At 37.7% G+C, this 57671-nt stretch carries 53 protein-coding genes (2 of these 53 running past the window's edge); 45 read left to right on the top strand and 8 right to left on the bottom strand.

Going from position 1 to position 57671, the window contains the following annotated elements:
* The 4 genes from IGJ24_RS09645 to IGJ24_RS09630 form a co-directional block, all read left to right on the top strand.
* Nucleotides 1–901, top strand: partial view of a DUF871 domain-containing protein gene (locus IGJ24_RS09645; RefSeq protein ID WP_002380596.1) — the 3' portion only. The gene continues 209 nt to the left of window position 1, outside the view; 901 of the gene's 1110 nt are visible here — the last part of the coding sequence; its start codon lies beyond the left edge, outside the window; the stop codon is at nucleotides 899–901.
* Nucleotides 876–1766: an N-acetylmuramic acid 6-phosphate etherase gene (murQ, locus tag IGJ24_RS09640; RefSeq protein ID WP_002356712.1), complete on the top strand. Its 891-nt coding sequence runs from the start codon at nucleotides 876–878 to the stop codon at nucleotides 1764–1766. The genes IGJ24_RS09645 and murQ overlap by 26 nt, the downstream gene beginning before the upstream one ends.
* Nucleotides 1767–1788: 22 nt before the next feature.
* On the top strand, nucleotides 1789–3243 hold the full coding sequence (locus tag IGJ24_RS09635) for a PTS transporter subunit EIIC (RefSeq protein ID WP_002356713.1): 1455 nt from the start codon (nucleotides 1789–1791) through the stop codon (nucleotides 3241–3243).
* An 87-nt stretch (nucleotides 3244–3330) separates the two neighbouring features.
* Complete coding sequence (locus IGJ24_RS09630; RefSeq protein WP_002382748.1) at nucleotides 3331–4179, top strand: MurR/RpiR family transcriptional regulator; 849 nt, start codon at nucleotides 3331–3333, stop codon at nucleotides 4177–4179.
* Nucleotides 4180–4234: 55 nt separating this feature from the next.
* Here the strand turns inward: IGJ24_RS09630 and IGJ24_RS09625 are convergent, their stop codons facing one another.
* Together IGJ24_RS09625 and IGJ24_RS09620 are read right to left on the bottom strand one after the other, a co-directional pair.
* Nucleotides 4235–4939 (bottom strand): histidine phosphatase family protein, encoded by a 705-nt coding sequence (locus IGJ24_RS09625; protein ID WP_129193702.1) that lies wholly within the window; start codon nucleotides 4937–4939, stop codon nucleotides 4235–4237.
* 40 nt (nucleotides 4940–4979) lie between these two features.
* On the bottom strand, nucleotides 4980–5606 hold the full coding sequence (locus tag IGJ24_RS09620) for an MBL fold metallo-hydrolase (RefSeq protein WP_002356716.1): 627 nt from the start codon (nucleotides 5604–5606) through the stop codon (nucleotides 4980–4982).
* 219 nt (nucleotides 5607–5825) lie between these two features.
* On the opposite strand from IGJ24_RS09620, the gene guaD reads away from it, so the two are divergent.
* The 5 genes from guaD (at nucleotide 5826) to IGJ24_RS09595 (ending at nucleotide 11183) form a co-directional block, all read left to right on the top strand.
* Nucleotides 5826–7211 carry a guanine deaminase gene (gene guaD, locus IGJ24_RS09615; protein ID WP_129193701.1) on the top strand — a complete coding sequence of 462 codons (1386 nt, stop codon included), beginning with the start codon at nucleotides 5826–5828 and terminating at the stop codon, nucleotides 7209–7211.
* 3 nt (nucleotides 7212–7214) lie between these two features.
* The gene (locus tag IGJ24_RS09610; protein WP_002359736.1) at nucleotides 7215–8546 is read left to right on the top strand and encodes a nucleobase:cation symporter-2 family protein; all 1332 of its coding nucleotides are present in this window, start codon (nucleotides 7215–7217) and stop codon (nucleotides 8544–8546) included.
* A gap of 141 nt (nucleotides 8547–8687) precedes the next feature.
* A complete protein-coding gene (gene guaC, locus IGJ24_RS09605; protein WP_002362677.1) occupies nucleotides 8688–9665 on the top strand; it encodes a GMP reductase in 978 nt (325 codons plus the stop codon).
* Between the two features lie 160 nt (nucleotides 9666–9825).
* Nucleotides 9826–10158 carry a PadR family transcriptional regulator gene (locus IGJ24_RS09600; protein WP_002356722.1) on the top strand — a complete coding sequence of 111 codons (333 nt, stop codon included), beginning with the start codon at nucleotides 9826–9828 and terminating at the stop codon, nucleotides 10156–10158.
* Nucleotides 10155–11183: a permease prefix domain 1-containing protein gene (locus IGJ24_RS09595; RefSeq protein ID WP_129193700.1), complete on the top strand. Its 1029-nt coding sequence runs from the start codon at nucleotides 10155–10157 to the stop codon at nucleotides 11181–11183. The genes IGJ24_RS09600 and IGJ24_RS09595 overlap by 4 nt, the downstream gene beginning before the upstream one ends.
* Before the next feature lie 582 nt (nucleotides 11184–11765).
* On the opposite strand, the gene IGJ24_RS09590 is transcribed toward IGJ24_RS09595, so the two are convergent.
* Entirely contained in the window at nucleotides 11766–13412 is a 1647-nt protein-coding gene (locus IGJ24_RS09590) for an ABC transporter transmembrane domain-containing protein (protein ID WP_129193699.1), read from the bottom strand.
* 123 nt (nucleotides 13413–13535) lie between these two features.
* Between IGJ24_RS09590 and IGJ24_RS09585 the strand changes: the two genes are divergently transcribed.
* The 9 genes from IGJ24_RS09585 (at nucleotide 13536) to thrB (ending at nucleotide 22623) form a co-directional block, all read left to right on the top strand.
* On the top strand, nucleotides 13536–13913 hold the full coding sequence (locus IGJ24_RS09585) for a hypothetical protein (protein WP_129193698.1): 378 nt from the start codon (nucleotides 13536–13538) through the stop codon (nucleotides 13911–13913).
* 14 nt (nucleotides 13914–13927) lie between these two features.
* Nucleotides 13928–14560: a hypothetical protein gene (locus IGJ24_RS09580; RefSeq protein ID WP_129193697.1), complete on the top strand. Its 633-nt coding sequence runs from the start codon at nucleotides 13928–13930 to the stop codon at nucleotides 14558–14560.
* 190 nt (nucleotides 14561–14750) lie between these two features.
* The gene (locus IGJ24_RS09575) at nucleotides 14751–16202 is read left to right on the top strand and encodes a PLP-dependent aminotransferase family protein (protein WP_289865747.1); all 1452 of its coding nucleotides are present in this window, start codon (nucleotides 14751–14753) and stop codon (nucleotides 16200–16202) included.
* Between the two features lie 120 nt (nucleotides 16203–16322).
* Complete coding sequence (locus IGJ24_RS09570; protein ID WP_129193695.1) at nucleotides 16323–18047, top strand: phospho-sugar mutase; 1725 nt, start codon at nucleotides 16323–16325, stop codon at nucleotides 18045–18047.
* A gap of 106 nt (nucleotides 18048–18153) precedes the next feature.
* Complete coding sequence (gene proC, locus IGJ24_RS09565) at nucleotides 18154–18936, top strand: pyrroline-5-carboxylate reductase (RefSeq protein WP_289865749.1); 783 nt, start codon at nucleotides 18154–18156, stop codon at nucleotides 18934–18936.
* Between the two features lie 116 nt (nucleotides 18937–19052).
* Nucleotides 19053–19361 (top strand): ArsR/SmtB family transcription factor, encoded by a 309-nt coding sequence (locus IGJ24_RS09560; protein ID WP_002382758.1) that lies wholly within the window; start codon nucleotides 19053–19055, stop codon nucleotides 19359–19361.
* A 51-nt stretch (nucleotides 19362–19412) separates the two neighbouring features.
* Nucleotides 19413–20705 (top strand): homoserine dehydrogenase, encoded by a 1293-nt coding sequence (locus tag IGJ24_RS09555; protein WP_129193693.1) that lies wholly within the window; start codon nucleotides 19413–19415, stop codon nucleotides 20703–20705.
* 2 nt (nucleotides 20706–20707) lie between these two features.
* Nucleotides 20708–21763: a threonine synthase gene (gene thrC, locus IGJ24_RS09550; protein ID WP_002356733.1), complete on the top strand. Its 1056-nt coding sequence runs from the start codon at nucleotides 20708–20710 to the stop codon at nucleotides 21761–21763.
* The gene (thrB, locus tag IGJ24_RS09545) at nucleotides 21760–22623 is read left to right on the top strand and encodes a homoserine kinase (protein ID WP_289865750.1); all 864 of its coding nucleotides are present in this window, start codon (nucleotides 21760–21762) and stop codon (nucleotides 22621–22623) included. Before thrC ends, thrB begins: the two co-directional genes overlap by 4 nt.
* Nucleotides 22624–22664: 41 nt before the next feature.
* On the opposite strand, the gene IGJ24_RS09540 is transcribed toward thrB, so the two are convergent.
* The gene (locus tag IGJ24_RS09540; protein ID WP_002389973.1) at nucleotides 22665–23522 is read right to left on the bottom strand and encodes a pyruvate, water dikinase regulatory protein; all 858 of its coding nucleotides are present in this window, start codon (nucleotides 23520–23522) and stop codon (nucleotides 22665–22667) included.
* A gap of 98 nt (nucleotides 23523–23620) precedes the next feature.
* Here IGJ24_RS09540 and IGJ24_RS09535 point away from each other — a divergent pair, with 98 nt between their 5' ends.
* The 12 genes from IGJ24_RS09535 to IGJ24_RS09480 all read left to right on the top strand — a co-directional run bounded on the left by IGJ24_RS09535 (nucleotide 23621) and on the right by IGJ24_RS09480 (nucleotide 34786).
* On the top strand, nucleotides 23621–24061 hold the full coding sequence (locus tag IGJ24_RS09535; RefSeq protein WP_002387080.1) for a Fur family transcriptional regulator: 441 nt from the start codon (nucleotides 23621–23623) through the stop codon (nucleotides 24059–24061).
* A gap of 165 nt (nucleotides 24062–24226) precedes the next feature.
* Nucleotides 24227–24403, top strand: coding sequence for a 30S ribosomal protein S21 (gene rpsU, locus IGJ24_RS09530; RefSeq protein ID WP_002356740.1), 177 nt, complete (start codon nucleotides 24227–24229; stop codon nucleotides 24401–24403).
* A gap of 25 nt (nucleotides 24404–24428) precedes the next feature.
* A complete protein-coding gene (locus tag IGJ24_RS09525) occupies nucleotides 24429–24878 on the top strand; it encodes a GatB/YqeY domain-containing protein (protein ID WP_002356741.1) in 450 nt (149 codons plus the stop codon).
* A 242-nt stretch (nucleotides 24879–25120) separates the two neighbouring features.
* A complete protein-coding gene (locus tag IGJ24_RS09520; protein ID WP_369810298.1) occupies nucleotides 25121–26035 on the top strand; it encodes a PhoH family protein in 915 nt (304 codons plus the stop codon).
* Nucleotides 26036–26063: 28 nt separating this feature from the next.
* On the top strand, nucleotides 26064–28262 hold the full coding sequence (locus tag IGJ24_RS09515; protein WP_002356744.1) for an HD family phosphohydrolase: 2199 nt from the start codon (nucleotides 26064–26066) through the stop codon (nucleotides 28260–28262).
* Nucleotides 28262–28741: an rRNA maturation RNase YbeY gene (gene ybeY / locus IGJ24_RS09510; RefSeq protein ID WP_002356745.1), complete on the top strand. Its 480-nt coding sequence runs from the start codon at nucleotides 28262–28264 to the stop codon at nucleotides 28739–28741. Before IGJ24_RS09515 ends, ybeY begins: the two co-directional genes overlap by 1 nt.
* On the top strand, nucleotides 28725–29126 hold the full coding sequence (locus IGJ24_RS09505; protein ID WP_002382764.1) for a diacylglycerol kinase family protein: 402 nt from the start codon (nucleotides 28725–28727) through the stop codon (nucleotides 29124–29126). Before ybeY ends, IGJ24_RS09505 begins: the two co-directional genes overlap by 17 nt.
* Before the next feature lie 13 nt (nucleotides 29127–29139).
* Nucleotides 29140–30042: a GTPase Era gene (era, locus tag IGJ24_RS09500; protein WP_002359745.1), complete on the top strand. Its 903-nt coding sequence runs from the start codon at nucleotides 29140–29142 to the stop codon at nucleotides 30040–30042.
* A gap of 82 nt (nucleotides 30043–30124) precedes the next feature.
* Nucleotides 30125–30919 carry a DNA repair protein RecO gene (recO, locus tag IGJ24_RS09495; RefSeq protein WP_002374343.1) on the top strand — a complete coding sequence of 265 codons (795 nt, stop codon included), beginning with the start codon at nucleotides 30125–30127 and terminating at the stop codon, nucleotides 30917–30919.
* A gap of 641 nt (nucleotides 30920–31560) precedes the next feature.
* On the top strand, nucleotides 31561–32469 hold the full coding sequence (gene glyQ / locus IGJ24_RS09490; RefSeq protein WP_002379669.1) for a glycine--tRNA ligase subunit alpha: 909 nt from the start codon (nucleotides 31561–31563) through the stop codon (nucleotides 32467–32469).
* A 1-nt stretch (nucleotide 32470) separates the two neighbouring features.
* Nucleotides 32471–34555, top strand: a complete 2085-nt coding sequence (glyS, locus tag IGJ24_RS09485; protein ID WP_002370425.1) for a glycine--tRNA ligase subunit beta — start codon at nucleotides 32471–32473, stop codon at nucleotides 34553–34555.
* 39 nt (nucleotides 34556–34594) lie between these two features.
* The gene (locus IGJ24_RS09480) at nucleotides 34595–34786 is read left to right on the top strand and encodes a DNA-directed RNA polymerase subunit alpha C-terminal domain-containing protein (protein WP_002356753.1); all 192 of its coding nucleotides are present in this window, start codon (nucleotides 34595–34597) and stop codon (nucleotides 34784–34786) included.
* 33 nt (nucleotides 34787–34819) lie between these two features.
* On the opposite strand, the gene yidC is transcribed toward IGJ24_RS09480, so the two are convergent.
* Together yidC and IGJ24_RS09470 are read right to left on the bottom strand one after the other, a co-directional pair.
* On the bottom strand, nucleotides 34820–35752 hold the full coding sequence (yidC, locus tag IGJ24_RS09475; RefSeq protein WP_002384232.1) for a membrane protein insertase YidC: 933 nt from the start codon (nucleotides 35750–35752) through the stop codon (nucleotides 34820–34822).
* Between the two features lie 166 nt (nucleotides 35753–35918).
* Nucleotides 35919–36194, bottom strand: coding sequence for an acylphosphatase (locus tag IGJ24_RS09470; RefSeq protein WP_002356756.1), 276 nt, complete (start codon nucleotides 36192–36194; stop codon nucleotides 35919–35921).
* Between the two features lie 106 nt (nucleotides 36195–36300).
* Here IGJ24_RS09470 and IGJ24_RS09465 point away from each other — a divergent pair, with 106 nt between their 5' ends.
* The 11 genes from IGJ24_RS09465 (at nucleotide 36301) to sufB (ending at nucleotide 46574) form a co-directional block, all read left to right on the top strand.
* A complete protein-coding gene (locus IGJ24_RS09465; protein ID WP_129193691.1) occupies nucleotides 36301–37077 on the top strand; it encodes a TrmH family RNA methyltransferase in 777 nt (258 codons plus the stop codon).
* Between the two features lie 19 nt (nucleotides 37078–37096).
* The gene (locus IGJ24_RS09460) at nucleotides 37097–37534 is read left to right on the top strand and encodes a GNAT family N-acetyltransferase (RefSeq protein ID WP_050570608.1); all 438 of its coding nucleotides are present in this window, start codon (nucleotides 37097–37099) and stop codon (nucleotides 37532–37534) included.
* Nucleotides 37535–37717: 183 nt separating this feature from the next.
* The gene (gene rpsB, locus IGJ24_RS09455) at nucleotides 37718–38503 is read left to right on the top strand and encodes a 30S ribosomal protein S2 (RefSeq protein WP_002356759.1); all 786 of its coding nucleotides are present in this window, start codon (nucleotides 37718–37720) and stop codon (nucleotides 38501–38503) included.
* Nucleotides 38504–38608: 105 nt separating this feature from the next.
* The gene (gene tsf, locus IGJ24_RS09450) at nucleotides 38609–39490 is read left to right on the top strand and encodes a translation elongation factor Ts (protein WP_002356760.1); all 882 of its coding nucleotides are present in this window, start codon (nucleotides 38609–38611) and stop codon (nucleotides 39488–39490) included.
* A 260-nt stretch (nucleotides 39491–39750) separates the two neighbouring features.
* Nucleotides 39751–40473, top strand: a complete 723-nt coding sequence (pyrH, locus tag IGJ24_RS09445; RefSeq protein WP_002356761.1) for a UMP kinase — start codon at nucleotides 39751–39753, stop codon at nucleotides 40471–40473.
* Nucleotides 40474–40476: 3 nt separating this feature from the next.
* Nucleotides 40477–41034, top strand: a complete 558-nt coding sequence (frr, locus tag IGJ24_RS09440; protein ID WP_002376737.1) for a ribosome recycling factor — start codon at nucleotides 40477–40479, stop codon at nucleotides 41032–41034.
* A gap of 369 nt (nucleotides 41035–41403) precedes the next feature.
* Nucleotides 41404–42174 (top strand): Fe-S cluster assembly ATPase SufC, encoded by a 771-nt coding sequence (sufC, locus tag IGJ24_RS09435; protein ID WP_002356763.1) that lies wholly within the window; start codon nucleotides 41404–41406, stop codon nucleotides 42172–42174.
* Nucleotides 42175–42188: 14 nt separating this feature from the next.
* Nucleotides 42189–43475: a Fe-S cluster assembly protein SufD gene (gene sufD / locus IGJ24_RS09430; RefSeq protein ID WP_289865751.1), complete on the top strand. Its 1287-nt coding sequence runs from the start codon at nucleotides 42189–42191 to the stop codon at nucleotides 43473–43475.
* Nucleotides 43472–44707, top strand: coding sequence for a cysteine desulfurase (locus IGJ24_RS09425; protein ID WP_289865752.1), 1236 nt, complete (start codon nucleotides 43472–43474; stop codon nucleotides 44705–44707). The genes sufD and IGJ24_RS09425 overlap by 4 nt, the downstream gene beginning before the upstream one ends.
* Nucleotides 44694–45161 (top strand): Fe-S cluster assembly sulfur transfer protein SufU, encoded by a 468-nt coding sequence (gene sufU, locus IGJ24_RS09420; protein ID WP_002356768.1) that lies wholly within the window; start codon nucleotides 44694–44696, stop codon nucleotides 45159–45161. The genes IGJ24_RS09425 and sufU overlap by 14 nt, the downstream gene beginning before the upstream one ends.
* 18 nt (nucleotides 45162–45179) lie before the next feature.
* Entirely contained in the window at nucleotides 45180–46574 is a 1395-nt protein-coding gene (gene sufB, locus IGJ24_RS09415) for a Fe-S cluster assembly protein SufB (protein ID WP_002356769.1), read from the top strand.
* 162 nt (nucleotides 46575–46736) lie between these two features.
* Here sufB and IGJ24_RS09410 read toward each other — a convergent pair whose 3' ends face one another.
* A complete protein-coding gene (locus tag IGJ24_RS09410) occupies nucleotides 46737–47339 on the bottom strand; it encodes a YczE/YyaS/YitT family protein (RefSeq protein WP_104859677.1) in 603 nt (200 codons plus the stop codon).
* A 38-nt stretch (nucleotides 47340–47377) separates the two neighbouring features.
* A complete protein-coding gene (locus tag IGJ24_RS09405) occupies nucleotides 47378–48157 on the bottom strand; it encodes an SDR family oxidoreductase (RefSeq protein ID WP_002359767.1) in 780 nt (259 codons plus the stop codon).
* A gap of 415 nt (nucleotides 48158–48572) precedes the next feature.
* On the opposite strand from IGJ24_RS09405, the gene rseP reads away from it, so the two are divergent.
* The 4 genes from rseP to IGJ24_RS09385 form a co-directional block, all read left to right on the top strand.
* A complete protein-coding gene (gene rseP / locus IGJ24_RS09400) occupies nucleotides 48573–49841 on the top strand; it encodes an RIP metalloprotease RseP (protein ID WP_002362168.1) in 1269 nt (422 codons plus the stop codon).
* A gap of 71 nt (nucleotides 49842–49912) precedes the next feature.
* Entirely contained in the window at nucleotides 49913–51631 is a 1719-nt protein-coding gene (locus IGJ24_RS09395) for a proline--tRNA ligase (RefSeq protein WP_002359769.1), read from the top strand.
* A 250-nt stretch (nucleotides 51632–51881) separates the two neighbouring features.
* Complete coding sequence (locus IGJ24_RS09390; protein ID WP_002381593.1) at nucleotides 51882–56237, top strand: PolC-type DNA polymerase III; 4356 nt, start codon at nucleotides 51882–51884, stop codon at nucleotides 56235–56237.
* Nucleotides 56238–56448: 211 nt separating this feature from the next.
* On the top strand, nucleotides 56449–57671 hold the 5' portion of the coding sequence (locus IGJ24_RS09385) for an amino acid permease (protein WP_002356790.1). It continues 235 nt past the right edge of the window; only the first 1223 of its 1458 coding nucleotides appear in the window; it begins with the start codon at nucleotides 56449–56451; its stop codon lies beyond the right edge, outside the window.

The following is a 57671-nucleotide window of genomic DNA, read 5'->3' as shown; positions in this document are numbered from 1 at the left end:
AGCGTTAAAAAGAGCGGGTTTTTCTTTCGATGAATTAGAGCCTTTAATCGAGTTGGGCGTAACTGGCCTTCGGATGGACTACGGCATTACGATAGAACAAATGGCTCATGCTTCACATAAGATTGATATAGGATTGAATGCTAGTACCATTACACTGGAAGAAGTGGCTGAGTTAAAGGCTCATCAAGCGGACTTTTCTCGCTTAGAAGCTTGGCATAATTATTATCCAAGACCTGAAACCGGCATTGGAACAACATTTTTTAATGAAAAGAACCGCTGGCTTAAAGAATTAGGCTTACAAGTTTTTACTTTTGTGCCAGGAGATGGGCAAACAAGAGGCCCAATTTTTGCTGGTTTACCAACATTAGAAAAACATCGTGGGCAAAATCCTTTCGCCGCTGCCGTTGGTTTGATGGCTGATCCTTATGTCGATGCTGTTTATATTGGTGATCCTACAATTAGTGAGCGAACCATGGCTCAATTTGGTTATTATCACCAAACCAATCAATTTCTGTTAGAAGTAGCACCTAGCAAGAGCCGCTATTTGAAGCGAATACTTGGGAGTCATACCAATCGTTTAGATGCTGCAAGAGATGTTTTGCGAAGTGAATTATCAAGAACGAGTGAAATGTTCAGAAAAGATGAAATTGCAACGATTGAGTCAGAGCAGACTGAAGCACGTCCAGTGGGAACCGTAACGATTGATAATGAAAAATATGGTCGCTATATGGGAGAAATTCAAGTCACACTTGTGGACTTGCCGAAAGATGAAAAAGTCAATACGATTACACGAATTATTGAAAAAGATCAAACGATATTGCCGTTAATCAAGGCAGGCAATCAATTTACGCTAGTCACGGAAGGAACGATAGAGAATGAATTTAGAAAACTTAACAACTGAACGTAGAAATGAAAATACAATGGGCTTAGATGAGATGAGTGTCAAAGAAGCGTTACAAAAAATGAATCAAGAAGACCAAAAAGTTGCAATGGCAGTGGGTCAAGAATTAGCAGCCATTGAACCAGTGGTAGAAGCCATCATCAAAAGCTTCAATCAAGGCGGCCGCTTGATCTACATGGGCGCTGGTACGAGTGGTCGGTTAGGTGTCTTAGATGCAGCCGAATGCGTACCAACTTTTGGCGTCGAGCCAGAGATGGTTCAAGGCCTCATCGCTGGTGGTCAAAAAGCAATGACTGTCGCAGTAGAAGGTGCTGAAGATTCAAAAGAACTAGGTCGTCAAGATTTAGTTGATCTAAAATTATCAGCAAATGACATTGTTGTTGGGATTGCAGCCAGTGGTCGGACGCCTTATGTAATTGGCGGTTTAGAATATGCTACAACGGTGGGAGCAGCTACCGCAACTGTGGCATGTAATAAAAATGCCGAAATTAGTAAATATGCGCAAATGCCGATTGAAGTAGATGCAGGACCTGAATTTTTAACAGGTTCGACTCGCTTGAAATCTGGGACAGCTCAAAAATTAATTTTAAATATGTTATCAACTATTTCCATGATTGGTATTGGGAAAGTCTACAATAACTTAATGGTTGATGTAAAACCAACCAATGAAAAATTAGTGGAGCGTTCCAAACGGATTATTATGGAAGCAACGGGTTGTAGTTATGAAGTTGCCGAACTAAAATTTGTAGAAGCAGAAGAAAATGTGAAGTTAGCAATTGTAATGATTTTAACTGATAGTACTAAAGAAGAAGCAACACAAAAATTAATTGACGGGAATCAATTTATCAAGAATACATTAAATTAAGGAATTAGGAGGGTGTTTTAACATGGCAGAAGAAAGAATTAAACGCATTGCTGATGGGATTTATAAAGAAGTTGGTGGTCAAGAAAACGTGGACAAAGTCATTCATTGTATGACTCGTGTTCGTATGGATATCCGCGATTATGACAAAGTAGATATTGAAGGATTGAAAAAAATTGATGGCGTTATGGGCGTCGTAGAAGATGATACGTTGCAAGTAGTTGTTGGTCCAGGGACTGTTAACAAGGTTGCACAAGAAATGGTAGATCAAGCAGGTGTCAAATTGGGAGAACCATTTAATCATGACACCGCAACTGATGCTTCAGCAGGAAAATCTGGAAAAGATTTAGTAGAAGAAAAAGCCGCTCAAATGAAAGCACAACAAAAAGCGAAACAAAATAACACTTCACCATTTAAAAAAGTGTTAAAAGCCATTTCTAGTATCTTTGTTCCGATGATTCCTGCCTTTGTTGGGGCTGGTATTATTGGCGGGATTGCAGCTGTTATGTCTAACTTAGTTGTTGCTGGTGATATTTCAGCTTCATGGCAACAATATATTGATGTCTTAAATATCATTAAAAATGGGATTTTTGCTTATTTAGCTCTTTACACTGGGATTAACAGTGCCAGCGTTTTTGGTGCAACGCCAGCGTTGGGTGGTGTTATTGGGGCAGTCACAATGTTAACAGGAATGAATCCAGATGCACCAATCAGTAATATTTTCACTGGGGGAACATTATCTGCAGGACAAGGCGGAATTATCGGTGTTATTTTTGCCGTATGGTTATTATCATTGTTAGAAAAACAATTGCATAAAATTGTCCCAGAATCAATTGATATTATCGTAACGCCAACCATTTCACTTTTAGTGATTGGCTTAGCAACTATTTTCTTAATCATGCCTGTAGCCGGAGCTATTTCTAATGGCTTAGTTGGTATTATCAATGTTGTCTTAGAAAAAGGTGGCATGGTTGCTGGCTTTACTCTTGGTTTAACCTTCTTGCCAATGGTAATGTTTGGTTTACATCAAATTTTGACGCCAATCCACATTGAAATGATTAATCAAACAGGGATGACTTTGTTATTACCAATTCTGGCCATGGCTGGTGCGGGACAAGTCGGTGCAGCTTTAGCATTATGGATTCGTTGTAAATCAGATAAAAAATTAGTTGAAATGATTAAAGGTGCCTTGCCAGTTGGGATTTTAGGTATTGGTGAACCATTAATCTACGGAGTTACTTTACCATTAGGACGTCCATTCATTACTGCTTGTATCGGCGGTGGTATTGGTGGTGCGGTGATTGGGGCCTTCGGTAATGTTGGTGCGATTGCTATTGGACCAAGTGGGGTGGCTTTAATTCCATTAATTGCCAACAACCAATGGCTTGCATATGTATTAGGTTTATTGGCTGCTTACGCAGGTGGTTTTGTAGCAACGTTATTCTTTGGGATTCCTAAAGATATGCAAACAACTAAATAATAAATAGAAAAAAGGAGAACTTGGCTTCTCCCTTTTTCTTTGTTAAAATTTAATTGCGTAGGAAATGGTGTATCAGGAGGGGTGTTTATGCAACAAAATATTGTCTTATCTATCCAAGATCGTCTACAACAATTACCAAAATCAGAACGAAAAATCGCAGAATATATTTTAAAAAATACAGAAACAGTTATTTCAATGAATGCGCAAGAGCTAGCGAAACAAGCAGGATCAAGTCCAGCGGCAATTATTCGCTTTTGTCATTCTATGGATGTGAATGGCTTCACAGAGTTGAAACTTTTATTATCTGCAAATCTTGGCCAAATGAAGCAGCAAATGTATACTGAAGTTACTAAAGGGGAATCAACAGCTGATATTAAACAAAAGTTACAGGCGCGCTTTGTTCATGTGGTTGAGCGAAGCGGTCAGACATTAGAGGATGTCGCAGTGAATGAAGCCGTTGATTTGTTGGAAAAAACAGAAGTAATTTTTGTCTATGGGTTGGGCGCCTCTTCGTTGGTTGCTCAAGATATTTATCAAAAGTTTACGCGCTTAGGCCGAACGGTATTTACAACATTGGACCATCATTTATTTGCTTCTATGTTAGGCTCAACAGAAAAGCCTAGTGTTTTTATTGTTATTTCTAATTCTGGAACGAATAAAGAAGCAAGTACTTTAGCTGATTTAGCGAAGCAGCAAGGGATTCCTATTATTAGTATCACACAAGATGAAAAATCAGTGATTGGTGAAAAAAGTGATATCGTCCTTCAAACCTCTAGTGGGGAAGACGTGCCATTGAGAAGTGCGGCTACTGTTTCCTTGGTGGCACAATTGTATGTAGTCGATGTTTTATTTTTTGCTTATGCAGCAAAAAACTATAAGGAAACCTTAGAAAAAATTCAAATCTCAAGAAAAAATGTAGAACGTTTAAAAGAATAAATAAAAAGAGAAGGTTATCTGTCAAAATGACAGATAACCTTCTCTTTTTTTACTATCAACGGCGCTTTTCAGCGATCTTTTTTCCCTTTTCAATATAAGAAATATCATTAATTCCTTGAATGGTAAATGTTCCTTTTTCGTAAGTTAAGGTCGTCACGCTACCATTCTCCAGTGCCATCTGCATAGGCAAACTTGCATCAATTAAGGAAAGTAAAAAGGAAATTGTTAGTCCATGGGAAACCACCATGACTTTGCCGCCACCATTTTTTTCTCGATGATGAGCGATATCTTCGAAACCAGACCAAACACGATCACGAATAACTTCATAAGGCTCCGCCCAGTCAGCCGTATCGGCTTCAATAATAGCATTTGCTAGCTCACGATAGGTAATCTTCGTGGTCATCATGTCCTCATAACTTTTAAAAGCTAAAATGCGTGGCACCACACCCCAAAGTTCACCATCATAGCCACCATCTAAAGAACCAAAACACCACTCACGAATCCGTTTATCGGTTAGGTAAGGAATCTTTTGGTGGTTTTGATGTTCTTGTAAAATAATCTGAGCGGTTTGCATGGCACGACCACTATCACTACTATAAGCTTCCCTAAAGTCTATGTCTCTAAGACCTAAGCCTAAATGATAAATGCCTTCTTCTCCTTGTTTGGTTAAGGGGGTATCTGACCAGCCTTGGGTTCGGCCAATCGTATTAAACATCGTTTTTCCGTGACGAATAATATAAAGTGTCGTTGCTTCAGTCATTGCTACTCCTCCTAAGTTTCTTTAAATAGTGAATAAATCTCTAATTAAAAAATGGGTTTGTGGCTTTTTCATGTTGAATGGTCGTGGCATCACCATGGCCTGGATAAACAGGAAATTCTTCTGGTAAAGTGAATAGATAGGTCGTAATGCTGTGTAATAATTGTTGCATATCACCAGTGTGTAAATCAGTACGACCAATACTACCTTTAAACAATGCATCCCCAACAACAACAAAATCATCAAAGACAAAGCTGACGCTACCAATTGAATGACCAGGTGTTGGGACTACGGAAAATTTCATGCCGCCAATTTCATAATCGGTTAGTTTAAATTCATGTTCGGCGGGTTGAACAATAATATTTGCTATATCGTCATGTCTGCCTAATCCTGAAAGATTCAAAATAGGATTGGAAAGCCACGCTTGTTCTAATGGACTAACATAAACAGGGATTTGATAATGATGGCGCAATTCTTCTACCGCACCAATATGATCATAGTGAGTATGTGTTAATAAAATAGCGGCTGGTTTCTTCCCTAAACGGGTAATTTCTTGAATTAGTTTTGCTCCTTCTGCACCTGGATCAATAATTAATAATGCTTCTTCATTATAAACAAGATAACAGTTTTCTTGAATAACACCTGTTCTAATTTGTTCGATCTGTATCATCTCAGGACCTCCTAAAGTTCTAACGATTCTCTTCAAGTATACCGAAGAATCTTAAGAATAGAAAGTTTTCTTGTTTATCCAAAGAAAAAATAAATCATTCTTAGAATGTTCGGTTTTTGCTTGTTTTAACACGTGTTTTTTTTAAAAAACTCACATTTTTATAGTTATTAAACGAAAGTTTATGTATAATCTTCATGTGATAGTAAGGAGGAGTATTAAATGTTTCATTTTGTAATAAAAGGAACAGGTTTTTCTAGTAAAAATTTGCAAGAGATTAAAGTTTATGAAGAAACACTTTTTTGTATAGATGAGGCCGGAGTAATTCAGGAAATAATTGAACCAGATGCTGAAGCGTATGAAACTGTGCTAGCAGAACAAAAAGAGGCGCAACGTTTTCAAGAATTGCCCCAAGATTCTTATCTTTTACCCGGCTTTGTTGATTTACATGTCCATGCACCTCAGTGGGCACAATCAGGGACCGCCTTGGATATTCCATTGTATGAATGGCTGAATACGTACACGTTTCCTTTGGAGTCCAAATTTGCAGATTTAACATTTGCCCAACAAGTCTATGATGAATTGGTAACCCAATTGTTAGCTAATGGGACAACAACAGCCCTTTATTTTGCAACCATTCATTATGAAGCCAGCCGTCGTTTGGCAGAGATTTGTGCGGAAAAAGGGCAGCGTGGCTTAATTGGCAAAGTTGTAATGGATGATCTTAATGAGAATCCTGAATACTATCGTGATCAAACAACGCAACAAGCATTAGAAGAAACGGAACGGTTTATTCAAGAAATTCAAGCATTAGCGCAGCAAACAAAACAAGGCGTGTATCCCGTTGTAACTCCGCGTTTCATTCCTAGTTGTACAGAAGAAGCACTTAAAGGATTAGGAGAATTAGCAGCGAAATATCAAGTCCATGTTCAAAGTCATTGTAGTGAGAGTGATTGGGAACATCAATTTGTTCAAGAACGTTTTGGAAAAAATGATGCCCAAGCATTGAATGATTTTGGTTTATTGACAGAAAAAGCAGTGATGGCACATGCAGGCTTTTTAGAAGAAGCAGATATGAATTTATTCCATGAAACAGGGACGGCTGTGGCGCACTGCCCAATCTCTAATGCTTATTTTGGTAATGCAGTAACACCGATTGCAAAATTAGTACATCAACATCAAGTAGAAGTTGGTTTAGGTAGTGATCTTTCAGGTGGTTTTTCACCAAGTCTTTTTGACAATTTAAAGCAAGCGGTTATTTCTTCTAGAATGTTAGAAGATGGTGTCGATGCTACAAAAAAAACAGAAATACGAGGTGTTAAAACAGCACGGATTACCGTAAATGAAGCGTTTTATTTAGCTACTGCTGGTGGTGGTCAAGCGCTAAGTTTACCAATTGGAAAATTAGAAAACGGGTATGCTTGGGATGTTCAAATTATTAATACAAGCTTGTCACAAGCACGAATCCCTAAAAATCCAGGGGAATCATTGCTTGATATTTTCCAAAAAATCTTATATTTAGCACGACCAGAAAATATTCGAGAAGTCTGGGTACAAGGTGAAAAAGTACATGATAAAAATTTAATGTCAGCAACTAAAGGAGTATAAAAAATGAGTGAAAAGAAACAAAATAATCTTCATTTAACAGTGGGGCCAGAAGATTCAGTATCTTTTGGGCAGGCCACTATGTTAGGGATTCAGCATGTCTTAGCAATGGACGTGTACGTCGTACCTGTAATCATTGCTTCAATTATTGGGATTAGCACAGCACAAACGTCTTCTTTAATACAAGCAACATTCATAGCAGCAGGACTTGCCACGATTATTCAATCTCATTTTTGTATGAGATTACCAGTTGCGCAAGGCCCTTCATTTATTCCAATCGGGGCAATTGCAGGAATTTATTTTGCCAATAACCAACAAGGAAATGGCTGGGGCGCAGTTTTAGGTGCTAGTTTAGTGGGGGCAATTGTTGTTATTATATTAGGATTTACTGGTATCTTTAATCGTTTAATCACTAAATTTGTTCCACCAATTGTGGGAGGAACAATTATTTTTGTGGTGGGGCTTTCGTTAATGCCAGTCGCTTTATCGGATAATATTTACCATGCAAAAGGGGAATTAGGACAAAATATTTTATTAGCATTTATAGCAGCGGGTACGTTGATCTTCTTTGCGCTCTTAGGTTCTGCTTTGAAAAAAGGGCGGATTTTCCGCGTTTCTTCTGTCATTTTGGCATTATTATTTGGGAGCATCGCAGCACAATTATTAGGGGTACTTGATTTATCAGCCGTTAGTGAAGCGGCTTGGTTTAGTTTGCCTCAGTTACCATTAGTTAACTTTTCTTTCCAATTTGATTGGTCAGCTATTGCCACGATGTTAGTTATTTATCTGGTTTTAATGGCGGAAACAACAGGCACTTGGTTTGCTGTGAGTCATGTTGTCGCTGAACCTTTGACCGAAGAAAAAATTAATCGCGGCGTAATTGGTGAAGGCTTAGGTTGCTTAGTTTCTTCATTCATTGGCGGCACGCCAGTAACTAGTTACTCTACAAATGCTGGGATTATTTCAATCACTGGAGTTGCTAGTCGCAAGGTTTTTGTGGCTGCAGGTGCGTGGTTTGTCTTATTTGGCTTATCTGGAAAACTTTCCACCTTGATTTCGGCCATTCCGGCACCAGTTATCGGCGGTGTTTTTGTGGTTGTTTGTGGCATCATTTCTGTAAGTGGAATGAAAGTCATGAGTGATGTAACAATTCATGAAAAAGAGATGTATGTAATTGCCGTTCCGATTATTATGACGTTAGCGTTGACATTGTTACCAAAAGAGTTTTTGGAAACTCTACCACAATTTTTACAATATTTATTTAGTTCACCCGTGGCAACTGCCTCAATTGTTGCTATTTTATTGCAGGCCATTTTACCAAACGTTCAAGAAGGGTAAAAAGATTAATTTTCGTTAAAACGCCTTTGACAAGTGGCGGTAAATAGTGTAAATTAACAATGGTGTTTGTAAACACGAACGTTAAATGACCGAATGTTCGGTTTTTACGTTATTTTTGTAAATAACTAGGAGGCAGTAAGTATGAAAGTTTTTGATTATGAAGATGTCCAATTAATTCCCAATAAATGTATCGTGAATAGTCGTTCTGAATGTGATACTACAGTAACTTTAGGAAAACATTCGTTTAAAATGCCTGTCGTTCCAGCGAACATGCAAACAATTATTGATGAAACGATTGCGGAAACCCTTGCTGAAAATGGTTATTTTTATATCATGCATCGGTTTGATGAAGAGGCGCGAGTGCCATTTATTAAAAAAATGCAACAAAAAGGCTTGATCACGTCAATTAGTGTGGGTGTGAAAGAAGGGGAATACGCTTTTGTTGAAACGTTAGCCCGAGAAGGTTTAGTTCCTGACTACGTGACAATTGATATCGCACATGGTCACTCAAATGCGGTGATTAATATGATTCAACACTTAAAAAAATTTTTACCAGAAACATTCGTTATTGCGGGCAATGTTGGAACACCAGAAGCCGTTCGCGAATTAGAAAACGCTGGGGCCGATGCCACCAAAGTGGGGATTGGACCAGGAAAAGTTTGTATTACTAAGATTAAGACTGGCTTTGGGACAGGTGGCTGGCAGTTAGCGGCTTTACGTTGGTGTGCCAAAGCTGCTCGGAAACCAATTATTGCAGATGGTGGGATTCGGACCCATGGAGACATTGCAAAATCTGTGCGTTTTGGGGCAACTATGGTCATGATTGGTTCATTATTTGCTGGACATGAAGAATCACCAGGTGAAACAAAAGTGGAAGATGGTGTTGTTTACAAAGAATACTTTGGTAGCGCCTCTGAATTCCAAAAAGGCGAAAAGAAAAACGTTGAAGGGAAAAAAATCTGGTTACGCCATAAAGGGAAGTTGGCAGATACTTTAGTCGAAATGCAACAAGATTTACAATCTTCCATTTCATACGCGGGAGGTCGTGATTTAGAAGCGATTCGTAAAGTTGATTATGTGATTGTAAAAAATTCTATTTTTAATGGTGATACCATTTAACAGTCAACTATAGACTGAAAAGAAGACAGCACGTAGTGCAGAAATTAAATTGATTTCTGCATTACGTGTTTTTTTACTTTACCTATCGTAGTAATCGTGTTAAGATAATTACAACGACAGACGTAGTACGATAGTTGAAGTACTTGAGGGAGGAATTTATGTGATTGGTAGTGATGCAATTCGAGGATACAACGATACCTTTATTCTCTCAATCTTACAATCCGGCGCTTCATATGGTTATGCGATTTCTAAACGCATTCGTGAAATTTCTAAAGAACAATATTCGATTAAAGAAACGACACTTTATTCTGCTTTTACACGTTTAGAGAAAAATGGCTACATTGAATCATTTCCAGGAGAAGTAACGCATGGCAAAAAGCGGACCTATTATCAAATAACCCATGCAGGAGAGCGTTATTTAGAGGAAAAGTTACTAGAATGGGAAGTAACAAAAGACGTCGTCGAAGCATTTGTAAAGGAGATGGGAAAATGAAAATTATAGAAGAATTTATTGATAGCTTATTTTCAGGCGTTGTTGAAACAACTGAAACAAAACAATTAAAGGCGGACTTATTAGCAAATGCTGAGGATCGTTATGAAGATTTGCTCAGCCAAGGAAAATCGGAAAATGAAGCAATTGGTACAATTATTTCTGAATTTGGTACTATTGATGAATTAATGGAAGAATTGAATTTAGAAAATAAACAAGTGGATGAAACAAACGATTCAATGAACGGTTTGCCAGAAATTTCAGTGGAGGAAGGACTTGACTATTTAGCTGTCCAACGTAAAGGTGCTATTCAAATTGGCCTTGGTGTTGTTGCAATCATGGTGGGTGTTGGCTTGCTGGTTGGTATGCGTGGTGTTCTTTCTAACGGTCTTGGTTTAGTTTGTCTTTTCATAGGTGTGGCAATCGGCGTTCCATTATTTATTGTTGCTGGTAATCGGTTTGTTGCAATGGACAAACAGCTGGGGCAACGATTGATTCCGATTAAGTTAAAAAAAGAAGTTGCACAAAGAGAACAAAGTTTTCAACGATCATTTATTTTTTGTATGGCAGCGGGCGTCGTTTTTTGTATTTTGGGTTTAATCCCAGTTGTTGTCTTTAGTAGTGGCCTTCATCTGATGATGCGCCGTTCCATGCATCAAATGATGGGGGGACAATATTATAATGGAACGATGGGAATTAGTTGGCTCTTCTTTTTAGTATCGATTGGCGTCTTCTTGTTTATATTTGGTGGAGTAATTAAAGGAAGTTTTAATAAATTGTTGAATGAAACTTATTTTTATTCAGAACATGTTGGTCATCCTGATTTTGCCCCTCAACAAACAAAAACAGAGGAAGGACCTGTGGGAAATCCTGTCGGTGCAATTATTGCATCCGTTTATTGGCCCTTAGTTGTGGCACTCTATCTATTTATTAGTTTTGTTTTAGGGGATTGGCGGTTTAGTTGGTTAATCTTTATGTTCGCAGGAATCTTTTATAACACCATCCAAGCATTTTTACACAAACATTGAGACAAACCTGTTAATAGTAAAACAGAAAATTGAGGGTGTCTAAAAATTTGAACTTTCTTCTTACAAAGGAGAAATATCAAAGTATGTTTTGAAGATGAAAAGGCTAGCAAAGATGCGGACAAAATTTTTCGAAAATCATCAGTATACAACGAAGCGGTATAAAAAAATTTATAAAGTACTTTCCGATATAGACATTTTCTAGGTCGATTATTAATTTTAAAAGCAGCTGATTTAATAAAAGCAGCTGAAATAAGTGTAATATCAATAGGTTTAGGAAGAGCGTGGGGTAAAAATCACTTTGGATTTTTGCCCCACGCTCAAAAGCTGATTTTAGTTTATCTAAAATATTATTCCAATCACTAGTAGGCAGCCTCTTTTTATATATTCAGAAAATTAAAAGTTTTTCTCCTAACTTTTTTTATTTTCTTTACATTGTGCTCTATCTTGTAGAACTTCCAGTGGGGCTACCGTCTTGCCATCAAGTCAAGGCTTATCACTACTACCATCGTTTTATCCTTTCGAGTTTTCGCGTATTCAGTTTCTTAATTTTACAAATCAATTTTACTTTGAAAGTTATTAACCTCATTCAAATGTCACTATCTTATCAGAATATTCATCAAATTCATCTTTATGAGTGATAACTATTGTTGTTAAATCATTTCGTTTTAAATATGAAGTTACTCTCAATGCTATATTTGTAGATAAGTCCTTATTCAATGAACTCGTAGGTTCATCTAAAATGAGAAATTCTGGTTTTCTTAATAACACTCTTGCTAAACTTATGCGTTGTTTTTGACCACCACTAATATTTCCTCCATTATTTTCAATTAAATAATTCCATCCTTTTTCGTTAATTAAAGTATCTAATCCAACGAGCCTTACAATCTCTAACAATTCTTTTTCAGAATACTCTTTAAATAATGTTAAATTTTGTTTTATCGTACCTTCAAATAAAAATACGTTTTGATCCATCTTATTTGCTTTTTGATAATATAATTTTTCATAGAAATTTTCTATTTCTTCCCCATTCCATAAAACATCTCCTATTAAATATTCACGGGAAATTTGATTCATAAGTAAGTTTCCTATAGTAGATTTCCCACTGCCACTAGGCCCTTTGATTACTACTAGTTCTCCTTTACTAATCAACATATCCAGATTCTTAATAACAGGATTGCTTGTATCGGAATACTTATATTCTTTAATAGCCAACTTCATACTATTAAACTTAGGAATATCTCTTTCCTGACTCTTAAAATTACTAGTAGATTTTTCTTGATAGATATCTTTTATTCTTTCTTGCGTTTTAATTGCTAAATTTTTACTACTAATTTGATCTGCAATTACTCGTATAGGTTCGTCCAACATTCTACTGACAGAATATATAGCAATTATCGATCCAACAGAAATAAGGTTTAAACTTGCTAAATAACTAGCTAATAATAATGCTAGAAGTGGTAAGACCATTGCGACAAAAGCAGAAGTTCCCACATATAGAGAAAAGTATAACGCTATTTTTTTACTTACTGGCAATCTTTTTTGAAATAAGTCCACTTCAATTTCTTTTGAAAAATATTTTTCCATTGAAAATTGTTTGACATCATAAATGCCAGAAACTGATTGTGTCATTTTTTGAAAAATGCGGCCTTTTAATTCTTGATCATACTTAGTAAGTGTGCTCATTGTTTGACTTATTTTATGTATCAAAAAAAAGCAAACAAACAATAGTACACTTAATATTATTGCGATTTCATAACTATAATAAATAAGAACTGTTACACTGCTTATTAATATAAAAATTTGTGTGACTAACATTACTTTTCCTTGGGACATCCAATCAGATATTAAGATACTATCTGACGTTATTTTAGAAATTATTTCTCCTAAAGAGTTTTTTTCAAAATATAATACACTCTTTTCTAAAATACTTTTAAATAAAAAATTATTTAATGCATAATTTCCCGTAAAAAACAGCAAACGAAGAAGATATTGAGATAGATATATACATGCGCTATATGAAATAACTAAAAAAATTAAAATAATTATTTCTTTATTATTCATTGTATCTTCTTTTTTTACGATATAATCCACGAGTTTTTGTATAGAAAAAATTATATATAAGTTTAATACAGTCCGTACCATTATAGAAATAATTGCTTTTAATTGTATTGTTTTCACGCTTTTATACTCATTTACTATTTCTATATCTATTTTTCTGCTCTTCCCCATATATATCGCTCCTTCGTCATTCTTTGTTATTAAATTATAAAACAGTTGCTAATCAATTACAAATAAATTATAATAAAATTGTAACAAATTTAATTATATTAAAATGTTTAGGAGTAAATTTTTATGGTCGAATTATTAGTGAAAAAAGAAGCCGCACTAAAAGAATTAGGAAAGTTTTTTGCACTTGCTGGTGAGAATGTCCCTGACCTTATGATGCCTAACAGTTTTATTGACGAAGAATGGCATGCTATGTTAAATGATCCTGAAACATATGAAAAGTTTTGTTTACAACATGCTGGAACTCTATTAAAACATGAACCTAGTGGTGGCGTTGATGAATTTACATGGGTTAAAAACTATGAACAAAAGTATGGGAAGTTAAACATTATTTGGTTTATTGACTCATCTGGTACTTTCAATGAAAAAGCTTATGAAGAATACATCAAAAATGGGATTGTCAAAATGTCCTGGGATTGCAAACCAGCAAATTTACACACATAAGGAGGTTCAACCTTATGAAAAATAACTTAAAAAAATTATTTGAACAATATGTAGAAAAAACATATGACTATTGCCCGTACCTTGAATCTGCTAATAGAAAAAAACTCGTTAAAACTGATGTTTTTCTTTTAAAAACAACTGATCCCGAAAAAATATCTGAAGAGTTATTCTATTACTTTTTAGAAAAAATTGAGCTCTTCAGATTTAATCGTTCTCGATTGACTAAAGACTCTATTCCTTTTTATACACTAAATATTATTTTCGATGTAGAGCTCGAAAAAAGTATAAATTTAGATTGGGAAACTATCATTAGTTGGCCACACTATATGGTTAAATATTTATACTCAAGTGAACAAATAATGTTCGGAAAATTCTGGAAAAATGAAATAACCAAAAGTAAATTTAAAGAAGGCAATATTCCTATCCCTAGTATAAACTTTTTATCCATTCGCACAGCTATAAAAAAAAGAGATCCCTTATTATTATCTAAAACGAAAGATTTAGCCATACAAATAGAGAATAGTGTTATTACAAACAATAGTGTCATTGACATCAATGGTACTCGTATTGATATTGTCACTTCAGATGAGTTAAAAGAAATGGATTATTACAATTATCTCAAAAAGACTATCTTACAAACGAATTAAACATATAGATAGTTATGTTCGCAAAAATCATCAACTTAAAAAGAAGCAATTAGTAAGCCGACCCCCAAAAGACCTAGAAATCTAACTTTTGGGGGTCAACTTAGTTTCAGTGCCTTTTTCTTGTATTTTCGATTGACAAAAGCATTGAACTGGATTACTTTTAACTCATCCAATTGTTGAGGTGATGGCTATGTGGCAACTTAAAAAAGAACAAAATGTTCCCATTTATCGCAGTATTATGGAAATGATTGTTCAAAAGATTCAAACAGGCGAATTATTACCAGGCGAAAAAATCCCTTCGGAACGTAAACTGGCAGAATACTTGTCTGTCAATCGTTCAACCGTTGTTCATGCATTAGATGAACTGGTGGACTTAGGCTGGATTGTGCGAAAAAGAGGGAGCGGAACGATTGTCAACGAAGGAAAATGGGGGGTAATGATGACGCCACGAACGGATTGGCATCGTTATTTAGAACAAAATGTGTTCAAACAAGTTCATCCCTTGGTGGCAGAGATTGAGTTACGTGCTAAACAAAATTTGCCGACTGACTTAGATATGTATACAGGCGAGTTGCCGTTAGACTTAATTCCCAGTTTCGATTTTCCAGCATTAAATTGGAAACAATTTTTAAAAGAGGAAGCACAAGATGAATTAGGTTATTTGCCGTTAAGAAAAGAAATCCAAGCCATTACAGCAACGGAATATCAGCTTCATTTACCAAGTGAAAGTTTATTGCTTACTTCAGGTGCGCAACAAGCACTTTTTTTAGTTTTGCAAGTTTTATTGAGACAAGGAGATAGTGTTGCTGTAGAAGATCCATCTTTCTTCTATGCCTTACCAATTTTCCAAGCTGCTGGTGTGCGCTTATTTGGTGTACCCATGACAGATGAAGGGATTGATCTTGAAGCGCTAGAACAAACAATCCGACAACATCGCATCAAAATGGTTATGGTTAATCCTTCCTTTCAAAATCCGACTGGGACAGTGATGCCTTTAAGAAAAAGAGAACAGCTTGTGAAAGTCTGTCAAACGTATCAAGTTCCTATTTTAGAAGATGATGTTTTTGGGCAGTTAAGTTTTATCCCGAAAACAGAAATTCCTCCTTTAAAAAAATTAGATCCAGATAATGTCTTGTATATCGGTTCGTTGTCAAAAATTTTAGGTTCGACCACGAAAATTGGTTGGTTAAGTGCGCCCGCCTCCGTGACGAAACAAATTGCAGAAGCCAGAAAAATGATGGATGTTTCGTTGAGTATTTTTCCGCAGATGCTCGCTAAAATGGCGATTGAAGATCCTTCTTTTTCTGAAAAAATTACGTTATTAAATAAACAAGTGGAACAACGAGCAACAGCTGTATATCAAGTATTTAAATCGTTGTCAGAATGGGAAGTTTCGCCAGTAAAAGGCGGCTTTTATTTATGGGCACATTGGCGTCAAGGGGCACTTAAGCCAGAAGATTGGCAAGTGTTTTTACGAGAAGGTGTTTTGGTAGCACCAAGTGTAGCTTTTAGTGAAAAACGTGGAAGTATTCGCTTGAACTGTTCCCGAATTTCACCAGAAGAAATGCCTCTTTTTTGTGAGCGAATGGTACGGATTACACGACAGCTTTCTGAAAATAGACAAACAAAAATAGAACACTAAGTAAGATTTTTCTTATAAAAATCATTTGCTGAGAGAAAACGCTACAACTTCCCTTTTCTAAACGAATATCCAATGCTATACTTAAAAAGTAAAAACAAAAAAACAAATGAGGTGTTTTCCATGTCTTGGGAACAAGTTTACCAACAATGGTTAAATGAAGAAAATATTCCAGAAAATTTAAAAAATGAATTAAAGAACTTAAATACAGACCCTGAAAAATGTGAAGATGCATTTTACGCACCATTAGAATTTGGGACTGCCGGGATGCGCGGGATTTTAGGCGCCGGTATTAATCGGATGAATATCTTTACGGTTCGTCAAGCAACAGAAGGACTTGCACGTTTTATGGATACGCAAGATCCTGAAACAAAACGTCGCGGTGTAGCTATTGCCTATGATTCACGTCATATGTCTCCAGAATTTGCAATGGAAGCAGCTAAAACATTAGCTAAACATGATATTCCTTCTTTTGTGTTTGAAAGCTTACGACCAACACCAGAATTATCTTTTGCGGTCCGTTACTTTAAAGCTTTTGCGGGAATCATGATTACGGCTTCTCACAATCCAGCTGCCTATAATGGTTACAAAGTCTACGGTGAAGACGGTGGTCAAATGCCGCCAGCTGATGCAGATGCATTAACTAAATATGTTCGTAGTATCGAAAATCCTTTGAAAATTGATGTCTTATCAGATGAAGAAGTTGCCCACAGCGGTTTAATTAACATTGTTGGTGAAGAAGTCGATAATGCGTATTTGAAAGAAATTAAAACAGTTACGATTAATCAAGAATTAATTAACGAAATGGGTAAAGAATTAAAATTAGTTTACACTCCCTTACATGGAACTGGGAAAATGTTAGGAGAAAAGGCATTAAAACAAGCCGGTTTTGAAAAATTTGTTTTAGTACCTGAGCAAGCCGTTGCTGATCCTGACTTTACTACAGTTAAGTCACCAAACCCTGAAGAACATTCAGCTTTCGAATATGCAATTCGTTTAGGGGAAAAAGAAGGCGCTGATTTATTGATTGCAACAGATCCAGATGCTGATCGTTTAGGTGCCGCTGTGCGGATGCCAAACGGAGACTACCAAGTATTAACAGGAAATCAATTAGGTTCAATTATGATTCATTATATTTTAGAAGCCCATCAACAAGCAGGCACGTTGCCTCAAAATGCTGCGGTTCTAAAATCAATCGTTTCTAGTGAACTTGCTACAGCGATTGCTGAGAAATATAATACGAAGATGTTTAATGTTTTAACAGGTTTCAAATTTATTGCTGAAAAAATTCAACAATACGAAGAAGACCACAGTCAAACGTTTATGTTTGGTTTTGAAGAAAGTTATGGTTACTTAGTGAAACCTTTTGTTCGTGATAAAGATGCAATTCAAGCGTTAGTTTTATTAGCAGAAGTAGCGGCTTTCTATAAAAAACAAGGAAAAACATTATACGATGGCTTACAAGATATCTTTGAAGAATTTGGTTACTTTGAAGAAAAAACTATTTCCGTAACAATGAGCGGAATTGAAGGCAGCGGTAAAATCAAAGCTTTAATGGCAAAATGTCGTGAACAAGCGCCAACTGAGTTTGCCGGGATTCAAGTTGCTCAAACGGAAGATTTTAAAGAATTAACACGCACTTTTGCAGATGGTCAAACAGAACAATTACAAACGCCTCCTTCTGATGTGCTGAAATATCATTTAGAAGATGGCAGTTGGATTGCTATCCGACCATCAGGAACAGAACCAAAAATTAAATTCTATCTAGCGACAAAAGCAACAAGTAGTTCAGAAGCTTCTGAAAAAATTGCTGCGTTTGAAGCAGTCGTTAATGAATTAACAAAATAAAATAAACGAAACAGGCTGTACGGAAAAAAGTACGAATGTTAGTGTTTGTGTCAAAAGCTAATTGACTTTTGACACAAACACTTTATTTAACTAAGGAGGGAATGCTATGAAAATTGGCTTTATCGGTGCTGGCAGTATGGGCGGTGCCATGATTAAAGGGTTACTGAAAGCTGAGGCAGTCAAGAAGGAACATTTATATGTGAAAGGCGGCTCAAGTGGAACCGCAGAAGCACTTCAAAAAGAGTGGGGCTTTCAACTTGTCACAGATTATGCACTTTTCCAAGAATGTAAGGTTATTTTTATTGCGACAGGAGCAAAGGTCGTGTTACCTGTCCTTCAGGAATTAGCCCCTCATTTTTCCAACGAAAGTCTATTGATTTCTGTTGCAACAGGTCATACCATACAAGAAGCACAAATGGCCCTTGGCAATAAAGAAGCCAAAGTTGTTCATGCCATTCCTAATACACCAGTTAGCGTGAATCAGGGTGTGATTGGCATAGCCTTGGCACCAACAATTGAAGGCCAAACGAAGGACCTGGTAATGGAACTTCTTGCTACTTTAGGGTTAGTCAAAGAAATTCGTGAAGCGCAACTGGAAACTTTTGGTACTGTGGCTGGTTGCAGTCCAGCTTTTGTTGATATCTTTATGGAAGCATTGGGAGATGCAGCAGTCTTAGAAGGGTTACCAAGGGACTTATCTTATGAAATTGTCGCTCAAATGATAAAAGGAACGGCGACCTTAGCCTTAGACACGAAAACACACCCAGGAGCATTGAAAGATGAAGTGACTTCTCCAGGAGGAAGTACGATTCGCGGTGTCGTAGCTCTAGAAAAAAATGGCTTCCGTTATGCCGTGATGGATGCAGTTCAGCAAGCCAACCACGAATAGATGAAGAAAGTTGGAAAATCGACAAGTTTGTCATTTTTCCAACTTTCTTTGTGCCATATTTTTCGTAGGAAAGAACAATCGCAGTTCTTATTTTAAAAAACTCTGTGTTATAATGAGTGCAAAGTGAGGCGACTATAATGAAACAAATGGAAGAAATCAAACAAGTAAGTCAATTATATAAAGTATTAAGTGATCCAACACGTTTAAGAATTTTGCTACTTTTAAAAGAAGGCGAACATAACGTAACGGCGATTAGTGAACAATTGGAAATGGAACAGTCCGCCGTTTCTCATCAACTAAAATTATTAAGAGATAGCCGGGTTGTCAAGGCACGTCGCGAAGGAAAAACAATTTTTTATACATTGGATGATCATCATGTAATAGATATTTTAAATCAGACCTTTGAGCATATTGAACATCGATAAAAAGTAGGGAAAAATAGCGTAACTAGAATAGCGCTGTTGATGGAGGTAAAAATGAAGGATACCTTAAAGATCGGGTTACTAGGATTAGGGACTGTAGGCACTGGCGTTTTAACTCTCTTGAAAGAACATCAAGAGAAAATTTCACAAGTGACAGGAATGAATGTAGTCATTGAAAAAGCATTTGTCCGAAATCTTGAAACGAAACAAGCGCAAGCGGAAGAATACGGTTTTTCTTTAACAACTTCAATTGATGATATTTTAGAAGATAAAGAGATTCAAATCGTTGTGGAATTAATGGGAACCATTGAACCAGCCAAAACGTATATCATGAAAGCTTTAGAAAAGGGTAAACATATTGTGACTGCTAATAAAGATTTACTGGCGCAACATGGGAGTGAATTAGTAGCGTTAGCCCAAAAACATCATTGTGATTTATATTATGAAGCAAGTGTTGCTGGCGGGATTCCAATTTTAAGAACAATTGCTAATAGCTTAGCGGCAGACAATATTCAACAAGTTTTAGGGATTGTGAATGGTACGACGAATTATATGCTTACGCAAATGGTTTCTGCTGATAAAAGTTATGAAGAAGCTTTAGCAGAAGCGCAAGCGTTGGGATTTGCTGAAGCGGATCCGACAAACGATGTCGATGGAATCGATGCAGCCTATAAAATGGTTATTTTAAGTCAATTTGCTTTTGGGATGAATGTTTCATTACCACAAGTTGATATTCGTGGAATTCGCGGATTGTCTTTAGATGATGTCGCCATGGCTAAACAACTGGGGTATGAAATCAAATTGATTGGCTCTGCTGAACAAAATGAGAATAGTATCTCGGTGGAAGTGGCGCCTATGCTAGTCAATCAAAAGCATCCTATTGCATCTGTTCGGAATGAGTACAATGCAGTATTTATAAAAAGTGCAGGCGTGGGGGAATCAATGTATTACGGTCCAGGAGCTGGCGCTAAACCGACAGCAACCAGTGTTGTCAGTGATTTAATTACGATTGCTAAAAACATTCGCTTGGCAACGACTGGCCATATGTTCAATTCGTATCAACATAAAACCCAATTGACGAGTTCCGAAAATGTATTTGGGCAGTACTATTTTTCATTAGATGTTCCAGATACACCAGGACAATTTTTGCAGTTGACGCAATTAATGACTAAAGCAGAAGTCAGCTTTGATCAATTAGTTCAACAGAAATCAGATGGACAGCGAGCAAGAATTGTTGCCATTACACACCAGATATCAAAAGCACAAATGCAACAAGTTGTGACAGCTATTCAAAATACGGAAGCCTTTCAGTTATTAAATGTAATGAAGGTTATAGGAGATGAGTAAACATGTATGAAGGTTTGTTAAAACAGTATCAAGCGTATTTGCCCGTAACAGAAAAAACACCAATGATTTCTTTAGCCGAAGGAAATACGCCACTGATTCCTTTACCTAATTTATCCAAAGAATTAGGTATTCAATTATATGGAAAATACGAAGGCTTAAATCCCACCGGCTCATTCAAAGATCGCGGGATGGTGATGGCTGTAGCAAAAGCGGTAGAAGAAGGTGCCAAAGCGATTGTTTGTGCTTCTACAGGAAATACTAGTGCCGCCGCTGCTGCGTATGCCACAAGAGCAGGCATTAAAGCGTATGTAGTGATTCCAGAAGGTAAAATCGCACTGGGAAAATTGGCGCAAGCTATTATGTATGGGGCGGACATTATTTCGATTCCAGGTAACTTTGATGAAGCATTAAAAGCGGTGCGAGAGATTGCGAAAACTGAGGCAGTTGCGCTAGTTAATTCAGTGAATCCTTATCGCTTAGAAGGGCAAAAGACAGCAGCTTTTGAAGTTTGTGAACAATTAGGTCAAGCGCCCGATGTCTTAGCGATTCCAGTTGGAAATGCCGGCAATATTTCCGCTTACTGGAAAGGCTTTAAAGAATGGCATGAAAAACAAGGAACAACTTTACCAAGAATGCATGGTTTTGAAGCAGAAGGTGCCGCAGCGATCGTGAAAGGCCAAGTGATTGAGCAACCTGAAACCGTGGCAACAGCGATCCGGATTGGGAATCCTGCTAGTTGGCAATTAGCAGAACAGGCACGCGATGAATCGGGTGGTTTCATTGATGCCGTGACAGATCAAGAAATTTTAACGGCTTACCGAAAAATTGCTGCTCAAGACGGGGTTTTCATTGAACCTGGTTCGGCTGCCTCATTAGCTGGAGTTATTCAACATGTTAAAAGCGGTAAAATCAAAGCAGGTGAAACCGTCGTGGCAGTCTTTACTGGTAACGGACTGAAAGATCCTGATACAGCAATGGAGACAGAAGTAGCTATTTCAAAAATGAGTGACGTGGAAGAAATGCGTCTGCACTTACGAAAAGGAGTCGCAACACTATGAAAATAAGAGTACCTGCCACTAGTGCCAACTTAGGACCTGGCTTTGATTCATGTGGCATTGCATTATCCGCTTATTTAACAATCAACGTTTTAGGTGAAAGTGAATTTTGGGAAATTCAACATACTTTGGGAGAAGAGATTCCTACTAATGAAGAGAATTTATTAATTCAAACGGCATTGAAAATTGCACCAGAATTAACACCAAAAGTTATTCGGATGGTTTCTGACATTCCCCTTGCAAGAGGACTAGGCAGTAGCTCAAGTGTGATTGTAGCAGGCATTGAATTAGCTAACCGACTAGCACATTTAAATTTGTCCCCTAAAGAAAAAGTTCGTTTGGCCACAGAGATGGAAGGACATCCGGATAATGTTGCCCCAGCTATTTTAGGAGATTTCGTGGTGGCTAGCCATGTAGAAAACCAAGTCTACCATGTCAAACATCACTTTCCAATGTGTGATGTCATTGCATTTATTCCAGAGGAACCATTATTTACCGAAAAAAGTCGCGCTGTTTTGCCCGAAAAATTGACTTATAAAGAAGCGGTCGCGGCCAGCTCAATTGCCAATGTTATGATTGCCGCAATTTTAAACGGAGATTTACCTTTAGCAGGCAAAATGATGGAACAAGATAAATGGCATGAAACGTATCGTCGTTCATTGGTTCCTCACTTAAAAGAAATTCGTCGTTTAACTCAGCAAAAAGGTGCTTATGGCTCTTTCTTAAGCGGTGCTGGTCCTACTGTGCTAATCTTGTCGCCAGAAGAACGAACCAACGAAATTGTTCAAAGTTTGGAGAAATTATCTATCAAAGCGAGCATCCAAATTTTCAATATTGATCAAGAAGGCGTTCAAGTCTTTTAAAAAAACGAGAAAAAATCACTAGTGATTTTTTCTCGTTTTTTTTAATCCTCGGCTGTTTCCGTGGAATAATAACTATGATCTTCTAAGTTCAAAGCATTAAGAATCATTGAGGCAGTTTCTTCAATTGAAAGAGAAGCGACATCAATAACGATACAACCTAATTTTTGATAAAGATCATTAGCAAAAGCCAGTTCTCGCCGAATTTTTTCAATATCTGAATAAGAAGTATTTTCAGGCAATCCATATGCGCGCATTCGTTCTTTACGAATCCCGTTTAAAACATTGGGATCATTGGTTAAGCCAACAATTTTTTTAGGGTCCATTTCGAATAATTGTTTCGGTAAATGTGCTTCAGGAATTAGTGGCAAATTAGCAACTTTTAAGTTCTTGTTGGCTAAAAAGAGACTTAGCGGTGTTTTAGAAGTTCGGGAAACGCCAAGAAGTAACACATCCGCTTCTAAAAAGCCTCGTGGGTCCTTGCCATCGTCATATTTGACAGCAAATTCCATTGCTTCAATTCGTTTAAAATAATTTTCATTCAGATGATGTAAGGCACCTGGTTCCCGCATGGGCGCGACACCTGTTAATCGTTCGATTTCCGCAACTGGTGGTGTCAAAATGTCAAAATGGAACAATTGATGCTCATTGAAAAATTGATTAGCAATCGCCACGAGGTGATCATTAATAATAGTATGAAGCACCATGGCTTCTGCTTTTTTGGCATCTTCTAACGCTTGCACCAGTTTATCTTCGTCTTTAACGAATGTTCGTCTAATCAAAGTAAAATCAACAGTGGGGTACTGGGCCATTGAAGCAGCCGCCAATTTTGAAGCGGTCTCGCCAGCAGAATCTGAGATGACAAAAATCGTCACACATTTTTTTTCTTCAGAAATAGTCATAGAGGGTAAGTCCTTTCTTGCATTTTTAATAATTTTATTATACCATAAGTCCAGAATCTATTTCGTAATGATTCTGATTTAGGTTGGTGAGGGAGGAAATGGCGATGGCACCAGTAAAAACCAATATTGAACAAGCCTTAGAAACCATGAAAGCCAGTGGATTAAAATATACTAAAAAACGAGAATTACTGATGAGCTATTTGATTAAGCGAAATCGGTATGTTTCTGCACGTGAAGTGTATGAATTTATGAATGAAACCTTTAAAGGAGTCAGTTATGATACGGTTTATCGTAACTTGCATGACTTTGAGCGCTTAGAATTGCTAGAAAAAACAGAATTAAATGGCGAACAAAAGTTTCGCTTCCGTTGTTGCCAAGAGGTGGAACATCATCATCACTTTATTTGTACGGTTTGTGGCAAAACGGAAGAAATTCACATGTGTCCTATGAATTTTTTTGAAGAACAGTTAAAAGGTTGTTCAATTGAAGGACATCGCTTTGAAATACTTGGTCGTTGTGCCGATTGTTGCGAAAAATAGCGAATAAGACGAAAAATCAAACAAAAATTTCGTATTTTATCAGTAGAGTGGTTGACGGTTATTTATGCTTTAGCTATAATATAACAAGGACAGTATTTTAATTTGTGGGTTTTTCCCACAAATAAGAAAAACGGTTACTTTTTAAGCTCGGAGGGAGGGAATAACATGTCAAAAACAGTCGTTCGTAAAAACGAATCTCTTGATGATGCTCTTCGTCGCTTCAAACGTTCCGTTTCAAAAGCGGGTACTTTACAAGAATCACGTAAACGTGAATTCTACGAAAAACCAAGTGTAAAGCGTAAGAAAAAATCTGAAGCAGCTAGAAAACGTAAAAAATTCTAGTTTTGAATGAATTGGAGTTGGTGGTATGTCATTGCTAACCACATTGAATGACGACATTAAAACAGCGATGAAAGCTAAAGACAAAGAAACTTTAGCCGTACTTCGTATGTTAAAGACTGCCATTCAAAATGATCAGATTAAAGCGGGCCGTGAATTGAACGGAGAAGAAGAACTCACTGTATTGTCTCGTGAGATGAAACAGAGAAAAGATTCTTTATCAGAGTTTGAAAAGGCGGGACGCGACGATCTTGTTGAAAAAGTAAAAGTTGAAATAGCAATTGTTGAAAAATATATGCCTCAACAACTAACGGAGGAAGAAATTCGTCAACTAGTTCAAGAGGTAATGACGCAAACTGGCGCCACTTCACCAAAAGATTTTGGTAAAGTGATGGGCGCTATGATGCCGAAAGTCAAAGGCAAAGCCGATGGCAACCAAGTTAACGCAATTGTGAAAGAATTATTACAAGAAAACTAAGAGCGTTATCGAAACTAGGACAGGATACTGTCCTAGTTTTTTTATGCAAAGAGAAAACCGGCAGCTTTTTACGGTTTTCTCTTTTTTGACTTTCAAAGTCAAATCAGGTACGACTTCTTTTTAAACAGATAAGAATGTGGTATCATTGTAAAGGACTATATAATAAAGGAGATGGACGTTTTTTGACAGATAATCAGTCAAAATCTTTGGAATTAATACTTACTGATTCTGATGATGCACACATGCTTTTAGGAACACATGATAAACATATCAAATTTTTAGAAGAGAATACCCACGTAACGATTAATAGTCGTGGTGAAGTTATTCAGTTAATTGGCGAATCATCAGAGGTAGAGTTAGTCGCTTCCGTGTTAAGAGCGCTACAAACATTAATTCAACGAGGCATCAAAGTGCATACGCCAGATGTCGTTTCTGCTTTAAAAATGGCCAAAGCTGGAAATTTAGAGGCGTTTATTGCCATGTATGAAGAAGAAATTATGAAGGACCATCATGGTCGGGCCATCCGAATTAAGAATGTTGGTCAAAAAAAATATATCGATGCAGTTAAAACTCATGACGTCATTTTCGGGGTGGGACCTGCGGGGACAGGAAAAACCTTTTTAGCCGTGGTGATGGCGGTAGCAGCTTTAAAAAAAGGCGAAGTACAAAAAATTATTTTAACTCGTCCAGCGGTGGAAGCTGGCGAAAGCTTGGGCTTTTTACCAGGTGACTTAAAAGAAAAAGTCGATCCTTATTTACGTCCAGTTTACGATGCCTTGTATCAAATTTTTGGTATGGATCATACAAATCGTTTAATGGAACGCGGCGTTATTGAAATTGCCCCGCTTGCTTATATGCGTGGTCGTACATTGGATGATGCTTTTGTCATTTTAGATGAAGCACAAAATACCACGGTTGCCCAAATGAAAATGTTTTTAACTCGTTTAGGGTTTAGTTCAAAAATGATTGTTAATGGAGATACTAGTCAGATTGACTTGCCACGTGGTGTAACAAGTGGTTTAGTTAACGCCGAGCGTACGTTAAAAGACATTGAAAAAATTGCCTTTGTAAATTTTGAAGCCAGTGACGTTGTGCGTCATCCGGTTGTAGCACAAATTATTCAAGCCTATGAAAAAGAACAACAAAAGCATTCCTAAGCAGTTAGGGAAGGAGTGAAAGTACCTTTTGAAAAAAGTACTTACAAAGTTAGGGGATCGTTTAGGTAAAGCCTATTTACCTATTTTATTAGCCGTTTTTTCTCTTCTTTTATTTATGATTATGTTTGGCAGTGTCCATCAGAAAAGAGTAGAAATTAAAGAAGGTCAACTGGCCGAGAAAACCATTCGTGCAAATAAAAATATCGAGAATACCTACGAAACAGAACAAAGAAAAAAATTGGCAGCAGAAGCTGTCACACCCGAATATATTTATCAAGAAGATACGGCATCTGTCCAACATAATCGTATTGATAAATTATTTAAATTGATTGATTCTGCGAATGAAAAAGTAGACAAAGAGTACAGCAATAAGCAAGCGAAGGCCAAAAAGGAAGAAACGATTCCTGCGCCGACCGTGGAAGAACGAGTAGCTAGCTTAAAATCATTGTTTGAATCTTTACCGCAAGATGAAGTTACGTTTTATCAAAGTTTTCCTAATGTTTTTTATCAAACAATCTTTACATTAACCTCTGAGCAATTGGATAAGGTTCGTTCAGAAAGTTTGATGTTGGTGGACGACGCAATGCAAAATCACGTTCGAGAATCTGATTTAGATAAAATTCGCCAAGAAGCTAACGGTAAAATTCAATACTTAGATATTACGAGTACCATGCAACAAGTCATTCGTTACATTGTTAACCAAGGGATTGTGGTAAACGATATTGCCAATGAAAAACGAACAGAAGAGCTACGCCAAAAAGCGATGAATGCTGTCCAACCCGCAATGATTTATCAAGGCGAAATTATTGTTCGTGAAGGTACTCAAATTGATGCAAAAGCGGTCGAAAAACTTGAGCTACTAGGAATGACTAGTCAAAATACCTCTATTTTTCCAATGGTGGCATTAGCATTAGCTATTTTACTTCAAGTTGAAGTGTTGATTTTCTTTACAAAACAAGTGACTGAGCCTTCACGACAACGCTCGTTTATTATCTTTTACACGGGTGCTATGCTAATCAGTGTTATTTTAATGAAATTCTTCCAGATTTTCCAAACAGAGCAGTTGATGTATATTCCCTTGTTCTATCCAGCAGCCTTTGCGCCGCTGATTCTAAATCATTTTGTGAATCGTCGTTCAGGGATAATCGCTGCCATTTTCCAAGTCGTTTTTGCATTATTTATCTTTTATAATTCTATTGGTACAAACTCGTTGACGGTTATTCTGATTATGTACTTATTCTCAGGATTTCTAGCAACAGTTGTTAAACGGAAACGGATGAGTGAGCAAGTTTTCCCAGCTTTAATGTGGGTAGTGGTCTTTCCTGTTTTCATGGCGGTTGTCTTAATGATTTATCAAGGGATGAGTTTAACAGATGGTAAAACGTGGACAGCTTTAATTTGTGCAAGTGCAGGAACGGTACTTTCATTTTTAGCAACAATGGGCTTGCATCCATATATCGAATTATTAGTGACCGATGATAGTATGATTGTCTTAAATGAATTAAGTAATCCGAACCATCCGTTGTTAAAACAACTGTTAGAAGAAGCGCCAGGTACCTATCATCATAGCATGATGGTGGCTAGTTTGAGTGCTAACGCTGTTGCTGAGATTGGCGGGCGGTCGCTATTAACACGAGTTGCTTGTTATTACCATGACATTGGCAAAATTAAACACGCCAATTTCTTTGTGGAAAACTTACCTGCTGGTGCAGAAAATCCACATAACTTTTTATTACCAGAAGATAGTAAACAAATTATTTTTGGCCACGTAATTGATGGCGCCAAAATTTTAGAAGAGTACAATATGCCGCAAATGGTGATTGACATTTGTCGTCAACATCATGGCACAACATTGATGAAATTTTTCTATGTGAAAGCAAAAGAACGCAATCCTGAAATTAAAGAATCCGACTTCCGTTATCCTGGACCACGTCCACAAACACGAGAAGCAGGGATTGTGAGTATTGCTGATACTTGTGAGGCTGCTGTGCGGGCGATGGATCATCCGACCAACGAAAAAATTCAAGCCTTTGTGCATAATGTGATTCAAGACAGAATTTCAGATGGCCAATTAGATGAATGCGGGTTAACGATGAAAGAGATTCGCATCATTGAAAAATCATTAATTAATGGATTATGCAGTACCTTCCATTCACGGATTAAGTATCCAAAAATGAAAGCTGAAGCAGAAGAAATGAAAGATGAACAAGAAAAGAGAGATGACTAATGGATATTACTTTCATTGATGAAACCGAGAAAGTACCAACAGAAGAAATCAAAGAAATCGAAAACTTGCTGCAATTTGCAGCGGGTTTTCTAGAAATTGCCGAAGATACGGAGATGTCGGTGACTTTTACAGATAACGCAGGTATCCAAGTGATTAATCGTGACTATCGGGGCAAAGATATGCCTACAGATGTCATCAGTTTTGCTTTAGAGGATGAAGGGGAAGACGAATTGCCAATTATTTTTGATGATGAAGAGTTGGCAGAGCTACCACGGAATCTAGGTGATTTAATTATTTCAACAGAGCGAGCAGCAGAACAAGCAGTTGAATATGGGCACACATTGGAACGAGAAATGGGCTTTTTGGCAGTACATGGCTTTTTACATTTGAATGGGTACGATCATATGGAACCTGAAGATGAAAAAGAAATGTTTGGTTTACAGAAAGAGATTTTAGATGCGTATGGCCTTAAAAGATGAGCAAACAGGAAAAAATAAACATTTTATTAATTCATTAGAATTTGCCTGGCAAGGAATCAAAACAGTTTTTCGAGAAGAACGTAATATGCGTAAACATGTGGCGTTTGGCGTCACGGCCATTGTGTTTGGTTTCTTGTTTTCCTTAACACTTGCTGAATGGCTGTGGTTGTTATTGGCCGTTTTTCTTGTCTGGTTGGCAGAAATTATCAACACAATTTTTGAAAATGTCGTAGATATGTTTACGGATTTTCACTTTCATCCAATCGGAAAAAAAGTCAAAGACATGGCCGCAGGAGCTGTTTTATTAACAGCCGGTTTCGCAGTGCTAGTAGGACTAATTCTATTTGTACCAAAAATTTTACAAATCATTCAAATGTGGAAATAAGAGGAGAAATACAATGACAACTGAACATAAATCTGGTTTCGTAGCCATTGTCGGCAGACCAAATGTTGGAAAATCAACATTGTTAAATCGAATTGTCGGCCAAAAAATTGCAATTATGAGTGACAAAGCACAAACAACTCGTAATAAGATTCAAGGAATTTATACAATTCCTGAAGCACAAATTGTTTTTATCGATACTCCAGGGATTCACAAACCTAAACACCGCTTAGGCGATTTCATGGTGGAAAGTGCCTACAATGCGATGCGTGAAGTAGATGCTACTTTATTTATGGTAAGTGCTGATCAAAAACGCGGGAAAGGTGACGACTTTATTATTGAACGATTGAAAAATAATAATAGTCCAGTCTACTTGATTATTAATAAAATTGACAAAGTCCATCCAGATGATTTATTGAGTATTATTGAAGACTATTCGAAACAAATGGACTTTAAAGAAATTATTCCCATTTCTGCCACTGAAGGAAACAATTTTGAGCATTTAATGGATGTTCTCGTTGAGCAAATGCCAGAAGGACCACAGTATTTCCCTGATGACCAAATTACGGATCATCCAGAATATTTTATCGTTTCTGAATTAATTCGTGAAAAGGTGTTACTTTTAACAAGAGATGAGATTCCTCATTCTGTCGCTGTCGTTGTGGACTCAATGAAACGAGATGAAAACGATAAAGTCCATGTTCAAGCAACCATTATTGTGGAACGGGACAGTCAAAAAGGCATCATCATTGGCAAAGGCGGAAAAATGCTGAAACAAATTGGTACCAAGGCGCGTCAAGATATCGAATATTTATTAGATGACAAAGTGTATTTGGAGCTTTGGGTAAAAGTCCAAAAAGACTGGCGTGACAAAAAAATCTATTTACAAGATTTTGGTTATCGCAAAGAAGAATATTAAGAAAGTAGTGTTTGGGAAGCGAGTGTATAAACGAACTTTCCAAACACTACACTAATTTACATAAGAAATGGAAGTGAATTGAATGGCATTAGGGGAGACCAAAGGCATTATTTTATTTACGAAGGATTTTAAAGAGAAGGATAAACTCGTCAAAATTTTTACAGAATCCTATGGAAAATTGATGTTTTTTGTGAAAGGTGCGCATCGAAAAAATAATCCTCTTTTGCCAGCGATTCTGCCATTTACAGAAGCCGTCTACATCGGAAACTTTAGAGAAGAAGGCTTATCTTTTCTCAATAGCAGCAAAGAAGTTCAACCTTTTCGAAACATTCAACAAGACATATTTATTAACGCATACGGAACATATATTTTAAACTTAGTCGATGCAGCAATTGAAGATCAGCACTATGACCCTAATTTATTTCAATTTACCCACATGGCATTATCCGCTTTAAATGAGCAAAAAGATCCGGAAATCATTACAAATATTTTTGAAATTCAATTGTTGGAACGGTTTGGTGTACGACCAGAATGGCATCATTGTGTGGCTTGTGGCGAAACACAAGGGAAATTTGATTATTCCTCAAAATATAGCGGTGTGCTTTGTGAAAAACATTGGCATTTAGATGAACAGCGCTACCATGCAGATCCTAGAGCAATTCATTTTATTCGCTTATTTTCGCAAGTCTCCTATGAAAAAGTCCAAAACATTCAAGTAAAAGAAGAAACTAAGAAAAGTATTCGAGAAACGATTGATATGTTATACGATGAATATGTCGGGTTGCACTTAAAAAGCAAAAAATTTATTGATCAAATGAAAACGTGGGAAAATACGTTAAAAATTCCACCACGAAAGAAGGAAGAAAAAGAAACATAAACAAGCAGACGTTTTTCTAAAAAAAAATTTGACAACTTCCCTCAGACACCGTATTATGATAGAGAAGTTAAATACGTACGAAGAAAAAGAGAAGTAAAAAGAACCCTCTGTTAAGCGAATCTGGGAGAGTGGGAGCCAGAAACACGGAACTTTTGAAAGGCACTTTGGAGTACGACAAACGAAGCTGCCGATGAACACATCGGAAGTAGGGTGGAACCGCGATAATTATTCGTCCCTATGTCTATTAATAGGCATGGGGACTTTTTGCATGTTCCTCACTGCGACTGACACAAAGTGTCAGAGCAGATGTGGAACAGCACAAGGTGACTGAAAGGAACGTTGTAACCTCTGTGTTAAAACAAACTGCTTAGCCAAAAACATGGAGCAGATGATGAACAGCACAAGGTGACCAAAGGGAACGTTGTAACCGAATAAAAAAAGCAAACAGTTAACACCAAAAGAAAAAATAGTAACGTTTATTCAAAAAAGCTCAATTGGCGCAAAGGCGACAGAGTAGATGATGAACAGCATAAAAATTATCCCATTCTACAAAATTGGTTCTCTGCAGCCCTTTTTAAATTTACATTCCCGAAGCAAAGCCAATCCCTATGTCTATAAAAAATATTCCAAGGAGGAAAACAATGAAAAACAAGTTAACCGTACAAGAAATGATTTTAACCTTGCAAAAATTTTGGTCATCTAATGGCTGTATGTTAATGCAAGCCTATGATACAGAAAAGGGAGCCGGCACCATGAGTCCTTACACGTTTTTACGTGCCATTGGACCTGAACCATGGAATGCTGCCTACGTAGAACCTTCTCGTCGTCCAGCTGATGGACGCTATGGCGAAAATCCGAACCGTCTATACCAACATCATCAATTCCAAGTTGTAATGAAGCCTTCTCCTGAAAATATCCAAGAACTTTATCTAGAAAGTTTGAAATTATTAGGAATTGATCCATTAGAACATGACATTCGTTTTGTAGAAGATAACTGGGAAAATCCTTCAATGGGCTGTGCTGGTTTAGGTTGGGAAGTTTGGTTAGATGGCATGGAAATTACCCAATTTACGTATTTCCAACAAGTTGGCGGCTTACAATGTCATCCTGTCACTTCTGAAATTACTTACGGGTTAGAACGCTTAGCATCATATATCCAAGAAGTCGAAAGTGTCTATGATTTAGAATGGACACAAGGCGTTAAATATGGTGAAATTTTTGTGCAACCTGAATATGAACATTCAAAATATTCCTTTGAAATTAGTAATCAAGAAATGCTTTTAGAAAACTTTGACAAATTTGAAAAAGAAGCTAAACGCTGTATTGAAGAAAGCTTAGTTCATCCAGCCTATGATTATATTTTAAAATGTAGCCATACATTCAATTTATTAGATGCTCGCGGCGCTGTCTCTGTAACAGAACGTGCAGGATATTTAGCCCGCATTCGGAATATGGCTCGTTCCGTAGCGAAAATTTTTGTGGCTGAACGTGAAAAATTAGGGTTCCCATTATTAAATAAAGATCAAAGTGTATCCAAGGAGGCAGAATAACATGGCAAAAGATTTATTATTAGAAATTGGCTTAGAAGAAATGCCCGCACATGTTGTCACACCAAGCCGTATCCAACTTGAAGAAAAAGTAATCAAATTTTTAGATGAACATCATTTAGACTATGAAACAGTGCAATCCTTTGCCACACCTCGTCGTTTAGCCGTGAAAGTAACTGCGATTCCTGAAAAACAAGCGGATGTTGAAGAAGAAGTAAAAGGTCCAGCGAAAAAAATTGCTTTAGATGCTGAAGGAAATTGGTCAAAAGCTGCACAAGGTTTTGTACGCGGCCAAGGAGTTACAACTGAGGACATTGTTTTCAAAGAATTAAATGGTGTCGAATATGTCTATGTGACGAAGTTTACCAAAGGCCAAAGTGCCAAAGAGGTATTAACAAAATTAAATGACGTGATTACAAGTCTAACTTTCCCGGTAACAATGCACTGGGCAAACTATGATTTCGAATATATTCGTCCAATTCATTGGATTGTGGCACTACTTGATGATGAAGTAATTCCTTTCAAAGTGTTAGACGTGACGACAGGGCAAACTTCTCGTGGCCACCGTTTCTTGGGAGACGATGTGACGTTCCAACATGCTAATGAATATGAAGCAAAATTAAAAGAACAATTTGTAGTGGTTCAACCGAATGAACGGAAACAAATGATTGTTGATCAAGCGAACGCACTCGCTGCAGAAAAAAATTGGCAGTTAGCTTTAGATGAAGAGTTATTGGAAGAAGTTACGAATTTAGTGGAATATCCAACTGCATTTGTAGGCAGTTTTGATGAAAAATATTTATCTGTTCCAGATGAAGTATTAGTGACTTCTATGAAAGAACACCAACGTTACTTTGAAGTTCGTAACGACCAAGGCTTATTAATGCCGCATTTTATCGCTGTTCGCAATGGGGATAATGTTCACCTTGAAAACGTGATTAAAGGAAATGAAAAAGTGTTAATTGCTCGTTTAGAAGATGCAGAATTCTTTTACAATGAAGATAAAAAATTAACGATTGAAGCATGTGTTGAAAAACTAAAAAATGTGACTTTCCATGAAAAGATTGGTTCAATTTATGAAAAAATGCAACGGGTTGCTTTAATTGCACAAATTATTGGTCGAAAAGTTGGCTTATCTGAGGAGGAATTGGAAGATTTAAAACGTGCCTCTGAAATTTATAAATTTGACTTAGTAACAAATATGGTTGGTGAATTCCCAGAATTACAAGGAATTATGGGAGAAAAATATGCCTTATTACAAGGCGAAAAACCAGCCGTAGCAACGGCGATTCGAGAACATTATCTACCAACTTCCAGTGAAGGTGAATTGCCAGAAACAGCAATCGGGGCTGTTTTAGCCTTAGCCGATAAGCTTGACAGCGTCTTTTCATTCTTCTCAGTTGGTATGATTCCAACAGGTTCTAACGATCCTTATGCACTTCGTCGTCAAACCTATGGCGTTATCCGAATTATTGAAGATAAAGGCTGGACCTTCCCATTAGTCCAATTACAAACAGAAGTTGATGAAGCAGTGAATCAAGATGTTGAGAAATATGGCGTTTTACTAAACGAAGGACAAGCAGAAGTCGTTGAATTTGTGAAAGCTCGCTTACGTCAATTATTAATGACGAAAAATGTTCGCCATGACATTATCGATGCAGTGGTGTCTGCTGAGCAAGCCGATTTATCGAAATTATTTGCTTCAGCGAATATTTTAAAAAGCCGTTTTGAAGATCAAGATTTTAAACCATCAATGGAAGCCTTAACGCGTGTTATTAATTTAGCGAAAAAAGGTCAAGAACTTTTAGGTGATACTGAAGAAGGGATTGATCCAAGTCTGTTTGAAAATAAGGCAGAAAAAGAACTGTATCAAGCGGTTAACGATTTATCTGAAGCTTTTGCGACACGCACGATTGCAGAAAACTATGAAGCACTAGTAAACCTTCGTCCGTTAATTGATGCGTACTTCAATGAAACGATGGTTATGGTTGAGGATGAAAAAGTCAAACAAAACCGATTAAAACAATTAATGCAAATTGCTAAAATGGCGTTATCAATTGCTAGCTTAGACTTATTAATTGTAAAATAAAAAGCGCTGTTTTTCGACCGCTAAGGAGGAACCGACAGCATGCTAGAAACAACGTTTGAACAAATTTTAACACAATTATCAAAGCCAGCTGTTCGTGCGCTAACGAATGAAAAAATCGACAGTGTGGATGAACTCTACGCACGAGGCCGAAAAGCGTTACTTTCGTTGCATGGCTTTGGTCCAAAGTCTATTCGAACTATTGAAGAGATGACTGGGAAAGAATTGAAGTAAAAAAAGGATCGCCGTTTAGAGGCGATCCTTTTTTTATTTACGTTTTTGTTTTCCAGCATTGCGACCTTTATTGCCGTTTGCTTTTGGTTGGTTCGTTTTTTGCGTTGCTTTGTTTGTTTCTTTTGGTGTCACATCCTTAATAGGAGTAACCACTTGTTTTGGTGGGTTATTTTTCAATTCTTCTTGTACTTGTTTTTTAATTCTTGGACGTAAGAGGATATTTGTGATGGCAGATTGAATACATGTGAAAATACCACCAACTACCCAGTAAAGCGCTACGCCTGCAGGTGAGCTAAAGGACATGAAAACAATCATTAATGGTGAAACAATCAGCATTGATTTCATTGTTTTCTTTTGTTCTTCAGGAATACCAATCATTGAAATATAACCTTGAGCTAAATAGGCTAAACCAGCTAATGCCACTAAAATCATATTTGGTTGCCCTAAATTCATTCCTAAGAAGCTTGCCGTGGCAATACCTTTTGTATAACGAGCAGCAAAGAACAGAGAAGAGAAAATAGGCATTTGAATTAATAAAGGCAAACAACCAATTCCGCCAACCATACTCACATTGTTTTCTTTATAAATCTTTTGTAGTTCTGCTTGTGCGGCCATTTGTTCTTCACGCGTACTTGCTTGTTTCATTTTTGCTTGTGCAACATCCACTTGGGGTTTGATTGCTTGCATTTTTTCCGTTTGGATAAAGCTTTTTTTCGATTGATGTAAGCCTAACGGTAAAATAATGATCCGTACAATAATGGTGATAAAAATAATCGCCCAACCATAGTTCCAATTAAAGTTATCGACAAGATAAGTAATTGCATTACTCATCGGTAAAACAAGGAAGTTATAGACAAAACCTTCACCAGTTGGTTGTCCATCTGCTCCTGTTTTCACACAGCCTGATAAAAACATTACTAAAAATAGTAAGCCAGAGCCGTAAAGCCATCGGTTTAATTTACGCATGTAATTCGGTCCTTTTCTAAAAAATTTTTACATGGTTAACTATACTTGAAACAGCGCTCTTTTTCAATCAAAATCGAAAAGAAGCTCTTACAAAAATCAATAAAAAGCAGGAACTACTTGCTGTTCAAGGCTTCTTCCCAAAGAAATCAATCGTTAGAAAGTAAGTTTATTGAATCACTTTAAATTGTTCCGTTTCTTCTAACAAAGGGTCTTCTTGAATATCAACATACGTTACACGTCCCGCTGGACTGGGGGAATCTTTGATTTTTTTGATAAATGTTTCCATTATGTCTTCAGGTGCAATTGCTGTGATTGAAACGGACCCGTCGTCTTCGTTCTTCACCGAACCAGTGACACCTAATTGATCTGCCACCATTTTGGTCATGTAGCGGAAGCCAACACCTTGGACACGCCCTTGTACATTCATTCTTAGTTTTTCCATGAGAGACACTTCCTTTGCTTTTTTCTTTATGATAGCGATTTTTCTTGGTTCTAGCAAGTATCCAAGCAAGCTAGAAGCATGCTATAATACAAAGGCGAGGTGACTTATGAAAGAAATTATATCAACGAAAAATAACCAATTAAAAGAATGGAAAAAATTACACAAAAAGAAGTACCGAGAAGAACTGAACCAATATATAATAGAAGGATTTCATTTAGTTGAAGAAGCCGTGAAGGCCAACGCCGATGTTCAGTGGATTTTGTTTAACCAAAGAGGTCAACAAGAATGGAGAACTTGGTTAGCTGAACAAGAAACAGAAAAATTAATTTTTGTAAGTGATGAGGTTTTAAATAGCTTGTCGGAGCTGCCAACTTCACAAGGAATTTTGGCAATTGTCACCTTGGAAACGCAACAAGAGCAGTCGCTTTCTTTTAAAGGTGGTTGGTTACTTTTAGATAATATCCAAGACCCTGGTAATGTTGGTACGATGATTCGCACAGCTGATGCAGCAGGTTTAGCAGGTGTGATTTTAGGTAAGGGCACAGCAGATATTTACAATACAAAAGTGTTGCGCTCAATGCAGGGAAGTCACTATCATTTGCCGGTTCTCCAACGAGAATTGACCGAAGTGGTTCAGGCATTCAAGAAGCAAGGTCTACCAGTTTTCGGTACAGAACTAAATGAAGCTGCGATTGCTTATTATGAACAAGAGGCAGTGGAAAATTATGCGTTGATTTTAGGCAATGAAGGTAGCGGGGTTTCGCCAGAATTGTTAGCAGAAACCACGAAAAATCTTTATATTCCAATGAAAGGTCAAGCAGAATCATTGAATGTCGCTATCGCAGCGGGCGTGTTAATGTTTTATTTTGAAAATGATCAATAACAGAAACGAGTGTCAAAAAATGCTGACTATCAAAAAGACAACCCAGTTAACAGAAAAAGAATTAGAAACCATTATGGCTATTTGGCTGCAAACGAATCTAGAAGCTCATCCATTTGTCGCACCAACTTATTGGCAAGAAAATAAGGCATTTGTCCGCGCTGCGTTGCCAAAAGCAACACTGATCTTAGCGGAAGAAGAGGGTCAGATAATTGGGTTTTTAGGCTTAATGGATAACTATATCGCAGGAATTTTTATAAAAAAAGCGTTTCAAGGGAAGGGCATCGGTCAGAAATTACTGCAAGTAGCAAAAGAAGAACAGGACATCTTATCTTTGGCTGTTTACAGGAAAAATCAAGCAGCTTATGCCTTTTATCAAAAACAAGGCTTTGTCCAACAAAAGCGAACCATCGATGAAACAGGAAACGAAGAATGTCATCTTGTTTGGCAAGCGCAGTAGGAGCGACATTTCTAGTTTTAAGGCTTGCTATTTTTCTGAAAATATCTTATACTGTTAAAGGTGTGATTTTCACACACGAAATCCACATTCTTTTCCATCTGCGAAGTGGTGCTACTACGGTAGTTCTTCAAGGAGTTGACGAAAAGAAGAGGAAAATAAAAACCAAACTGGAGGAAACACAACATGGCAGTAATTTCTATGAAACAATTACTAGAAGCCGGCGTACACTTTGGTCACCAAACTCGTCGCTGGAACCCAAAAATGAAGAAATATATCTTCACAGAAAGAAACGGTATCTACATCATTGACTTACAAAAAACAGTGAAATTAGTAGATGCAGCTTACGATTACATGAAAAACGTTGCAGAAGAAGGCGGCGTTGCTTTATTCGTAGGAACTAAAAAACAAGCACAAGAAGCAATCAAAGATGAAGCAATCCGCGCTGGTCAATACTATGTAAATCATCGTTGGTTAGGTGGTACGTTAACTAACTGGGATACAATCCAAAAACGTATTGCTCGCTTGAAAAAAATCAATGCAATGGAAGAAGACGGCACTTTCGAAGTTTTACCTAAGAAAGAAGTTGCTGGCTTAAACAAAGAACGTGAACGTTTAGAAAAATTCTTAGGTGGTATCGCTGATATGCCAAGAATTCCAGATGTAATGTACATCGTTGACCCACGTAAAGAACGCATTGCTGTTCAAGAAGCACACAAATTAAACATTCCAATCGTTGCAATGGTTGATACAAACTGTGATCCTGATGAGATCGATGTTGTAATCCCTTCAAATGATGATGCAATCCGCGCCGTGAAATTAATCACTGCTAAAATGGCTGACGCTTTCATCGAAGGTAACCAAGGGGAAGACCAAGCAACTGAAGAGTTATTCGTTGAAGAAACACCAGAAGCAACTTCAATCGAAGAAATCGTTGATGTTGTTGAAGGAAACAACGAATCAGCTGAATAATAATGATTACGGAGCTGTCTCAAAGGCTAGGCGACAAAAAGCCTGATTCTCCTTTGAGATAGCTTTTTTAAAAAGAATTGATAATATCCGAGGAGGACACAAATAATGGCAGACGTTACAGCTAAAATGGTAAAAGAATTACGCGATATGACTGGCGTTGGAATGATGGACGCTAAAAAAGCATTAGTAAAAGTAGAAGGCGACATGGAAAAAGCCGTAGACTTTTTACGTGAAAATGGTATGGCTAAAGCAGCGAAGAAAAATGACCGCATTGCGGCTGAAGGTTTAGCAAACGTAGCAACTGTAGGTAACGTTGCAGCAATCGTTGAAGTAAACTCAGAAACTGACTTCGTTTCTAAAAACGAAATGTTCCAAGATTTAGTTAAAGATATTGCGACTAAAGTTGCTGAAAACAAACCAGCTACGATGGAAGAAGCAATGGCTATTAAAACTGAAAAAGGCACAATCGAATCTGATTTAATCGAAGCAACAACTGTTATCGGTGAAAAAATCAGCTTCCGTCGTTTTGAAGTTGTCGAAAAAGCTGACAATGCTGCATTTGGCGCTTACTTACACATGGGTGGCCGTATTGCTGTATTAACAGTTATCGATGGCACAACTGACGAAGAAGTAGCGAAAGATGTTGCTATGCACATCGCGGCAATCAACCCTCGCTATGTCAATGAATCTCAAATTCCTCAAGAAGAATTAGAACACGAAAAAGCTGTGTTAACTGAACAAGCATTAAACGAAGGTAAACCAGCAAATATCGTTGAAAAAATGGTTGTTGGTCGTCTACAAAAATTCAAAGCAGAAATCGCTTTGGTTGACCAACCATTTGTTAAAGATCCAGATATGACTGTCGAAAAATTTGTTGCTTCTAAAGGCGGCGAAGTGAAATCATTCGTACGTTTTGAAGTTGGCGAAGGTATCGAAAAACGTGAAGATAACTTTGCGGATGAAGTAATGAGCCAAATGAAAAACTAAGAGCATCAAACGCTCGGTTGAAAAGCCGTGAATCATAAGTATCTAAACAGACAGCGATCCCCAAAGGAAGCTGCATAAATTGATTACTGCTTGATTCAAGGCAGTCTTTCAGCCATTTGGGAACGCATAACTTTGATATGCGCTCCCTTTTTTTAGGCAAAACCAGTGGATCGCACTGCTTGGTCTAAAAAATCATTTTGGTGAAAAGTCATCTAAATGAGGAATTGAATGATTTTTAGAGAATCTTGGAGGGAATTATGATGGTTAAACCTAAGTATCAACGTGTCGTATTAAAGTTAAGTGGAGAAGCGCTAGCCGGAGAAGACGGTTTTGGCATTAAACCACCAGTCATTAAAGAAATCGTCCAAGAAATTAAAGAGGTCCATGAATTAGGTATCGAAATGGCCATCGTGGTTGGCGGCGGAAACATCTGGCGTGGACAAATTGGTGCTCAAATGGGCATGGAACGTGCACAAGCTGATTATATGGGCATGTTAGCTACTGTGATGAATGCCTTAGCATTGCAAGATACATTAGAAAATCTTGGTGTGCCTACACGTGTTCAAACATCAATTGAAATGCGTCAAATTGCAGAACCATACATTCGTCGTCGTGCAGAACGTCATTTAGAAAAAGGCCGCGTTGTTATTTTTGCCGGAGGAACAGGAAATCCTTACTTCTCGACAGATACAACGGCTGCTTTACGAGCTGCAGAAGTAGATGCGGACGTCATCTTAATGGCGAAGAACAATGTTGATGGTGTTTATTCTGCGGATCCACGTGTGGATGAAACAGCGACAAAATTTGAAGAACTAACACATTTAGATGTTATTTCTAAAGGGCTGCAAGTAATGGATTCAACAGCAAGCTCATTAAGTATGGATAACGATATTCCTTTAGTTGTCTTTAACCTAAATGAAGCAGGAAATATCCGTCGTGCCATCCTTGGTGAAAATATCGGAACAACTGTAAGGGGGAAATAAAGAATGTCTAAAGAAGTTTTAGCAACAGCCAAAGAAAAAATGACAAAAGCGGAAGAAAGCTTACGCCGTGAATTAGGTCAAATTCGTGCTGGTCGTGCGAACGCAAGTCTATTAGACCGTATTCAAGTAGAATATTATGGTGCACCAACACCAGTTAACCAATTAGCAAGTATCAATATCCCAGAAGCTCGTGTATTAATGATTACACCGTTTGACAAAAATTCTATCGCTGACATTGAAAAAGCTATTCAAATGAGTGATATCGGCATTAGCCCAACCAATGATGGAAATGTCATCCGTTTAGTGATTCCACAATTAACGGAAGAACGTCGGAAAGAATTAGCCAAAGACGTGAAAAAAGAAGCGGAAAACTCAAAAATTGCTGTCCGTAACGTTCGTCGTGATGCAATGGATGAATTAAAAAAAGCTCAAAAAAATGGCGACATCACTGAAGATGAATTACGTTCATTTGAAAAAGATGTTCAAAAATTAACAGATGATAGCATCAAAAATATCGATGCAATTACTGCTGAAAAAGAACAAGAACTTTTAGAAGTATAAAACCAATCACTAATAAAAATTATTGAATCCAGAGAAGCAAATGCTCTGGATTTTTTTGTATAGATGAGGAAGGCGTATCTCAAAGCCCTCTTTGCAAAAGTCATTCTAAAGTAATTATTTAAGAAAACGCTTTCTTTAATAAATTTTTTTATTCTACCAGAATTTTTTTCTTTGTGTAGAGAGGATCACTTAAAAATATAGAGAAACTTTGAAATATCAGCCTTTTAAAATTTTCCTTCACAAATTGAATCCTAAAATTTGATGATAAGAGTTGTTATTTTTAGCAATTGTAATTTGCGATTCATTCTCAATTAGGCTAAAATGAGTGAGAACGGAAAAACGATTAAAACAAGTTGGAGGGAATTGTACATGTCTGTGTTAGAAATCAAAAATTTACACGTATCAATTGAAGATAAAAAGATTCTAAAAGGGGTCGATTTAACAATTAATACTGGAGAAATCCATGCAATTATGGGACCTAATGGAACTGGTAAATCTACTTTATCAGCAGCAATTATGGGAAATCCTAACTATGAAGTCACAGAAGGAGAAATTCTATTTGACGGCGTCAACGTTTTAGATTTAGAAGTAGACGAACGCGCTCGCCTAGGCTTATTCTTAGCAATGCAATACCCAAGTGAAATTCCAGGGATTACCAATGCTGAATTCATGCGTGCAGCAATCAATGCAAAACGTGACGAAGACAACAAAATGTCAGTCATGCAGTTCTTAAAAAAATTAGATAGCAAAATGGAATTATTAAATATGCCTGAAGAAATGGCTGAGCGTTACTTAAACGAAGGTTTTTCTGGCGGCGAGAAAAAACGAAATGAAATTTTACAATTATTGATGTTAGAGCCTACGTTTGCCATTTTAGATGAAATTGATTCAGGCTTAGATATCGATGCGTTAAAAGTAGTTTCTAAAGGGGTTAATGAAATGCGCGGCGAGAACTTTGGTGCGTTAATTATTACCCATTATCAACGCTTATTGAACTATATCACGCCAGATGTTGTTCATATCATGATGGAAGGCCGCGTTGTGAAAACCGGTGGGGCTGATTTGGCAAAACGTTTAGAAACAGAAGGCTATGCTGGTATCAGCCAAGAATTAGGTATTGATTACAAAGAAGAAGCGTAAGGAGGACAAGATAAATGAAAAAAGTAAATCTAATGGATTATCTTGACGAAGTCACCGCTTTTTCACTAGAACATGAAGAACCAGCTTGGATGACTGAATTGCGAACAACGGCTTTAAGAAACGCTGACGAAAGTGAGTTACCACATATTGATCGTGTGAAATTTCATCGTTGGCCTTTATTAAATGTTAACATGGAAAGTTATGTGCCTTCTGAAGGAAATGTCGCAAGTTTTGATCAAATGAAAGACAATCCTTTAATTGTTCAACAAGGATCTTTTCATGCTTTTGAGCAATTGCCAGCCTCATTAGCGGAACAAGGGGTAATTTTTACAGACATTTTTACTGCTTTACAAGAGCACCCAGAATTAGTTAAAGAATACTATATGACTAAAGCCGTATTACCAGAAGAAGATAAGCTGACAGCAGCTCATGCAGCTTTCATGAATAGTGGCGTTTTCTTATACGTTCCTAAAAACGTAGTGATTGAAGAGCCCATTGAATCTTTGTTTATTCAGGATTCAGATAGCAACCAACCTTTCTTTAAACATGTTTTAATCGTTGCAGATAATCATAGTGAATTCAGTTATTTAGAACGTTTTCAATCCACTGGTCATCATGCAGAGAAAGCTTCTGGAAATATCGTTGTGGAAGTGATTGCGAAAGATGGCGCAAAAGTTAAATACTCAGCTGTGGATCAATTAGGGCAAACTGTAACGACTTATATGAATCGTCGTGGCTATATTATGCGGGATGCTTCTGTTGATTGGGCTCTAGGCGTCATGAATGATGGCGATGTTGTTGCTGATTTTGATTCTGATTTAGTTGGCGAAGGCGCTCATTCAGAAGTTAAAGTCGTTGCAATTAGTGCAGGTAAACAAACACAAGGCATCGACACACGAGTGACAAACAAAGCGCCACATTCGATTGGTCATATTTTACAACATGGAGTTATTCGTGAACGTGGTACTTTAACGTTTAACGGAATTGGCCACATTTTAAAAGGAGCAAAAGGAGCCGACGCACAGCAAGAAAGTCGTGTTTTAATGCTGTCTGATAAAGCTCGTGGTGATGCCAATCCAATTCTTTTAATTGATGAAAATGAAGTGACTGCCGGACACGCAGCCAGCGTTGGTCGAGTAGATCCAGAAGAAATGTATTATTTAATGAGCCGCGGCTTGCGTAAAGAAGAAGCGGAACGTTTGGTGATTCGTGGCTTCCTAGGTTCTGTCATTACAGCAATTCCAGTTAAAGAAGTACAAAATGAATTTGTAGAAGTAATCGAAGGGAAGTTAAACGCATGATGGATGCAGCAACCATTCGTCAATCGTTTCCTATTTTATTTCAAGAAGTTAATGATGAACCGCTAGTTTATTTAGACAATGCTGCAACAACCCAAAAACCAACGGCAGTGTTAGATATTTTACGACATTATTATGAAACCGATAATGCCAATGTTCATCGTGGGGTGCACACGTTAGCCGAACGAGCAACGAAGGACTATGAAGCCTCCCGCGAAAAGGTTCGCCAATTTATCCATGCCAAAGAAACAGCGGAAGTTTTATTTACACGAGGAACAACAACCAGTTTGAATTGGATTGCCAAAAGTTATGGTGACTTGGCAGTTACAGCCGGGGATGAAATCGTCATATCTTACATGGAACATCATTCAAACATTATTCCCTGGCAACAATTAGCCCAACGTACAGGAGCCATTTTGAAGTATATAGACATCACTGAAGACGGCTTTTTAGACATGGCAAGTGCACGTCAACAAATTACAGAAAAAACGAAAATTGTTTCGATTGCTCATGTTTCAAATGTGTTAGGGGTCATTAATCCAATCGAAGAATTAACACAATTAGCTCATCAAAATGGCGCTGTGATGGTGGTAGACGGCGCGCAAGCAGTTCCTCATATGCCTGTGGACGTTCAAGCCATCGATGCTGATTTTTATGCATTTAGTGGTCACAAAATGTGTGGACCAACTGGAATTGGTGTCCTTTATGGCAAACGTCATTTATTGGAACAAATGGAACCTGTGGAATTTGGTGGCGAAATGATTGACTTTGTTCATCTTCAAGAAAGTACTTGGAAAGAGCTTCCTTGGAAATTTGAAGCTGGCACACCTAATATTGCTGGGGCAATTGCCTTAGGTGCCGCTATTGATTATTTAACAGAAATTGGTTTGGAGGCCATTCATCAACATGAAGCAGCCCTTGTTCACTATGTTTTGCCGAAGTTGCAAGCTATCGAGGGCTTGACGATTTATGGTCCACAGGATCCAAAAGACCACACAGGTGTGATTGCTTTTAATATTGACGGTTTACATCCACATGATGTGGCTACGGCGTTAGATATGGAAGGGGTCGCTGTCAGAGCGGGTCACCATTGCGCGCAACCGCTATTAAACTATTTGAGCGTGCCAGCAACCGCACGGGCAAGTTTTTATTTATACAATACCAAAGAAGACGCAGATCGCTTAGTTGAAGCGATTAAAGCGACAAAGGAGTTTTTCCAGCATGGCACTTTCTAAATTAGATAACTTATATCGCCAAGTCATTTTGGACCATTCTAGCCACCCACATCACCACGGAACGCTAGATGCGTCTAGCCAAACAATTGAACTGAATAATCCTACTTGTGGAGATGTGATTGAACTGGATGTGGCCATTGAAGACGGTGTGATTAAAGATATCGCCTTTCAAGGAAGTGGCTGTTCTATCAGTACAGCAAGTGCTAGTATGATGACTGATGCGGTCTTAGGAAAAACAATCGCCGAAGCAACGGCCTTAGCAGAGGATTTCTCTCAACTTGTTCAAGGAAATGAAGTGGCCGAAGATGAAAAATTAGGCGATGCAGCAATGTTAAGCGGCGTAGCTAAATTTCCAGCTCGGATTAAATGTGCAACCCTGGCTTGGAAAGCCTTAGAACAGGCTGTTGCTAATAACGGCCAAGGCGAAGCCGGTCATTTACATTGTGAAAAATAAAGAAAGGGTGACGACGAATTGAGTACAGTACCTGAATTAGAAGAATATAAATTTGGCTTTCACGACGATGTGGAACCAGTCTTTAGTACCGGAGACGGCCTAACCGAAGACGTCGTTCGTGAAATTTCTCGCGTGAAAGGCGAACCAGAATGGATGCTTGACTTCCGTTTAAAATCGTTAGAACAATTCAATAAAATGCCCATGCAAGAATGGGGTCCAGACCTGTCAGATATTGACTTTAGTAAAATTAAATATTACCAAAAACCGAGTGACAAACCCGCACGCGATTGGGATGATGTACCTGATAAAATCAAAGAAACCTTTGAAAAAATTGGGATTCCCGAAGCTGAGCGTGCTTATCTAGCTGGGGCTTCTGCTCAATATGAATCAGAAGTTGTTTACCACAACATGAAAGAAGAATTTGAAAAATTAGGCATCATTTTTACAGATACCGACTCTGCTTTAAAAGAATATCCTGACTTATTCAAAGAGTATTTTTCAAAACTTGTGCCACCAACAGATAATAAACTGGCCGCTTTAAACTCAGCTGTTTGGTCAGGTGGAACCTTTATTTATGTACCAAAAGGCGTTCGAGTTGATGTACCATTACAAACATATTTCCGAATCAACGCTGAAAATACCGGCCAATTTGAACGGACCTTGATTATTGTCGATGAAGGAGCCAGCGTTCACTATGTTGAAGGTTGTACGGCACCAACGTATTCAAGTAACAGCTTGCATGCGGCCATCGTAGAAATTTTTACAAGAAAAGATGCTTATTGTCGTTATACCACTATTCAAAACTGGTCAGATAACGTCTACAACCTAGTAACCAAACGTGCTAAAGCTTACGAAGGTGCCACTGTCGAATGGATTGATGGGAACCTAGGAGCTAAAACAACCATGAAATACCCAAGTGTTTACTTAGATGGCAAAGGTGCCCGTGGCACGATGTTATCGATTGCCTTTGCTGGCGCTAACCAAATCCAAGATACTGGGGCCAAAATGATTCACAATGCGCCGAATACCTCTAGCTCAATTGTTTCAAAATCAATTGCTAAAGACGGCGGCGAAGTTAACTACCGTGGCCAAGTGACTTTTGGAAAAGACAGCGCAGGCTCGATTTCCCACATCGAATGCGACACGATTATCATGGACGAAAAATCAAAATCAGATACGATTCCGTTTAACGAAATCCATAACAGCCAAGTATCCTTAGAACACGAAGCCAAAGTTTCAAAAATTTCTGAAGAACAATTATATTATTTAATGAGTCGCGGCTTATCTGAAGCCGAAGCGACAGAAATGATTGTTATGGGCTTTGTTGAACCATTTACGAAAGAATTACCGATGGAATATGCGGTTGAGTTGAATCGCTTGATTAGTTATGAGATGGAAGGGTCAGTAGGATAGTTTTTCACTCTACCAACAAACAATCCACCAAAATAACAACGGAAAGCCAGACAAGAAACACACTAATCATGCTTCTTCAAAGAAAGTACAAATAAAAAAGCGATGACTCGAGAAGAAAATCTCTATGAAGTCATCGCTTTTTCTTATATTTTAGTTAAAAAATTATTTTACTAAAGGTTGAAGTAACTTGTTCCAGAAACTAATGAGTGGGCCAGCACCAAATGCACAAATAATTGTACCAATCCCAATTGGACCACCAGCAATAAAGCCAATTAATAGGACCAACAAATCTTGTGCTTTTCGAACAGAAGCGTAAGGTTTGTTGATTTGTTGACAGATGGTTGGCGCAATCGCATCATAGGGGGATTCGCCTTGATCTGTAGCCATGTATAAGGCGCAGCCAAATGTAAAAATCAGGACTCCGACGAATAAAGAAAGTAGTTTGCCAATTGTTGAGCCTCCTAAACTATTGGCGTAAGGTTGAAGCCAAGTAGAAATCTGTTGAATCAAAATCCCTACTAAAAGCATATTTAAAATAGTTCCTAGACCAATGGCTTTTTTGTTTTTTAAATAGACATAGAATAGAATAAACGTATTGACAATAATTTGAAAAATGCCTAATTGCATACCAAACATTGAAGAAAGTCCGATATTCATAGCAGTGAAAGGATCAACTCCTAAACCTGCCACTCTTAAAGTGGATGCGCCAATCCCGATAATAACTAAACCAATTAAAATTAAAAGAACATTTTTGACTAGTTTCATGGTAAGCCTCCTGAATAGATTTTGTTGCAGACTACTTTTTAACCAGCTCCGTGTTGGAACGAAGGGTATAGAGACATCCCGCCATCTACAAAGAGTGTTGTTCCGGTTACGTATGAGGATTCATCAGAAGCTAACCAAGCGGCCGCAGCAGCTACTTGATTTGGTTTACCAATAATGCCCATAGGAACCATGCTCGTTGTTTGTTTTAACTGTTCGGGATCGGAAAATTTTTCAGCATTAATAGGTGTGTTAATCGCTCCAGGTGCAATACAGTTGGCACGAATACCATATTCCGCATATTCCAAAGCGATTGTTTTCGTGAACATTTCGGTTGCGCCTTTACTTGCCGCATAGTGGGCGAACGTTGGCCAAGGAATTCTTTGGTGAACGGAGGACATATTAATGATTGACCCTTTGATTTTTTGATCTCTAAATATTCGGAGTGCCTCTCTAGAACCCAAAAAGACACCGTTTAAATTGACATCAATGACACGTTGCCATTCTTTTAATGGCATATCAATTGTCGGAAAAGAAGCCTCCACACCGGCGTTATTTACCCAAATGTCAACATGACCAAACTCTTTTAAAGCGGTTTCAGCTAACGCTTTAATATCTTCTTCATTAGAGACATCAGCCTTCACGAATTTTACGCGGTCTGCGTGCTTGGCTTGGACATCTTCAAATTCTTTAGGCAGCTCACCGACATAGTCAGCAACAACATTCATGCCCTCTAAGATATAACGCAGAGTAATAAATAATCCTAAACCCGTAGCTGCACCAGTGACAACGGCCACTTTACCATGTAATTCTCCATACATTGATTCATTCCCCCTAAAATTACTATTAATACTTTCATGGTAGCACATGTCAATCAGCGTGTTGATAAAATACGACAAACTGTCGGAAAAGTTTATGGTCTAAAGTTAGCTACTATTGTTGAAGGTCTTTAAAAAAATACTGGTCGTAGTAATCAATTCCTCTCATTTATAGAGTTTTCTAAAAAAACACAAAATATCTAGGCGAAGTGGTCAAGTCCAATGGTTATTTATGAGTGAATATGCTAAAATAAAACTTGTCTTACATAAGGAAAGATTTGTTCACTAACAGTGGCGACTGTTCTCAGTAAACAGTTGCACTGGTTTATCGGGAAGGGAACAGAGCAAGTTTTACGAGACTTTCCCATGTAATAATAAAAAGCACTGAACGTCAGTGAATGAAGGAAGAAGGACATCTATGAAAACAATTATCACATTCATTATTGTCTTCGGTATTCTTGTCCTCGTACATGAATTTGGCCACTTTTATTTTGCAAAACGAGCGGGTATTTTAGTTCGTGAGTTTGCAATCGGAATGGGACCAAAGATTTTTGCGCATCGTGGAAAAGATGGCACCACTTATACGATTCGCTTATTGCCAATTGGTGGCTATGTGCGAATGGCTGGGATGGGCGAAGACATGACAGAAATCACACCAGGTATGCCTCTATCTGTTGAGTTAAATGCCGTGGGTAATGTGGTTAAAATTAATACAAGTAAAAAAGTACAATTACCTCATAGTATTCCGATGGAAGTCGTTGATTTTGATCTTGAAAAAGAATTATTCATCAAGGGCTATGTCAATGGAAACGAGGAAGAAGAAACCGTTTATAAAGTTGACCATGATGCAACGATTATTGAAAGTGATGGAACCGAGGTGCGGATTGCGCCACTTGACGTTCAATTTCAATCAGCGAAATTATCGCAACGCATTTTGACGAACTTTGCGGGACCCATGAATAACTTTATCTTAGGGTTTATTCTGTTTACGTTAGCGGTCTTTCTACAAGGAGGCGTCACTGATTTAAACACGAACCAAATTGGACAAGTGATTCCTAATGGCCCAGCCGCAGAAGCTGGGTTGAAAGAAAACGATAAAGTCTTATCGATTAATAATCAAAAAATCAAAAAATACGAAGATTTTACAACCATTGTGCAGAAGAACCCCGAAAAGCCGTTGACGTTCGTAGTTGAGCGTAACGGCAAAGAAGAGCAACTAACAGTGACACCAGAAAAACAAAAAGTGGAAAAACAAACGATTGGTAAAGTCGGCGTTTATCCTTATATGAAAACCGATTTACCGTCAAAATTGATGGGCGGTATTCAGGATACTTTAAATAGTACGACACAGATTTTTAAAGCACTGGGCTCACTATTCACAGGCTTTAGTTTAAACAAACTAGGTGGGCCAGTCATGATGTTTAAGTTATCGGAAGAAGCATCCAATGCTGGAGTAAGTACAGTTGTATTCTTAATGGCCATGTTGTCAATGAACTTAGGGATTATTAATTTGTTGCCGATCCCAGCTTTAGATGGCGGGAAAATTGTCTTAAACATTATTGAAGGTGTACGTGGAAAACCAATTAGTCCTGAAAAAGAAGGCATCATTACGTTAATTGGCTTTGGGTTTGTCATGGTGTTAATGGTGTTAGTTACTTGGAACGATATTCAACGCTTTTTCTTTTAAGGAGAAAGCTTAAGTAAAAAAGTGTGTAAAGAAATCAAAAATAGTTGATTTTAAAATAGAGGAGAGTTTTAATGAAACAGTCAAAAATGTTAATTCCAACGTTAAGAGAAGTACCAAATGATGCAGAAGTCTTAAGTCATCAAATTCTGTTGCGCGCAGGCTATATTCGTCAAGTCGCTGCAGGGATCTATTCTTATTTACCTTTAGCCAATCGTGTTTTAGAAAAATTAAAAACGATTATGCGAGAAGAATTTGAGAAAATTGATGCAGTTGAAATGTTAATGCCTGCGTTATTACCAGCAGAACTTTGGAAAGAATCAGGCCGTTATGAAACTTATGGACCTAACTTGTATCGCTTAAAAGATCGCAATGACCGTGACTATATCTTAGGCCCAACGCATGAAGAAACCTTCACAGAATTAATTCGTGATGAAATTAATTCTTACAAACGATTACCTTTGAATTTATACCAAATTCAAACAAAATATCGTGATGAAAAACGCCCACGTTCTGGCTTATTAAGAGGCCGTGAATTTATCATGAAAGATGGCTATTCTTTCCATGCCGATGAAGCTAGTTTAGATCAATCATACCGTGATTACGAAAAAGCTTACTCACGCATTTTTGAACGCTGTGGACTAGAATTCCGTGCCATTATTGGGGACGGTGGTGCCATGGGTGGTAAAGATTCTAAAGAATTTATGGCGATTTCTGAAATTGGGGAAGATACTATTTGTTATTCAACAGAAAGTGATTATGCTGCCAATTTAGAAATGGCAACAAGTCTTTATACGCCGAAAAAATCACATGAAACACAATTAGATTTAGAAAAAATTGCAACACCAGAAGTGGGTACAATTGCCGAAGTGGCAAACTTCTTTGAAGTTGAGCCACAACGTATTATTAAATCAGTACTATTTATTGCTGATGAAGAGCCAGTAATGGTCTTGGTTCGTGGCGATCATGATGTCAATGATGTCAAATTAAAAAACTTCTTAGGCGCTGATTTCCTAGATGAAGCAACAGAAGAAGATGCTCGCCGTGTCTTAGGAGCGGGCTTTGGTTCAATTGGTCCAGTCAATGTTTCCGAAGATGTTAAAATTTATGCAGATTTAGCTGTTCAAGATTTAGCCAACGCCATTGTTGGGGCTAACGAAGATGGCTATCATTTGACAAATGTAAATCCAGATCGTGATTTCCAACCAATTAGTTACGAAGATTTACGCTTTGTTCAAGAAGGCGATCCTTCTCCTGATGGCAATGGTGTCTTAGCCTTTACTAAAGGAATCGAGATTGGTCACATCTTTAAATTAGGAACGCGTTATAGTGATGCTATGGGCGCAACAGTTTTAGATGAAAATGGTCGTGAAAAATCAGTGATCATGGGTTGCTATGGCATCGGCGTTAGTCGTTTACTTTCAGCAATCGTTGAACAAAATGCAGACGAGCGTGGTATTAATTGGCCAACAGGGATTGCGCCATTTGATTTACACGTGGTCCAAATGAATGTGAAAGATGAGTATCAAACAAAACTATCACAAGAAGTTGAAGCAATGATGACCGAAGCGGGCTACGAAGTATTAGTTGATGACCGCAATGAGCGCGCAGGCGTAAAATTTGCTGATGCTGATTTAATTGGTTGTCCAATCCGTATCACAGTCGGTAAAAAAGCAGTCGATGGTGTGGTAGAAGTCAAAATCAAACGTACTGGTGAAATGTTGGAAGTACGCAAAGAAGAATTAGAAAGTACACTTTCTATTTTGATGAACACAACATCAGAAGTAGAATAATAATGAAAAGGGCGGACAGAATGATTAGGATAAACTGTTTCCGCCACTTATCAGCGTTTAAGCTTGAAGCAAAAATCTAAAGTGATTTTTGCTTCAAGCTCTTCTTAGCTCTTTTTAGAAAAGAAACAAGATTGTTTTTTTACAAAAAACGAGTATACTTAATAGAGAAGCGAATGCAGAGAAACCGAAAAAAGGCACTTGACAGATTTGTCTGAGGGCCTTTTTTCAATGATAGAAGGAGGTTCATTTTGTGACAGAAAAAGCACGCGATTTATTTGATAAACTGATGACGCAAATTCAGTTAGATGACACAGCGAAAGAACATCCCTTAATTCAAAATGGCCGGATTGACAAGGTCATTGTTCACCAACAAAGTCGCTTATGGGAATTTCATTTAAGTTTTGATGAATTGATGCCAGTGATGCTATATCAAACATTTATGCAACAATTGGAACTAGCTTTTCAACAAATTGCGCAGGTTTCCGTTCAAATAACCACAAATCAGACAACATTTACTGAGGAACAATTAACGGATTATTGGCAATTGGCCTTGTTAAATAGTCAATGCAATACACCGTTAGTTCAGAAAGTCTTAAAAACACAGACACCACAATTTGAAGATCGGAAAATTATCTTACCTGTTGATAATGAAGCAGTTATTCCTTATTTGAAGCAACAATATTTACCAATTATTGAGGAACTTTATTTCTCTTACGGGTTTCCTAAATTTCATATTGAACCAAAAATGGATCAACAGCAAGCTGCAGAAGTGCTGAAAAAGTTTGAAGAGCAAAAATTAGAACAAGCCGCAGCCTTTCAACAACAAGCTGCTGAATCGCTTGTTAAACATGAACAAATGAAAAAAGAAAAACAACAACAAGCGCCTGCGTTTGATGGTCCAATTCGTTTAGGGCGGAATATTCCCAATGATGAACCTATTATGCCAATGGGAAACATACTGGAAGAAGAACGTCGGATAACGATTGAAGGCTTTATTTTTGATAAAGAAGTGCGTGAATTGCGTTCCAAACGAAAAATTTTAATTTTGAAAATAACTGATTATACTTCCTCTTTCGTGGTGAAGAAATTTTCGAATGGGGAAAAAGATGAACAAGTTTTTGATGCGATTCAACCGCAAAGTTGGATTCGTGTTCGTGGTAGTGTACAAGAAGATACCTTCATGCGTGATTTAGTCATGAATGCTCAAGATTTGATGGAAGTCGCCCATGCGCCAAGAAAAGACTACGCGCCAGAAGGTGAAAAACGTGTAGAATTACACATGCATAGTAACATGAGTACAATGGATGCGACCAATAAAGTCGGTGACTTGGTGGCGCAAGCGGGGAAATGGGGGCACAAGGCCATCGCAATTACGGATCATGGCGGCGCCCAAGCGTTTCCTGATGCCCATGCTGCAGGTAAAAAAGCAGGCGTTAAAATTTTATACGGCGTGGAAGCCAATATTGTTGATGATGGTGTACCTATTGCTTACAACGAAGAACATATTGAATTAACAGATGCTACCTATGTGGTCTTTGACGTGGAAACAACGGGGCTTTCCGCTGTTTATGATACAATTATTGAATTGGCCGCTGTCAAAATGCATAAAGGAAATGTCATTGAGACTTTTGAGCAGTTTATTGATCCTGGCCATCCATTATCTCAAACGACAATTAATTTAACTGGGATTACAGATGAAATGGTGCGCGGTTCAAAATCCGAAGAAGAAGTTTTACGCATGTTTAAAGAGTTTTCAGAAGGAACTATTTTAGTGGCCCACAACGCTTCTTTTGATATGGGGTTCTTAAATACAAGTTATGGCAAACACGGAATACCTGAAGCGGCTAATCCCGTCATCGATACATTAGAATTATCCAGATTCTTGTATCCACATTTCAAAAGCCATCGTCTAAATACCTTATCGAAAAAATTTGGCGTCAACTTAGAACAACATCACCGTGCCATCTATGACTCAGAATCAACAGGTCATTTGTGCTGGATTTTCTTAAAAGAAGCGAAAGAGAATCATGATATGCATTTCCATGATGATTTGAATCGTCATATTGGCGAAGGAGACTCATACAAACGTGCTCGACCTTTCCATGCAACGATTTTAGCAACAACTCAAGCAGGATTAAAAAATCTTTTTAAATTGATTTCGATGTCCAATGTAGATTATTTTTTCCGAGTACCACGGATTCCTCGTTCGCAATTATCGAAGTTAAGAGAAGGGCTTTTAATCGGTTCCGCATGTTCAAACGGCGAAATTTTTGAAGCAATGATGCAAAAAGGTGTCGAAGAAGCAAAAAATCGTGCCAAATTCTACGATTATATTGAAGTTATGCCCAAACCAGTTTACGCGCCATTAATTGAACAAGAATTGGTGAAAAATGAAGCAGATTTGGAAGAAATTATTAGTAATCTAGTGAAAATCGGTGACGAACTTGGCAAGCTGGTTGTCGCCACTGGAAATGTTCATTATTTAAATGAAGAAGATGCCATCTATCGGAAAATTTTAGTCGGGTCTATGGGTGGCGCTAATCCGTTAAATCGCCATAGTTTACCAAAGGTTCATTTCAGAACCACCGATGAAATGTTAACGGAATTCCAATTTTTAGGACAAGACGTCGCTAAGCGAATTGTAGTAGAAAATCCCAACAAAGTCGCTGATTTATGTGAAGAAGTTATTCCAGTAAAAGACGATTTGTATACGCCAAAAATTCCTGGGTCTGAACAAGAAATCACTGATTTAAGCTACAATCGTGCGCGCGAATTGTATGGCGATCCTTTACCAGAAATTGTCGAAAAACGGTTAGAAAAGGAACTGAATTCGATTAACGGGAATGGTTTCTCGGTTATTTATTTAATTTCTCAAAAACTGGTGCATAAAAGTAATGAAGATGGCTATTTAGTTGGTTCACGGGGCTCTGTCGGTTCGAGTTTTGTTGCGACAATGACAGGGATTACTGAAGTAAATCCTTTAGCGCCACATTATTATTGTCCTGAGTGTCAATATTCTGAGTTCTATGAAGATGGTTCCTATGGTTCAGGGTTTGATATGCCTGAAAAAGCCTGTCCAAAATGTGGTGCTCGATTGTTTAAAGATGGTCACGACATTCCTTTTGAAACGTTCTTAGGGTTTCATGGCGACAAAGTTCCCGATATCGATTTGAACTTTTCTGGCGATTATCAAGCCGAAGCCCATAACTACACGAAAGTTCTTTTTGGTGAAGAATATGTCTACCGGGCAGGAACCATTGGTACAGTAGCCGACAAAACAGCGTATGGCTTTGTTAAAGGATATGAAAGAGATCATAATTTACATTTGCGTGGTGCTGAAATTGATCGCTTAGCCAAAGGTTCAACAGGGGTTAAACGGACGACTGGACAGCATCCCGGCGGTATTATTGTAATTCCTGATTACATGGATGTTTATGACTTTACGCCAATTCAATACCCTGCTGATGATCAAGAGGCAGAATGGAAAACGACGCACTTTGATTTCCATTCCATTCACGATAATATTTTAAAACTTGATATTCTGGGACATGATGATCCAACCGTGATTCGGATGTTACAAGATTTATCTGGGATTGAGCCAAAAACCATCCCAACAGACGATCCAGAAGTGATGCGTATTTTTGAAGGACCTGATGTTCTAGGTGTGGATGCAGAGCAAATTTATTCTAAAACAGGAACTTTAGGAATTCCTGAATTTGGAACACGTTTCGTTCGAGGTATGTTAGAACAGACCCATCCATCAACTTTTGCAGAATTACTTCAAATTTCTGGACTGTCTCACGGAACCGATGTGTGGCTAGGGAATGCAGAAGAGTTGATTCGCCGTGGCGAAGCCAATCTTGCTGAAGTAATTGGTTGTCGGGATGATATCATGGTTTATTTAATTCATGCTGGTTTGGACAGTGGGATGGCCTTTAAGATTATGGAAACGGTACGTAAAGGACAATGGAATAAGATTCCTGATGAACTAAGGGATACGTATTTAAATGCGATGAAGGAAAACAACGTCCCTGACTGGTATATTGATTCTTGTTCTAAAATTAAATATATGTTCCCGAAAGCCCATGCGGCAGCATACGTATTAATGGCGTTGCGGGTCGCTTACTTTAAAGTTTATTTCCCAATCTTATATTACTGTGCGTTTTTCTCCGTTCGGGCGGATGACTTCGACTTAGTGGCAATGTCACAAGGGAAAGAAGCTGTGAAAGCACGAATGAAAGAAATTACGGACAAAGGGATGGACGCCTCCACTAAAGAGAAAAACTTATTAACGGTTTTAGAATTATGTAATGAAATGCTGGAACGGGGCTATAAATTTGGCATGATTGATTTGTACAAATCGGATGCTGAAAATTTTGTGATTGAAGGGGATACCTTGATTGCACCTTTCCGAGCAGTGCCAAGTTTAGGACTCAACGTAGCGAAAGCCATTGTTGCTGCGCGAGAAGAGCAACCGTTCTTATCGAAAGAAGATTTGGCAACACGAGGCAAAGTTTCTAAAACGTTGATTGAATACATGAATGAAAATGGTGTCTTAAAAGACTTGCCAGATGAAAACCAATTATCATTATTTGATATGTTATAAAAGAAAAATCTTTTAGAAAAAGGCCGGTGAAGCAACTTATTCACCGGCCTTTTTTAGTCATTAAATAAATTAGAAAATCATTGCTAGAAGCGTTTTAATTACTTATTAAAAAGCCATCTTTATTTAATTATGTTGAGCTTGTGCATAAAAAGTAAAATGCTTATGATAAATGAAGAGCTTTATTTTTTTTAATAAGAAAGGAATTGGTTATATGGACAAAAAGCAATTACGATGGTTTACCGTCGGGTTAATTGCCTTTAACATGGTCTGGGGTCTTGGAAATGTTGTGAATAATTATGCACAACAAGGGATTTCAGTGGTCACTTCATGGCTTTTGATTTTAGTTTTATATTTTATTCCCTATGCGTTAATCGTAGGACAGTTAGGTTCAACATTTAAAGACAGTAATGGTGGGGTTAGTTCGTGGGTGCAAAATACCAGTACTAAACGTCTAGCCTATTATGCAGCATGGACTTATTGGGTAGTGCACATTCCTTACTTGGCACAAAAACCACAAGCAATTTTAATTGCCTTAGGTTGGGCAGTTCAAGGGAATGGAAACTTAGTCAATACGATGCCAATCGTAACGGTATCATTTATTTCATTAATAATTTTCTTGGTTTTCTTGTTATTATCAACAAAAGGGTTAACCACCTTAAAAGTCATTGGTGGTTTAGCTGGAACCGCCATGTTTGTGATGTCTATTTTATTCATTTTATTAGCGGTAGGCGCACCATTTATTAATTCAACGGTTGAATTTGCGACGCCAAACATGTCACAAGTCAGCACCTACATTCCTAAATTTGATTTTAGTTATTTTACAACCGTATCAATGTTAGTTTTTGCGGTAGGTGGCGCTGAAAAAATTTCTCCTTACGTCAATGCAACTAAAAATCCAGCCAAAGAGTTCCCTAAAGGAATGATTTTCCTAGCAGCAATGGTTGGTTTATCGGCTGTTTTAGGTTCATTTGCAATGGGAATGTTATTCTCAAGTGACAATATTCCTAAAGATTTAATGGCAAATGGAGCCTACAGTGCTTTCCAAAAATTAGGCGCGTATTATGGTGTCGGTAATCTCTTAATGATTGTTTATGCGTTAACGAATACAGTGGGTCAAGTGGCTGCGTTAGCCTTTTCAATTGATGCTCCACTGAAAATTCTTTTAGCTGAAGCAGATCCAGAATTTGTTCCAAGTTGGTTACGTAAACGTACGAAAAAAGGTACGTTAATTAATGGTTACTTATTAACAGGTATTTTAGTAAGTATTATTATCGCTTTACCGATGTTTGGGTTGAAGGACATGAACGAAGTGGTTAAATGGCTAACTAACTTAAATTCTGTAGTTATGCCAATGCGTTACTTGTGGGTCTTCTTTGCCTATATGCTTCTAAACAAAGCATACAAACAATTTAATTCAGAATATAAATTTGTTAA

It is taken from the genome of Enterococcus sp. DIV0546 (assembly GCF_051712785.1).
In the GTDB taxonomy this organism is placed as follows: Bacteria; Bacillota; Bacilli; order Lactobacillales; family Enterococcaceae; genus Enterococcus; species Enterococcus faecalis.
Note: the sequence above shows the minus strand (reverse complement) of the source record. Positions and strands in the feature narration are given on the sequence as shown.

Bases quoted from the DNA above. Each gene is read 5' to 3' on its own strand.
- recO (WP_002374343.1), top strand. From the start codon at position 30,125: ATGGCATTAGGGGAGACCAAAGGCATTATTTTATTTACGAAGGATTTT.
- IGJ24_RS09425 (WP_289865752.1), top strand. From the start codon at position 43,472: ATGATGGATGCAGCAACCATTCGTCAATCGTTTCCTATTTTATTTCAA.
- IGJ24_RS09520 (WP_369810298.1), top strand. From the start codon at position 25,121: ATGCTTTTAGGAACACATGATAAACATATCAAATTTTTAGAAGAGAAT.
- thrC (WP_002356733.1), top strand. From the start codon at position 20,708: ATGTATGAAGGTTTGTTAAAACAGTATCAAGCGTATTTGCCCGTAACA.
- proC (WP_289865749.1), top strand. From the start codon at position 18,154: ATGAAAATTGGCTTTATCGGTGCTGGCAGTATGGGCGGTGCCATGATT.
- IGJ24_RS09630 (WP_002382748.1), top strand. From the start codon at position 3,331: ATGCAACAAAATATTGTCTTATCTATCCAAGATCGTCTACAACAATTA.
- yidC (WP_002384232.1), bottom strand. From the start codon at position 35,752: ATGCGTAAATTAAACCGATGGCTTTACGGCTCTGGCTTACTATTTTTA.
- IGJ24_RS09570 (WP_129193695.1), top strand. From the start codon at position 16,323: ATGTCTTGGGAACAAGTTTACCAACAATGGTTAAATGAAGAAAATATT.
- IGJ24_RS09465 (WP_129193691.1), top strand. From the start codon at position 36,301: ATGAAAGAAATTATATCAACGAAAAATAACCAATTAAAAGAATGGAAA.
- ybeY (WP_002356745.1), top strand. From the start codon at position 28,262: ATGGATATTACTTTCATTGATGAAACCGAGAAAGTACCAACAGAAGAA.
- IGJ24_RS09505 (WP_002382764.1), top strand. From the start codon at position 28,725: ATGGCCTTAAAAGATGAGCAAACAGGAAAAAATAAACATTTTATTAAT.
- rpsB (WP_002356759.1), top strand. From the start codon at position 37,718: ATGGCAGTAATTTCTATGAAACAATTACTAGAAGCCGGCGTACACTTT.
- IGJ24_RS09580 (WP_129193697.1), top strand. From the start codon at position 13,928: ATGAAAAATAACTTAAAAAAATTATTTGAACAATATGTAGAAAAAACA.
- pyrH (WP_002356761.1), top strand. From the start codon at position 39,751: ATGGTTAAACCTAAGTATCAACGTGTCGTATTAAAGTTAAGTGGAGAA.
- IGJ24_RS09410 (WP_104859677.1), bottom strand. From the start codon at position 47,339: ATGAAACTAGTCAAAAATGTTCTTTTAATTTTAATTGGTTTAGTTATT.
- IGJ24_RS09525 (WP_002356741.1), top strand. From the start codon at position 24,429: ATGTCATTGCTAACCACATTGAATGACGACATTAAAACAGCGATGAAA.
- era (WP_002359745.1), top strand. From the start codon at position 29,140: ATGACAACTGAACATAAATCTGGTTTCGTAGCCATTGTCGGCAGACCA.
- glyQ (WP_002379669.1), top strand. From the start codon at position 31,561: ATGAAAAACAAGTTAACCGTACAAGAAATGATTTTAACCTTGCAAAAA.
- IGJ24_RS09395 (WP_002359769.1), top strand. From the start codon at position 49,913: ATGAAACAGTCAAAAATGTTAATTCCAACGTTAAGAGAAGTACCAAAT.
- IGJ24_RS09575 (WP_289865747.1), top strand. From the start codon at position 14,751: ATGTGGCAACTTAAAAAAGAACAAAATGTTCCCATTTATCGCAGTATT.
- IGJ24_RS09635 (WP_002356713.1), top strand. From the start codon at position 1,789: ATGGCAGAAGAAAGAATTAAACGCATTGCTGATGGGATTTATAAAGAA.
- IGJ24_RS09405 (WP_002359767.1), bottom strand. From the start codon at position 48,157: ATGTATGGAGAATTACATGGTAAAGTGGCCGTTGTCACTGGTGCAGCT.
- guaD (WP_129193701.1), top strand. From the start codon at position 5,826: ATGTTTCATTTTGTAATAAAAGGAACAGGTTTTTCTAGTAAAAATTTG.
- glyS (WP_002370425.1), top strand. From the start codon at position 32,471: ATGGCAAAAGATTTATTATTAGAAATTGGCTTAGAAGAAATGCCCGCA.
- IGJ24_RS09620 (WP_002356716.1), bottom strand. From the start codon at position 5,606: ATGATACAGATCGAACAAATTAGAACAGGTGTTATTCAAGAAAACTGT.
- guaC (WP_002362677.1), top strand. From the start codon at position 8,688: ATGAAAGTTTTTGATTATGAAGATGTCCAATTAATTCCCAATAAATGT.
- IGJ24_RS09555 (WP_129193693.1), top strand. From the start codon at position 19,413: ATGAAGGATACCTTAAAGATCGGGTTACTAGGATTAGGGACTGTAGGC.
- IGJ24_RS09470 (WP_002356756.1), bottom strand. From the start codon at position 36,194: ATGGAAAAACTAAGAATGAATGTACAAGGGCGTGTCCAAGGTGTTGGC.
- frr (WP_002376737.1), top strand. From the start codon at position 40,477: ATGTCTAAAGAAGTTTTAGCAACAGCCAAAGAAAAAATGACAAAAGCG.
- sufU (WP_002356768.1), top strand. From the start codon at position 44,694: ATGGCACTTTCTAAATTAGATAACTTATATCGCCAAGTCATTTTGGAC.
- thrB (WP_289865750.1), top strand. From the start codon at position 21,760: ATGAAAATAAGAGTACCTGCCACTAGTGCCAACTTAGGACCTGGCTTT.
- IGJ24_RS09585 (WP_129193698.1), top strand. From the start codon at position 13,536: ATGGTCGAATTATTAGTGAAAAAAGAAGCCGCACTAAAAGAATTAGGA.
- IGJ24_RS09535 (WP_002387080.1), top strand. From the start codon at position 23,621: ATGGCGATGGCACCAGTAAAAACCAATATTGAACAAGCCTTAGAAACC.
- IGJ24_RS09625 (WP_129193702.1), bottom strand. From the start codon at position 4,939: ATGACTGAAGCAACGACACTTTATATTATTCGTCACGGAAAAACGATG.
- sufC (WP_002356763.1), top strand. From the start codon at position 41,404: ATGTCTGTGTTAGAAATCAAAAATTTACACGTATCAATTGAAGATAAA.
- IGJ24_RS09590 (WP_129193699.1), bottom strand. From the start codon at position 13,412: ATGGGGAAGAGCAGAAAAATAGATATAGAAATAGTAAATGAGTATAAA.
- sufD (WP_289865751.1), top strand. From the start codon at position 42,189: ATGAAAAAAGTAAATCTAATGGATTATCTTGACGAAGTCACCGCTTTT.
- IGJ24_RS09595 (WP_129193700.1), top strand. From the start codon at position 10,155: ATGAAAATTATAGAAGAATTTATTGATAGCTTATTTTCAGGCGTTGTT.
- rseP (WP_002362168.1), top strand. From the start codon at position 48,573: ATGAAAACAATTATCACATTCATTATTGTCTTCGGTATTCTTGTCCTC.
- rpsU (WP_002356740.1), top strand. From the start codon at position 24,227: ATGTCAAAAACAGTCGTTCGTAAAAACGAATCTCTTGATGATGCTCTT.
- IGJ24_RS09540 (WP_002389973.1), bottom strand. From the start codon at position 23,522: ATGACTATTTCTGAAGAAAAAAAATGTGTGACGATTTTTGTCATCTCA.
- murQ (WP_002356712.1), top strand. From the start codon at position 876: ATGAATTTAGAAAACTTAACAACTGAACGTAGAAATGAAAATACAATG.
- IGJ24_RS09610 (WP_002359736.1), top strand. From the start codon at position 7,215: ATGAGTGAAAAGAAACAAAATAATCTTCATTTAACAGTGGGGCCAGAA.
- tsf (WP_002356760.1), top strand. From the start codon at position 38,609: ATGGCAGACGTTACAGCTAAAATGGTAAAAGAATTACGCGATATGACT.
- IGJ24_RS09480 (WP_002356753.1), top strand. From the start codon at position 34,595: ATGCTAGAAACAACGTTTGAACAAATTTTAACACAATTATCAAAGCCA.
- IGJ24_RS09460 (WP_050570608.1), top strand. From the start codon at position 37,097: ATGCTGACTATCAAAAAGACAACCCAGTTAACAGAAAAAGAATTAGAA.